This window comes from Frigoribacterium sp. PhB24 (assembly GCF_003755185.1).
GTDB lineage: Bacteria > Actinomycetota > Actinomycetes > Actinomycetales > Microbacteriaceae > Frigoribacterium.
In genome coordinates this window covers 56,476-112,352 of sequence record NZ_RKIC01000011.1, presented here as the reverse complement: position 1 = coordinate 112,352, position 55,877 = coordinate 56,476, and the positions used below count along the sequence as shown (strand labels likewise).

Below are 55,877 nucleotides of genomic sequence, written 5' to 3'. Positions count from 1 at the left end.
GTGAAGGTTGGTGACACCCTTGTCGGAGTCGACCATGGCCAGGTCGGGGCCGTCGGCGATCCCCTGGTCGAAGGCGGCCTTGATCTCGTCACCGTTCGGCAACGTCGCGAGGCCCTGCAGGATGCCGTTGAGACCGTTGGCCGGGTCGAGTCCGGCGGCCTTCAGGTCGGCGCCGAACCGCTCGAACACCCGCGGGAAGAACGCGCGGATCACGTGGCCGAACAGGATGGGGTCGCTGATCTTCATCATCGTGGCCTTGAGGTGCACCGAGAACAGCACGCCCTCGGCCTCGGCCCGGGCGATCTGCGCGGCGAGGAACTCGTGCAGCGCGGCGACGTGCAGCACGGTGCCGTCGACGACCTCGCCGGCGAGCACGGGGATCGACTGGCGCAGCACCTGCGCCTGACCGTCGGCGCCCACGAACTCGATGCGCAAGGTGTCGTCGGCCGGGACGACGACGGTCTTCTCGTTCGATCGGAAGTCGTCGACACCCATGGTGGCGACGTTCGTCTTCGAGTCGGCCGTCCAGGCACCCATGCGGTGCGGGTGCTTGCGGGCGTAGTTCTTGACCGAGAGCGGGGCGCGGCGGTCGCTGTTGCCCTCGCGCAGCACGGGGTTGACCGCGCTGCCCTTGACCTTGTCGTACCGGGCCTTGACGTCGCGCTCGGCGTCGGTCGACGGCGAGTCGGGGTACTCGGGCAGGTCGTAGCCGTGCGACTGCAGTTCTTTGACCGCGGCCTTGAGCTGCGGCATCGACGCCGAGATGTTCGGCAGCTTGATGATGTTGGCCTCGGGCGTCTTCGCCAGTGCCCCCAACTCGGCCAGGGCGTCGCCCTGGCGCTGCTCGTCGGTGAGGCGCTCGGGGAACTGGCTGATGATGCGGGCCGCCAGCGAGATGTCGCGGGTCTCGACGTCGACCCCCGCGGTCTTGGCGTAGGCCTGGATGATGGGCAGGAACGAGTAGGTCGCCAGCATGGGCGCCTCGTCGGTCAGCGTGTAGATGATCTTCGCCATGCGGCAGGTGCTCCCTCGTTGTCGGGCATGCGTGTGCTCGGTGGTGCTGCTCCTACGCTACCGCGCAGAAGTCTCTCGACATGAAGATACATGCCCGGTCTGGACGACCCCTCCGGGCCCGCACCCGGGGAAGACCCGTCGAGGCGTCTCGACGGCCCCGGAGGTCAGGAGGCGCGGGTCGGCGCGGTAACCGGGCGTCACGTTCGTTGAGGGTGGGGCGCCCCGGGTGACAGGCTGCACGGCACCGCGGCTCCGACCCGCGACGAGGAGGCACCCGTGACCCACACCGCACCGTCCGAGTCGACGCGGCCCGGACCCGCCGGCTTCACCACCCGCCAGGTGCACGCGGGGGCGACGCCCGACGGCGCGCACGGGGCCCGGGTCACGCCGATCCACCTCAGCGCCGGCTTCGTCTTCGACAGCTTCGAGCACGCCCGCGAGCGGTTCGCGGGCGACGACGAGGGCTACCTCTACACGCGCAACGGCAACCCGACCACCGACGAGGTCGAGCGTCGGCTCGCCGACCTCGAGGGCGGCGCCGAGGCGATCCTCGTCGCGAGCGGCCAGGCGGCGACGACGTCCGCCCTGCTCGGTATCGTGCAAGCGGGCGACCGGGTCCTGTCGTCGCGCAGCATCTACGAGGGCAACCGCGGGCTGCTGCTGCAGAACTTCGGCCGCCTGGGAATCGGCGTGGACTTCGTCGACGACGCCGCCGACCTCTCCGAGTGGGAGCGTCGCATCGGCCCCGACACGCGCGTGCTCTTCGGCGAGCCGATCCCGAACCCGAAGAACGACCTGATCGACGTCGCCGGACTCGCCGAGGTCGCCCACCGCCACGGCCTGCCGCTCGTGGTCGACAACACCCTCGCGACCCCGTACCTGCTTCGCCCGATCGAACACGGCGCCGACGTCGTCGTGCACTCGACGAGCAAGTTCCTGGCCGGGCACGGCACGGCACTCGGCGGGGTGGTCGTCGACGCGGGCACCTTCGACTGGGCGGCTCGCCCCGGACTCTTCCCGCACCTCAACCAGCCCGAGCGCTCGCTCGGCGGCCGCAGCTGGGCCGAGCGGCTCGGTCGTCGCGCCTTCGTGTCGTACACCCGCGAGATCGTGGTCTCGCGGTTCGGCCCGACGCCGTCGCCGCTCAACGCCTTCCTGCTGCGGCAGGGCATCGAGACGTTGTCGCTGCGGGTCGAACGCCACTCGAGCAACGCGCTCGCGATCGCCCGCTGGCTCGAGGCACGCGCCGAGGTGTCGAGCGTCGACTACTCCGGGCTCGAATCGAGCCCCTCGTACGCCCTCGCGCAGCGCCAACTGCCCCGCGGCCAGGGCTCGGTCTTCTCGTTCACCCTGGCGGGCGGCGAGGCGGACGCCGCGGCCTTCGTCGACGCCGTCGAGCTCTTCAGCCGGATGACGCACCTCGGCGACGTCCGCTCGCTCGTGCTGCACCCGGCCTCCACCACGCACGCGGGCCGCACCCCGGCCGAGCGCGACGCCGCCGGCATCTGGCCAGGCCTGCTGCGCCTCTCGGTCGGCATCGAGGACCTGCCCGACCTGCTGCGCGACCTCGAGCGCGGGTTCGCCGCGGTCCGCGAGCAGGCCGCGGCACGGGCCACGGACGCAGGAGGCGCGGGTCGCCGAGCGCGCCTCCTCGGTTCCGATCCCGGCGACGACGTCGCCGAGGCGGACAGCCGCACGGCCCGCCCGCGCGTGGACGCCTGAGATGGCCCGCCGGCAGCACCTCGGCTGGTTCTTCTCGCGCGGTTTCGGCCCGCAGGGCTGGGGCCACCCGTACCGCGAGTGGAACCACGACTGGACGCGGCCCGAGATCTACCAGCAGTCCGCCCGTGAGCTCGAGCAGGCCGGCTTCGAGCTGATCGTGATGGAGGACGCGGTCTCGCTCGGCTCGCCCGACACCCTCGACCTGCGCGTGCGCAGCGCCTACGGCGGACCGAAGCACGACCCGCTGCTGCTCGCCCCGTACCTCTTCGCGGCCACCTCGCGCATCGGGCTGGCGCCAACCGTCAACGCGGGCATCACTCCCCCGTACCTCGCCGCGCGCCAGGCGGCCACCCTGGCGCACCTCAGCTCGGACCGCTTCGGCATCAACCTCGTGACCGACGTCGGCAGCGCCCGGCACGTCGGGCTCGAGCCGCTGCCGCACGACGCCGCCTACGACCGTGCCGACGAGTGGATGGCCGTCGTCCGTCGCCTGTGGCACAGCTGGGGCGAGGGCGCGCTCGTCGCCGATCCGGCCACGGGGCGCTACGCGGACGGCACGAGGATCGACGCGTTCCGACACCGGGGTGAGCACTTCGCCGTCGACGGGCCGCTCAACGCGGTCCCGTTCGAGCGCGGCGACCCGCTGGTCGTCTCGCCCGGCGGCTCGGCCCGCGGGCTGGCGTTCGCGGGCACGCAGTCCGACGTGCAGCTCGCGCTCGCCCCACTGCAGGCGCAGGCCGTGCTCGACTACCGGGCGAAGGTGCTCGCGGCGGCGACCGAGCACGGGCGCGGCCCCGACGACGTGCGCGTCCTGTTCGTCGTGAAGCCCGAGATCGTGTCGAGCCACGACGAAGCGGACCGGGTCGTCGAGGCCTCACGGCACCCGGCCGACGACGTCCTCGCTCAGGTGGCCCTCGGGTGGTCGAGCGACCTGGAGACCGACCTGACCGGGCTCGACCTCGACCGCGCGGTCGACCGCGGGGTGTTCGGCGAGCACGTGTCGCACGGCAGCATCGCGGGCTTCTACGGCGGCACCGACGACGCCCCGCTGCGCGAGCTGCTCACCCGCAAGGCGCGCAAGGGACTCGTCGCCGACCGGGCCGGGTTCGTGGGCACGGCCGACGAGTTCGCGGACTTCGTCGAGGAACTCGGCGACGACGGCGACAACGACGGGCTGCTGTTCTCGGGCGACCTGCACCCCGTGACGCTGCACCGCATGCTCGACGACCTCGTCCCCGTGCTGCGGCGCCGTGGCGTGCTGCGCGACGAACTCGCCCCGGGCGGGACGCGCGCCAACCTGTTCGGCTGACCCGCCCCTCCTCGTGGAGTCGGCGGGTCGCCGTCCCGCTCGGCGGGTCCGCGCTGACCCGCCGCCGACGACGGGAACGCGCCGACGACCAGGAGGCGCGGGTCGACACCCGGCGTCACCGGGCGACACGGGGCGTCACAGCCCTCGACGCGGTGGCCGGGCCGCTCGTAGTGTCACTGCCACCCGGGCGACGACGGACGGCCGACGGCCCGATCCGCGACCGTATCCAGGACAGGAGCAGACGTGCCGACCTTCTCGTTCGAGATGTACCCGCCCCGCACCCCGGCGAACGCCGACGCCCTGCACGCGTCGCTGCGCCAGCTGGCCGCGACCGGACCGGAGTTCATCTCGGTGACCTACGGGGCGTCGGGGTCGTCGCGGTCCGAGTCGCTCGCCGTGCTGACCGAGGTACTGCGCGACACCGACGTGCAGGCGATGGCGCACCTGACCTGCGTGGGCTCGTCGTACGCCGAGGCGTCGCGGCTGATCCGCGAGTTCCTCGACGCGGGGGTCACGGCGTTCCTCGCCCTGCGCGGCGACCCGCCGGCGGGGCTGACCGAGGCGGACGCCTTCCTCGGCGACCTCGGCAGCGCCGGCGAGCTCGTGCAGCTGATCCACCGGGTGCAGGCCGAGCGCGTGCCGTTCGTCGAGAACGCCGTGCCCGGCAACCCGTTCGCCTCGCGCCTCAGCAGCGGCCCCAAGACGACGGTCGCGGTCGCGGCGTTCCCGAACGGGCACCCCCGATCGCGGTCGTCCCGGCAGGACATCGACACGCTGCTCGCCAAGCAGGCCGCGGGTGCCACGCTCGCCATCACGCAGCTCTTCTTCGAGGCCGACGACTACCTCGTCTTCGTCGACCGGGCACGCGAGGCCGGCGTGACGATGCGCATCCTGCCGGGGCTGATGCCGATCCTCGGGGCGGGGCAGCTGCGCCGCATCGTCGAGCTGACCGGAGATACGCTGCCCGCCGACCTGCTGCGTCGCCTCGAGACGGCCGACCAGCCGACCGTCGTCGGCGTCGACCACGCCGTGCACATCGGTCGCCGCCTCCTCGCGGGCGGGGCCCCCGGACTGCACCTGTACACCTTCAACCGTCACGAGGCGCCGCTCGCCGTGCTGCGCGGCTGCGGGCTGCTCGACCACTGTGTGCCGTCGACGCCGACGACTCCGGTCGACACCCTCCTCCGGGCGACGCCCGTCCTCGAGACGGCGTCGCCTTCGTCGTCCTGACCGCGCCGCGCCTCCTGTCCCCGATCGATCCACCGTCCCGCACCCCCCGCCACCCCGCACAGAGAGAACCGTCCACATGACCATTTCCTCCTTCCCCGCCGGCACCGTCCTGGGCTACCCGCGCATCGGTGCGAACCGCGAGCTGAAGCGCGCCGTCGAGTCGCACTGGCGCGGCGACACGACGGTCGACGAGCTCGAGGCGACCGCGGCGTCGCTGCGTGCCACGACGCGCGCCCGCCTGGTCGAGCTGGGCCTCGGCCGGGACGACTCGTCGGTGCCCGAGTCGTTCTCGTATTACGACCAGGTGCTCGACGCCGCCGTGACGGTCGGCGCCGTGCCCACCCGGTTCGCCGACCTCGTCGACGCCGACGGGCGGCTCGACCTCGACGGCTACTTCGCGCTCGCCCGCGGTGACGCCGAGCGCGCCCCGCTCGAGATGACCAAGTGGTTCGACACGAACTACCACTACCTGGTGCCCGAGATCGGCCCCTCGACGGCCTTCCGCCTGGCGGGCGACCGCCTGGTGCGCGAGGTCGAGGAGGCGCGCGCGGCCGGGTATCGCACCCGCCCGGTGGTCGTCGGCCCGGTGACGCTGCTCGCCCTCGCCAAGGCCGAGGAGGGCGCATCCCAGGGCTTCGTACCCCTCGACCGCCTGGCCGACCTCGTGCCGGTCTACCGCGAGCTGCTCGCCCGCCTGGCCGAGGCCGGCGCCGACTGGGTGCAGCTCGACGAGCCCGCCCTCGTCAGCGAGTCGCTCGACGTCGACGCCGCGACCATGCGGGCCGCGGCGTCATCGGCCTACGCGACGCTCGGTGCCGACCGCCCCCTGGCGATCCTCGTCGCGGCACCCTACGGTGACCTCGGCGAGACCCTGCCCGTGTTGCTCGAGGCCCCGATCGACGGCATCGCGCTCGACCTCGTCAAGGGCGCGGTGCCGACCGGCGTCACGACCGACAAGGTGCTGGTCGGTGGAGTCGTCGACGGGCACAACATCTGGCGCGGCGACCTGTCCGCCGGGCTCGAGAAGCTCGAGGCGCTGCGGTCGGTGTCGCCGACCGTCTCGGCCGGCACCTCGACCGACCTCTTCCACGTGCCGCACGACGTCGAGGTCGAGCAGCAGCTCGACGCCCGGCTGCGCAGCTGGCTCGCCTTCGCCGACCAGAAGGTCGGGCAGGTGGCCGTGCTCGCGCGTGGACTGGAGCAGGGGCGCGAGGCCGTCCTCGACGAGCTGACCCGCGCCTCCTCGGCTCTCGCCGACCGACTCGCGGCGCCCGGCGTCCGCGACGGTGCCGTGCGCGCCCGGGCCGCCGCCCTGACGCCGGCGGACTACGTCCGCGGGGACGAGGAGGCGCGGGTCACCGAACAGGAGGCCGCCCTCTCGCTGCCCGCCCTGCCGACCACGACGATCGGGTCGTTCCCCCAGACCGGCGACATCCGCGTCGCCCGGGCCCGGCACGCTCGCGGCGATATCGACGACGCCGCCTACCGCGACTTCCTGCGGGGCGAGATCCGCCGCGTGGTGGCCCTGCAGGAGGAGATCGGCCTCGACGTGCTGGTCCACGGCGAGCCCGAGCGCAACGACATGGTGCAGTACTTCGCCGAGAACCTCGACGGCTTCGCGGTGACCCGGCACGGCTGGGTGCAGTCGTACGGCTCGCGGGCGACGCGGCCGTCGATCCTCTGGGGCGACGTGTCGCGGCCGGCGCCGATCACGGTCGAGTGGTCGACGTTCACGCGGTCGCTGACGACCAAGCCGGTGAAGGGCATGCTGACCGGGCCGGTGACGATCCTCGCGTGGTCGTTCGTCCGCGACGACCAGCCGCTCGGCGAGACGGCGGACCAGGTGGCGTTGGCGCTGCGCGACGAGATCGCCGACCTCGAGGCGGCGGGCATCCCCATCGTGCAGGTCGACGAGCCGGCGTTGCGCGAACTGCTGCCGCTGAAGACGGCGGACCAGGCGGCGTACCTCGACTGGTCGGTGGGGTCGTTCCGGCTGGCGACGGCCGGGGTCGCTCCGCGGACGCAGATCCACACGCACCTCTGTTACTCGGAGTTCGGCGTCGTCATCGAGGCGATCGACGCGCTGGACGCCGACGTCACCTCGATCGAGGCCGCGCGCTCGCGCATGGAGGTCGTGGCCGAGGTCCGCGACGGCGGCTTCTCGCGCGGCGTCGGACCGGGCGTCTACGACATCCACTCGCCGCGGGTGCCGAGCGTCGACGAGGTCTCCGAGCTGCTCACCACGGCGCTCGACGCGCTGCCGGCGCGGCAGCTCTGGGTGAACCCCGACTGCGGCCTGAAGACCCGCGGCTACGCCGAGACCGTCGCGGCGCTCGAGAACCTCGTGGCCGCGACGCGTGCCGCGCGCGAGCGGGTCGCCGCGGTGCCCGCACCCGCCGCCGTGTAATGCGGGTGGGGGTGGGGGTGGGGGTGCGGGTGGGGGTGCGGGTGGGCCCGGGTGCCGGCCCGGACCGAGGTCGCACCACCGTCGTGGCATCGAACCACGCTTGTGGGTGGTTCGACACCACATCGGTGGTGCGACCCGCGACGGCCCCGGGGCCGGGTCTCACGCAGGTTCGGTAGCCGTCCGGGCCGGGCACCGTGTCGCTCGGGCGCCCTCTCGCTCCCCCTCGAACCACCGTCCGTCAACCCCTCGGCGAGGGCCGGTCCGCCGGGACGTGACGGTGGTTGAGTCGCCGGGCGACCGCGGGTGCCTCCACCCGTGCCAGGAGGCATCATGAGTACGTCCGTCCACCGCGACGACCACCCGTCCACGCCGGAGGCGAACGGCTCGAAGCTGAAGCAGGCGATCACCGGCCCGCTGCTCTACCTGTTCATCCTCGGCGACGTTCTCGGGGCGGGCATCTACGCCCTGATGGGTACGCTCTCGGCCGAGGTCGGCGGCGCCCTGTGGGCCCCGCTCGTCCTGGCCCTCTTGCTCGCCCTGCTGACAGCCGGCTCGTACGCCGAGCTCGTCACGAAGTACCCCAAGGCAGGAGGCGCGGCGATCTTCGCCGAGAGGGCGTTCCGTCAGCCCCTGGTCTCGTTCCTGGTCGGGTTCAGCATGCTCGCCGCGGGCGTGACGAGTGCGGCGGGCCTGTCGCTGGCCTTCGCCGGAGACTACCTCGGCACCTTCGTCGACCTGCCGCCGGTGCCGACGGCCATAGCGTTCCTGGCGCTCGTCGGCCTGCTCAACGCCCGGGGCATCAGCGAGTCGCTGAAGGGAAACGTCGTCATGACCGTGATCGAGGTGAGCGGCCTGGTGATCGTGATCGTCGTCGTCGCCGTGATGCTCGGCCGCGGGGGCGGCGACGTGTCGCGCGTCGGCGAGTTCCCCGTCGACGCGAACCCGGCGCTGGCCACGCTCGGTGCCGCGATCATCGCGTACTACTCGTTCGTCGGCTTCGAGACGAGTGCGAACGTCGCCGAGGAGGTGCGCGAGCCCAGTCGGGTCTACCCCCGCGCCCTGTTCGGCGCGTTGGCCACGGCGGGCGTGGTCTACGTGCTCGTCGGACTCGCGAGTGCCGTGGCGTTGCCACCCGCCGAGCTCGCGGACTCGACCGGCCCCCTGCTGGCCGTCGTCGCCGCGACCGGCATCGGCGTGCCGACCTGGGTGTTCAGCCTCATCGCGCTCGTGGCCGTCGCCAACGGAGCCCTGCTGACGATGATCATGGCGAGCCGCGTGACCTTCGGCATGGCGGAACAAGGACTGCTGCCGCGTTCGCTCGGAGCGGTCCTCCCCCGGCGCAGGACGCCCTGGGCCGCGATCGCGGTGACCACGGCCGTCGCCATGGCGCTGACCACCGTCGGCGACATCAGCGTCCTCGCCGAGACGGTGGTCCTCTTGCTGCTGATCGTGTTCATCAGCACGAACGTGGCCGTGCTGGTGCTGCGCCGAGACCGCGTCGACCACGCGCACTTCCGGGTCTGGACCGCCGTCCCGGTGGCCGGAGTGGCCTCGTGCCTGCTGCTGATGACGCAGCAGAGCGGACAGGTCTGGTTGTTCGGGGCCGCCTTGCTCGCGGCGGGCACGGTGTTGTATCTCGTCGCCCGGGCGCGGAACCGCGCCACGGCGGGACGATGAGGCCCTGACGACCGGCGACCGAGGCCCGGTGACTCAGTCGAGCCCGTGCCCCGGCTGACGGAGCGCCGTCACGAATCCGGCGAGCGCCTCGGCGAGCTGGCGCCGCGTGGCCTCCGTGAGGTCTGCGGTCATCCTGTCCTCGACCCCGCGGACGGCGGCACTCGCCACGGCCAGCTGTCGTCGCCCCGCCGCCGTCAACTCGGTCGGCAAGGCCCGCCCCGTCGGTGCCCGGTCGGCCCGTCGCACGAGGCCTTCGCGCTCGAGCGCCTGCAGCAACACGTTCATCGACTGACGGGTGACGAACGCGCCGCGGGCGAGCTCGGAGTTCGACAGCCCGGGCCGTTGCGCCAGCAGCTCGAGGCACGAGTAGTGGGTGATGGTCATGCCGAGCGGGCGCAGCTCGGCCTCCATGGCGGTGCGCAGGGCGCTCGACGCCTCTTTGAGCAGGTAGCCCACCGAGGTCTCGAGGTCGATGGACGATCCGACTTGACTCATGTCAGTAGTCTGACATAGGTTGACTGATGTCAGCTAACTGACAAACAATCCCGACACGAGAGCAGGCGCACCATGACCGCCACCGGCCCCGACTTCATCTCACTCCAGGTCCGCGACGTCGAGCGCTCGGCCGCCTTCTACGAAGAGCACCTCGGCCTCACCCGGCAGGACGGCCCGCCGCACGCCGTCGTCTTCGCCACGAAGCCGATCGCCTTCGCCGTGCGCGGCGCGCTGCCCGGCGTCGACCTCGACGCGGCCCCGCTCGGTCGTGGCGTCGGCCTGTGGCTGCTCGCCCCCGACGCACAGGCCATCCACGACGCGTTGCTCGCCGCCGGCGTCGAGATCGCCACGGCACCCGTCGACGGCCCCTTCGGCCGCACCTTCACCTTCGTCGACCCCGACGGCTACCAGGTCACCCTGCACGACCGCGCCTGACCCGCGCGTTGATCGTGGCCCCTCGCCGCCGCGCGGCGCCTCAGGCGACCACGTTGCGCGCGGGGTGCCCGCGGAGCACCCGGGCGACGTCCTCGGCCACGGCGACGCCCATGGCCGCGTTGGCCACGTCCGTGAACGCGCCGATGTGCGGGGTGAGCAGCACGTTCGGTGCGGTGACGAGCGGATCGTCGGCCCCGGGCGGCTCGTGGGCGAAGGCGTCGAGCGCGGCACCGGCGAGACGGCCGTCGCGCAGGGCGGCGACCAGCGCCTCCTCGTCCACGAGCCCACCACGGGCCGCGTTGACGAAGTACGCGCCGGGGCGCATGGCCTCGATCAGACGGGCGTCGACGAGTGGTGGCTCGCCGGGCGTGCCGGGCAGGTGCAGGCTGACGAAGTCCGAGCCCGTGACGACCTCCTCGAGGGAGGCGCGGCGGACCCCGGCGGCGTCCGACACCTCGGTCGGCACGAACGGGTCGAAGGCCACGACGTCCATGTCGAACCCGGAGGCGCGGCGTGCGACCGCCTGCCCGATGCGCCCGAAGCCGACGAGGCCGAGCGTCCGGCCCGTCAACTCCACGCCGGGGAAGCGATCCCACCGCCCGGCGATCATCGAGGCGTGAGCGGGCACCAGCTGCCGGGCGAGGGCGAGCATCGCCCCGAGGGCGAGGTCGGCGACCGCCCCCGAGTTGCTGCCGGGGGCGTTGACCACGACGACCCCGGCCGCGCGTGCGGCGTCCAGGTCGATGTTGTCGACGCCGACGCCATGCTTGGCGACGACACGCAGAGCCGGTGCGGCGGCGAAGACCGACGCGTCGACGGCGTCGAGCCCGACGACGACCGCCTCGGCACCGGTCCGGGCCAGCTCTGCCGCGAGGTCGGGGGCCGAGAGCGGGTGCGTGCCCTCGGGGAGGCAGGCCTCCAGACCGGCGGCGACCAGCGCCTCCCACGGTCTCGGCGACTGCTGTCCGAAGCTCGGCGTCGTCACGAGCACACGGGGCGCCCCCGTCGACCCGGCCCGCTCGGGACGCGTGGTCTCGAGCCCGCTCACGAGAACTCCACGCCGACGACGGTGAGCACCGTGTAGACGCCGACCGCGGCGACCGCGATGCTGCTGAAGGTGAGGGCGATCGTCCAGAAGGCCGACCGTCGGAACCGACGAGGCACCGAGCGTCGCAACTTCCAGACGGCGATCACCACCGCGAGCAGGAACACGCCCCCGGCCACCCCGCCGATCTGGACCATCAGCACGGGCGACTTGATCACGAGGAAGCTCGCAGCCCAGATGATCGGCATGACGACGGTGAGAACCCGGATGATCCGGAGGCGCGTCGTGACGTCCTCCCAGCGGTAGAAGCCCAGGATCGCGAGCGTGTTCGACCACAGCCGGGGCACGGACGCCGTCGAGGCGACGAGGGTCGAGAAGAGCACGAAGAACGCTCCGACCAGGAACACCCAGTAGCCGGCCGTGCCGAGCGTGTCGGAGTACATCCGCGACAGGGTCACGATCATCTGGTTGCCCTCGGGGACCAGCCCCTGAGGGTTCAGCACGGCCGCGCCGATGACGTAGAACGACAGGGTGCAGAGCGTGCAGATCACCCACGAGACGAGCACGTCGAGGCGCATGACCTTGATCCAGCCCTCGGCACGACGAGCACGCTCCTCGGTGCCGTCATCCGGCCCGGTCCAGCGGGCGTATCCCTTCTCGAGGCACCAGTAGGTGTAGGTCGTCATCTCGTCGGCACCGACGCCGGTGATGCCGAACATGGCGATGGCGAAGCCGATCGCACCGGCCGGGAGCGCGAACGTGAGGCCGGTCGCGAGGTCACCACCGTCGTAGCCGAAGGGGGTGAGGGGCAAGCCGACCGCGAGAGCCACCGTGATGAGCGTGAAGAGCACCACCGACACCAGCGAGACCCGTTCGACCATGCCGTACCGCCCGGAGAGCATCAGCGTGACCGCGGCCACGAGCACGACGATCGTCCAGAACCAGAGCGACGGGGTGCTGAGCGGCTCGCCCGCCACCGGCACCATGATCGACAGACATGCCACGGCACCACCGATGATGCCGCCGCGTTGGAGCACCTTGGCGAAGTCCATCAAGATCCACAAGAAGTTGATCCAGCCGCCCCGGCCGGTGCGGGGGCCCACCTCGCTGAAGCCCTGCAACGCGGTCTTGCCGTGCAGGATCGCCCATTGCGCGAGCTCCATCTGCACCCAGACCTTGACGCCGGTGCTGACGATGACGAGCCAGAGCAGGACGAAGCCGGCCTTGGAACCCAGCGCCGTCGTCGTGATGAGCTCGCCCGAACCCACGACGGCGGCCGAGAGGATCAGGCCCGGGCCGAGGTAGCGGAACCTCTGCAGGAACGTGCCCGGTGCCGCGGCCGCGTCGCCGGGCCGGAGGGCGTACGGGTCACGTACCTCGCTCGACCGTGTGGGTCGCGTGGTCGGATCGGCGGCGGCCGCCGGGGCCACATCGGTCGTCGGCGGGCCGTTCTGGCTCGTGTTCACGGTGTCTCCCTTGACAGTCGGAATCGATCGAGCATGTCATGCCCTGCGCGGTACGCGCAAATACTCGTGCGTGATCTGCGCGATCGCGTCGTCGTGGGACGAGCAGGGCACGTCCCGGCCGTGCATCGTCACACCGCGCGGCGTGTCACCTAGGCTCGAGCAGCGACACCTGTCGCGCACCGCTCGACCACCCTGCCGCCGCCACCCGGAAGGTCCTCCATGGCGTTCTCGATCACCCTCCTCGTCCTCGGGCTCGTCGGAATCGTCGGTGGCGTCCTGATCGTCCGCCGGCGGGACGACGGCAGCGCCGTGCCGGGCGTGGTGATCATCGCGCTGGGAGCGGTGGCGACCCTCCTCGCCGTCGCGCTCCTGACCTTCCCGGGCGTCCCGGCCTAGCGCCTTCTCCTTCGGGAGCCCGGCCGGCGCGGGGCGCGACGAGCGCCGGCGAGAAGTGCCCCTGGAGGGGACGGCGCGCCAGCGACGTCGGGCCGCGGGGTTCGAGGCCCGACGGGGCGCGACGAGCGCCAGCGAGAAGTGCCCCTGGAGGGGACGGCGCGCCAGCGACGTCGGGCCGCGGGGTTCGAGGCCCGACGGGGCGCGGCGAGCGCCAGCGAGAAGTGCCCCTGGAGGGGACGGCGCGCCAGCGACGTCGGGCCGCGGGGTTCGAGGCCCGACGGGGCGCGACGAGCGCCAGCGAGAAGTGCCCCTGCCAGCGAGAAGTGCCCCTGGAGGGGACGGCGCGCCAGCGACGTCGGGCCGCGGGGTTCGAGGCCCGACGGGGCGCGACGAGCGCCAGCGAGAAGTGCCCCTGGAGGGACTCGAACCCCCAACCCTTTCCTTAGGACGGAACTGCTCTTCCATTGAGCTACAGAGGCTGACCGTCCGAGTCTACCGAACCCGCGCCTCCTGCCGTCCGGCCCGCAGGACCACTGCACCGCGTTTCGTGCACCGCACCCCGACTAGTCGCGGTGCGGTGCACGAAATGCGGTGCGAACGGCCCGCCAGCCCGCCAGCGCGCACGGCGCGCACGCTCACGCGGCGGCGAGGTACTCGTCCCAGTCCGCCTGCGTCCGCTCCATGCCGCGCACGACCCAGCCGACCCCGTGTGGCGGCTTGGGCGTGACGAGCAGCTCCCAGCCCATCTCGTGCGGGGTGCGGTCGCTCTTGAGGTTGTTGCACTTGAGGCAGCACGCGACGAGGTTCTCCCAGCTGTCCGCCCCGCCCCGCGACCGCGGCTGCACGTGGTCGATCGTCGTCGCCGACCGCCCGCAATACGCGCAGCGGTGCGAGTCGCGCCGCATGACGCCGCGCCTCGAGACGGGGATCTGCCGTGTGTGCGGGATGCGCACGTACCGTGTCAGCACGATCACGGACGGGCGATCCCAGGACATCACCGCCCCGAGCACGGGGTGTTCCGCATCGGCGGCGACGACGGTCGCCTTCTGGCTCATGACGAGGACGAGGGCCCGCCGGTCGGACACCACGGCGAGGGGCTCGTAACCGGCGTTCAGGACGAGAGTGCGCATGCTTTCCCTTTCGAAGCACCCTGGACGGCTTCCAGGGATTCGATCTCTCGGGGCTGCGCAGGACCGACGGGCCCACCGATACGAAAAAAGCACCGTCACGGGGACGGTGCTCTGTCACATGGCGGGGTGTCGTATGTGCTCGTGCGACAGCGCACCCATGGTGCGGGTGGCGGTCGAACGATTCATGTGACGCTCCTGGTCTCAGCGGAACTCCGAGAGCGCCAGGCTAACCCCGGAAGAGCCGCGCTGCCTAGGGGCAACACGACTCTTCACAGGGTGTTCAGGCGCAGGAGGCGCGGGTCGCCTACGCCCCGTAGCGCACGTAGTGCACCGCGCTGGTCCAGAGCGGCCGCACACTAACCGACCCGCCGGGCTTGGGCGCGTCGAGGATCATGCCGTTGCCCGCGTAGAAGCCGTCGTGCGACCCGTCGTTGAAGATCACGACGTCTCCGGGCTGCGCCTCGGCCGCCGAGATCGGCGTGCCCATCGCGCCCTGACGCGTCACCGAGTGCGGCAGCGAGATGCCGTACTGCGAGTAGACGTACATCACGAAGCCCGAGCAGTCGAAGCCGGCCGGGGTCGCTCCGCCGAAGACGTAGGGCGTGCCGACGTACTGCAGTGCGGTGTTGTAGACGGCGCTGAGGCTGAACGCACCGGGCGTCGCCACGGTGCCGGTCGTCGAACTCGCCGAGCTCGCGGCGGCGGCGACGTTGTCGGCGGCCGTCGGGCCCGTGTAGCTGGCGTAGCTCGCGGCCAGGGCGGCACGCTCGGCTTCGCGCTGGGTGGCCAGGGCCGCCGCGTTGAGGTCCGCCTGCGACGTCGCCGTGTAGCCGTCGCGGGTGGCGTCGGCGAGGGCGACGTCGTCGCCGACGGCGACGCTCTGCGCGTGACCGGTCGAGGCGCTCGTCGACGAGGCGCCCACGCTCGGGCCGTTCGCCGCGGCGGGGTTGGACGCGAAAGCCGGGAGGGCCATCGTGCCGATGAGACCGGCGGTGAGGGTCATGACGGTCACCGACACCACGCTGCGCTTGACCGAGGGCCGGCCCGAGCGGGCGGGTGCGGCAGCCGCAGCAGCTTGCGCGCGCCGCAGCGACGAGCGGGTCGGCAGATCGGCGGGGGTCCGGGTGGCGACGGTGCGGTTCGGGCGCACGTCGGGGTCGTTCTCTGAGCCGGGAAGCGTCAAGGGGATGGGTCTCCTGCGTCTCGACAGCTCTAGGGAAGCTGTCCCGTCCGTTCGTTCGTATCGCGACGACACACGGCAGGAGACGGGCGTGAGAGACGTCCTGCCACGGGTCCGGCGGCCGGTTCAGCGGCCTGGGGACTCAGCGACTGTAGCCCAGGGACCCGTGTGAAATCATCCTCGCGGGGGACATTTGTAACGAATCGGTAAAGGACTGCGTGATCCGGCACGGATCGCAGGAGGCGCGGCGCCCGCACGCAAGAATCGAGCGTGCCCCGTCGGTGCGGTCAGAGCCCGACGTAGATGTGCTGTGCGACCTCGGTCGGTAGTTCGAGACCTTCGTCGTACCCCTCGACCTTGACGAAGACGTACGAGCCCGCCGAGCGGACGGTCGCGAGGCCACCGGGCAGCACACCCGCGCCCTGGAGCTGCTGCAGCAGCTCGGGCTCGAACTGGACCGGCTCGGCGAGGCGGCGGATGGGACGCGTGACGCCGTCGGGGTTCTCGGCGAGCACGGCCACCAGGTTGACGACGCCGTCGAGGAACCGCCCCGCCGGCGAGTCGCCGAGTTCGTCGAGCCCGGGGATGGGGTTGCCGTAGGGGGACTCGGTCGGGTGGTCGAGCATGTCGAGGAGGCGACGTTCGACCTGCTCGCTCATCACGTGCTCCCACCGGCAGGCCTCGTCGTGGACGTAGGCCCAGTCCAGGCCGATGACATCGGCCAGCAGGCGCTCGGCGAGGCGGTGTTTGCGCATGACGTGCGTCGCCTTCGTGCGCCCGTCGTGCGTGAGCTCGAGGTGTCGGTCGCCGGACACGACGACGAGACCGTCGCGTTCCATGCGCGCGATGGTCTGCGACACGGTCGGACCGGAGTGGCCGAGACGCTCGGAGATGCGCGCACGCAACGGCACGATGTTCTCTTCTTCGAGGTCGAGGATCGTGCGCAGGTACATCTCTGTGGTGTCGACGAGATCGGTCAACAGGGGCCTCCCGGTGGAACACGTGGACTACCCCGCCAGCCTACCGGCTGCATGCTGGGCCCCGCGCCGCGTCACTAGGATCGAGCCCATGGCGGACATCCGGATTCCCACTGACCTCTTGCCCACCGACGGCCGCTTCGGCTGCGGCCCCTCGAAGGTGCGGGCCGCCCAGCTCGAGCACCTCGTCACGGCCGGGGCGACGATCCTCGGCACCTCGCACCGCCAGGCCCCCGTGAAGGACCTCGTCGGCCGCGTCCGCGCCGAACTGGGCGAGCTCTTCCGGCTGCCAGAGGGCTACGAGGTCGTGCTCGGCAACGGCGGCTCGACGGCCTTCTGGGACGCTGCGGCGTTCGGCCTGGTCGAGAAGCGCGCCGAGAACCTCTCGTTCGGCGAGTTCGGCTCCAAATTCGCCAAGGCCAACGCGGCCCCGTGGCTCGAGGCCCCGCACGTGATCACCGCCGAGGGCGGGTCGCTCGCCGAGGTCGAGGTGCTCGAGGGCGTCGACGTCTACGCCTGGCCGCACAACGAGACCTCGACGGGAGTCATGGCCCCGGTCACGCGGGTCGCCGGCGACCCCGGCGCCCTGACCGTCGTCGACGCGACGAGCGCCGCGGGCGGCGTCGACTTCGACGCCTCGCAGGCCGACGTCTACTACTTCGCCCCGCAGAAGAACTTCGCGAGCGACGGCGGCCTGTGGTTCGCGCTCTTCTCGCCCGCCGCCCTCGAACGCGTCGAGCGCATCGCGGCGAGCGGTCGCTACGTGCCCGAGTTCCTCAGCCTCAAGAACGCCGTCGACAACTCGCGGCTCGACCAGACGCTCAACACCCCCGCCCTCAGCACCCTGCTCCTGCTCGAGGACCAGACCCGCTGGATGCTCGACGCCGGCGGCCTCGCCTGGGCCGACGCCCGCACGCGCGAGTCGTCGTCCGCGCTGTACGACTGGGCCACCGCCTCCGACTACGCCACCCCGTTCGTCGTCGACCCGTCGCACCGTTCGCAGGTCGTCGCGACCATCGACTTCGCCGAGTCGATCGACGCGTCCGCCATCGCGAAGACGCTTCGTGCCAACGGCATCGTCGACACCGAGCCATACCGCAAGCTCGGCCGCAACCAGCTGCGCGTCGCGACGTTCACGGCCATCGAGCCCGACGACGTGCGCCAGTTGATCCGTTCGATCGAGTACGTCGTCGACGCCCTCTGATCGATCGCGCGCACGACGAAGGCCCCGACACGATCGTGTCGGGGCCTTCGTCGTGCCCGACCCGGACGCAGGAGGCGCGGGTCGAGCTCCGTCGACTACTTCCGTCGCCTGCTCAGGGGGTCTTCGTCCTCGCCGTCCCAGTCGTCGTCGTGCGAGTCGTCGTCGAGGTCGGCCTCGGGGTGCGCGCCGGGGACGACGGGTGCGTCCGCCTGATCGGAGTCGTCGTCGTCACCGTCCGTGTCGTCGACGAGGTCGTCGATGTCGACGCCGTCCACGTCGCCGCCGTGCACGATCGAACCGTGCACGCCGTCGGAGTCGTCCGACTCGTCCTCGTCCTCGTCGTCGGAATCGTCGTCGTAGGAGTCGTCGTCGTCGGACTCGTCGTCCTCGGACTCGTCGCCGTCCTCGTCGCCGTCGTGCGCCTCCTGGGCCTTCATCTCGGCGAGGCGATCGGCCCACGGCACCCAGTCCGGGGCCAGCAGGGCACCGTCGCCGGGCATCAGCTCGGCCTCGAGCACCGAGGGCTCTTCACCGTCGAGGTGGGCGACGCTGACCGTCCAGTGCCAGCCCGGGTAGCCGGGCAGCAGCGTGGCGAAGCGCACCGAGGTGACGCCGGCCTCGTCGTCGACCGGCTCGACCTCGGCACCGATGGTCTCGTCCGGCGTGATCTCGGTGAGGGCGCGGCGGGCGAGTTCGGACCAGGGCGTGCGCGTGGCGGCCTCAGGCATCGAACGAGTCCGCGACGGTGCGGAGCAGGACCGCGATGCGGGCGCCGTTCTGCGGGTAGCGGCCGTGACGCAGGTCGCCACCGGCCTTGTCGAGCACCTTGACCAGGTCTTCGACGATGACGGCCATGTCGTCGGCGGAGCGACGGTTCATCTTCGCCAGGCTCGGAGCGGCCTCGAGCACGCGGACCGACAGGGCCTGCGCGCCGCGCTTGCCGTCGGCGATGCCGTACTCGAGGCGGGTTCCCGCCTTGACACCCACGGTGCCGGCGGGCAGGGCCGACGCGTGGAGGAAGACCTCTTGGCCGTCATCGCTGCTGATGAAGCCGAAGCCCTTCTCGTCGTCGTAGAACTTGACCTTGCCGGTGGGCATGACTGGACCTCTCGTGAAGACGGGTGACCCTGGGGGTGGGTCGCCCCAGCTTAGATCGCCGGGTAGGGCCGCACCGCACTATCGTTGACCCGTGGCCAAGAAGATCGAACCGAGTGCGCCCTCTGCCGTCAATCGTACAGAGCGCGTCCTCCTCTTCATGATCCTCGCCATCGTCGTCGTCTCGGTCCTCGCGTTCTTCACGAGGCTCGTCGGCACGGCGACGGGTGTCACCGACTTCACCGCGGGCGTCTGGCCCGCTCTCACGATCCTGCCCCTCATCGGGCTCCCGATCGCCTTCGCGATGCTCCTCGCATTCGTGGTGGCGAGCGCCGTGCGTCGCAGCCGCGACTCACGGGGCACCAGACGGTAACCGCAGACCCGGGCTGCACGACGGCTGGAGGCCCCCACCATGGCTAGTGCACTCGACCTCGCGGGCGTCCTGCGCTCCGTCGGCGACGACGACCTCCTGCGGCGCCTCGCGCGGCGGCAGGTCCGGGCGTCGAGCGTCCACGACGCGTTCGACCTCGCGGACGTCCTGCTCGAGCCGGCCAGCGTGCGCGACGCCCTCGCCCACCTCGATCGCGTCGCGCTGATCGTCCTGCAGGTCGTCCGGGTGCCGGGCGACGTCGACGCCGTGCACGAGCGCATCGAGGCCGCCTTCGAGGTCGACCGCGAGACGGTGGCGGCCGCGCTCGACCGCGTCGACGAGGCGTTCCTCGTCGTGCGTCGCGGCGACTCCGTCGCGACCCTCGACGCCGTGGGCGAGCGCCTCGACGACGACCCCGCCCTGACCCTCGAGGTGCTGACCTCCGAGCGACCGCCGGTGGTGCTCGAGACCGTCCTCGACCAGGCCCGCGACGACGCCGACGCCCGATCGGCCGAACGGCTGTACGCCGTGGTCATCGAGGTGGCCGAGATCCTCCGGGCCCTCGAGCAGTCGCCGGCGCGCGAGCTCGCGAAGGGCGGCCTGGCGCTGCCCGAGACGAGGCGGCTCGCCGAGGCCGCCCGCATCGACGTCGACGACGTGGCCACGGTGCTCGCCATCGCCGTGCGGGCCGGGCTGGCAGCCCCGAGCCCCGACGGCTGGGTCGTGGCCGCCGACGCGACCGACTGGCTCCGCGCCTCCTGGCCCGACCGGTGGCAGACGCTGACACGGGCCTGGCTGAGCTCGCTGCCGGCCGAGATCCTCACGGTGCTCGAGCAACGCGTCGACACGTCGTGGGGGCTGCCGCTGCGCGAGTTCTCCGAGTGGTCGTACCCGGCAGGGGGCAGCTGGATCACCGATCGCATCTCCGCGTTCTCGCGCAGTGCCGAGGTGCTGGGCCTGACCTCGGACGACACACCCACCTCGGCCGCCGTGGCCCTGTTCCGCGAGGGGCCCGCGGCCGCCCGCACCCGCGTCGCCGCCCTGCTGCCGGACGCCGTCGAGCAGGTCTACCTGCAGCACGACCTCAGCGTCGTGTCGCCCGGGCCCCTGTCGCCGGCCATCGACGCCCGGCTCCGCGTCATCGCGGTGGTCGAGAGCGCCGGCCTGGCGGCCACCTACCGCATCACCGAGGGCGGGCTGCAACGCGCCCTCAGCGAGGGCGAATCGGCCGAGACGCTGCGCGAGTTCCTCGGGGGCATCTCGTCGACGGGCATCCCCCAGCCGCTCGACTACCTGATCCAGCAGAGCGCCGAGCGGCACGGCCGCTACCGCGTGAGCGCCGTGACGCCGGGCAGCGCCCCGGCCGGTGCGCCGGGCGACGCCCTGTCGATCGTCGTCGCCGACGACCGCGCGAGCCTCGACACCCTCGAGGTCGACCAGTCGCTCTCGCCACTCGCCCTGACCCGGATCGATGCGACGACCGTCGCGAGTCGATTCGAACGCGACACCGTCTTCTGGTCGCTGAACGACGAGCGGTATCCCGTCGTCGTCGTCGACGCCGACGGTGCCGAGGTCGTCCCGCCGTCCCGCCGCCGACCGCGGCGTCCGGCCCCGGTCGAGACGCGCGACCCGTTGCGCGAACTGGTCCGGCGGCTGCACAGCGACGAGGGTTCCGGTGACGAGTCGACCGACCGCGCCTGGATCGCCCGCCAGCTGGACGCCGCCGTGAAGGGCCGGTTGACGGTCACGGTGACCGTCGCGATGCCCGACGGCAGCACGACCACGCTCGACATGGAGCCGACGGGCATCGGCGGGGGACGCGTCCGCGGACGCGACAAGAAGTCGGACGTCGAACGCACCTTGCCGTTGAAGAACGTGGTGGCGGTCGCGAGTCGCGACTGAGGCGCGCGGCCCTCGTCGGCCGACCCGCGCCTCCTCGTCCGGAGGCGGCCCCCACCCGGCTGTGAGAGGCGGCAGGAGGCGCGCCTAGACTCGTCCCTCATGACCGGACCCCTGATCGTGCAGAGCGATCGCACCGTCCTGCTCGAGGTCGCCCACGAGCAGGCGGAGGACGCGCGACACGACCTCAGCGTCTTCGCCGAGCTCGAGCGCGCCCCCGAGCACGTGCACACCTACCGCATCACCCGGCTCGGGTTGTGGAACGCACGGGCGGCCGGGCACACCGCCGACGACATGCTCGGCACCCTCGAGAAGTACAGCAAGTTCCCGGTGCCGCAGAGCGTCAGCGTCGACATCGCCGAGACGGTCGCGCGCTACGGTCGCATCGTCATCGAGCGCGACGGCGACCAGTTGCTGCTCCGCGGCACCGACAGCTCGGTGCTGAGCGAGGTGACCCGTGCCAAGAAGGTCGGTGAGCTGCTCGGCGTCAAGCGGGCGGACGATCTGTGGGAGCTCCTGCCCTGGGCGCGCGGCGAGGTGAAGCAGCAGCTCGTCAAGCTCGGCTGGCCCGCCGAGGACCACGCCGGTTACACGCCCGGCACCCCTCACGCCATCGACCTCGACGAGAGCGACTGGCACCTGCGTGACTACCAGCAGAAGGCGATCGACAACTTCTTCGAGGGCGGCTCCGGCGTCGTCGTGCTGCCCTGCGGTGCCGGCAAGACGCTGGTCGGCGCCGGGGCCATGGCGGCCGCCGGCACCACCACGCTCATCCTCGTCACGAACACGGTCTCGGCGCGTCAGTGGCGCGACGAGCTGCTCAGGCGCACCTCGCTCACCGAGGACGAGATCGGCGAGTACTCGGGCTCGGTGAAAGAGGTCAAGCCGGTGACCATCGCGACCTACCAGATCCTCACGGCCCGCCGCGGGGGCAAGTACACCCACCTCTCGCTGCTGGACGCGCTCGACTGGGGTCTCGTGGTCTACGACGAGGTGCACCTGCTGCCGGCGCCGGTCTTCAAGCTGACCGCCGAGTTGCAGGCCCGTCGCCGCCTCGGCCTCACCGCGACGCTCGTGCGCGAGGACGGCCGCGAGAGCGACGTCTTCAGCCTGATCGGCCCCAAGCGGTTCGACGCCCCCTGGAAAGAGATCGAGGCCCAGGGCTTCATCTCGCCGGCCTCGTGCTACGAGGTGCGGGTCGACCTGCCCCAGGAGGCGCGGCTCGAGTACGCGGCGTCCCCCGACGACGAGCGCTACCGCATGGCCGCGACGGCCCCGGCCAAGCTCGACGTGGTCAAGCACCTCGTGGCCCGACACGACGGCGAGCAGATCCTCGTCATCGGCCAGTACCTCGACCAGCTGGACGAGCTCGCCGCCGTGCTCGACGCCCCGACCCTCACCGGCAGCACGCCCGTCGACGAACGGGAACGCCTCTACCAGCGGTTCCGCGACGGCGACCTCAAAGTGCTCGTCGTCTCGAAGGTGGCCAATTTCTCGGTCGACCTGCCCGAGGCGACCGTGGCGATCCAGGTCAGCGGTTCGTACGGGTCGCGTCAAGAAGAGGCGCAGCGCCTCGGCCGCCTGCTGCGACCGAAGAAGTCGGGCCTGCCGGCCTCGTTCTACACGCTCGTCAGCCGCGACACCGTCGACCAGGACTTCGCCCAGAACCGCCAGCGCTTCCTGGCCGAGCAGGGCTACAGCTACACGATCCTCGACTCGCCGGTGGTCGCCGCATGAGCGACGAGCGGGGCGCCGACCTGCCGTTGGGCGACGACGAGCTCTGGCGTGACAGCCTCCGCCGGGTGTTCGCCGCGGACCAGGCCCCGTTCGCGACCTTCGGGCCGCTCGTGGCCTCGCTCGACCACGACGCGATGGAGTTCCGCGGCCAGAGTGCGCGATTCGCCGAGTGGGACCCGTCGGTGGTCGTGTCGGTCGCACGCACCTACGAGGTGCAGGGAGGCCTGCACGCGGGTGCGACCCTGAGCATCGTGACGTGGAGCCCCGACCCCGAGGTCATCGAACGCAGCGACCTGCTCGCCGGGTCGCCCGTCAAGGACCACCTGTTCGCCGGCCTCACCGCGATCGGTGCCACCGACGACGCCTCCGAGGCCCAGGTCGTCGCGGCCTCGGTCGAGGAGTTCCCCGGCTGGCAGATCACCCGCGCCTCCGGCTACACCGCGGTGCTCGAGCGACGCGAGGGCGTGGACTTCACCCTGGCCGTGCCCGACGAGTTGCTCGAGCTCACCACGCGCATCGCGCTCGTGCCGAACGTGGAGTGGTCCGACCCGACGGCCTGACGGCGGACCGTCCGGCGTCCTGAGGGCTGACGCTCCGTCGACGTGCGGGGGGCTCGCCTCTCGCTCACAGGAAACGCCGAGGAGGCGCGCAGATACTTGGGCGCATGAGTGACGGCCCCAAGATCCTGATCGTCGACGACGAACCGAACATCCGCGACCTGTTGACCACCAGCCTGCGTTTCGCGGGCTTCGCCGTCCGTGCGGTCGGCAACGGTGCACAGGCGATCTCGGCCGTCCTCGAAGAAGAACCCGACCTGATCATCCTCGACGTGATGCTGCCCGACATGAACGGCTTCGGCGTCACCAAACGACTTCGCTCGTCGGGCTACACCTCTCCGATCCTCTTCCTGACGGCCAAGGACGACACCGAGGACAAGATCACGGGCCTCACCGTCGGCGGCGACGACTACGTCACCAAGCCGTTCAGCCTCGACGAGATCGTCGCGCGCATCAAGGCGATCCTGCGTCGCACGATGAACGAGGACGAAGACGCGATCATCCGCGCGGGCGAGCTCACGATGGACCAGGACACCCACGAGGTCACGATCGGCGAGACCGCCATCGAGCTCAGCCCCACCGAATTCAAGCTCTTGCGCTACCTCATGCTCAACCCGAACCGGGTGCTGTCGAAGGCGCAGATCCTCGACCACGTCTGGGAGTACGACTTCAACGGCGACGCCGGCATCGTCGAGAGCTACATCTCGTACCTGCGTCGCAAGCTCGACCAGTTCTCGACCGAGCCGATCATCCAGACCAAACGCGGGTTCGGCTACATGCTCAAGGCCTCCAAGGCCTGATCCCACGTCACCGCACGACGACGCCCGACCGTTCCGCACGGTCGGGCGTCGTCATGCGCCCTGCGACCGGCGGGGCGCGCCCAGCCGGCTCCGATAACGTCTGACCTCATGCACGCTCGCCTCTCGCAGTGGTGGAACGAGATCTCCATCCGCACCAAGATCACCGGTATCACGGTGACCCTGGTCACCCTCGGCCTCGTCGTCGCCGGTCTCGGCACGATGACGGTCCTCAGTACGTACCTCATGGGGCAGGTCGACACGTCGCTGCGGAACTCGGCGACGAACTTCACCAGCGCGTCCTTCGACCAGGCCGACTCGCGATCGTGCACCGTCAACTTCGCCGGCCTGACCAGCAGCTACGTGGCGATCCTCGACGACGAGGGCGATCTCATCTGCGATACCCGCTCCCAGTTGTCGAGCGCCACCGACGCCCCCGACCTCTCGGGCGTCGGCATCGCCGGCGCTCCCCTCGACGAGGCGTTCAACCGGTACAACGCGTCCCGCGACAACGAATGGCGACTCTTCGCCCACGCGGCCAACCTGCGTTCGACGGACGCCCAGGGCAGCGTGACGACCGTCCCGGCCGTCATCGTGGCCGGCACCAACCTGGCGGGGACGAACGCGACCATCGGGCGCTTCGGCGGCATCTTCCTGGGCTTCGGTCTCTCGGTCGTCGTGCTCGGGGCCGCGCTCACCCGTCTGCTGGTCACCTCGACCTTCGCGCCCCTGCGCGACGTCGAGGCCACCGCGGCTCGATTCGCCGACGGCGACTTCACCCAGCGACTCGACTCGACGACGCCGAACACCGAGGTCGGGCGGCTCAACCGGTCGCTCAACACGATGCTCAATCGGATCGACAGCGCGTTCGACGACCGCGCCAAGACCATCGACCAGATGCGGCGCTTCGTCGGCGACGCCAGTCACGAACTGCGCACCCCGCTCGTGTCGTTGCGCGGTTACGCCGAGCTGTACCGCATGGGCGCCCTGACCAAGCCCGAGGACGTCGCCCAGGCGATGGACCGCATCGAGAAGGAGGCCATCCGCATGGGCGTGCTGGTCCAGGACCTGCTCGCGCTGGCCCGCCTCGACGAGTCCAAGCCCCTCGAGCTCGGTCCCGTGGACCTCGTCCAGCTCGCCCGCGACTCCGCACTCGACACGATGGCGTCGAACCCCGACCGTGACATCGACGTGATCGTCCTCGAACCGGTCGCCCCGACGTTCGACGCGCCGGTCGAGGGTGACGAGGCGGCCACCGACGGTCGCCTCCCCCCGACCGCTCCCCCGGCCGCGACCACACCCCCCGTGCCGGGCACGCCACTCGGGGGTGCCGTGCCCGGGGCGACGGGGCCGATCTCGTTCGCGGGCGCGACCCTCGCGCGCCTCCGCAGTCTGCGGGCCCGGGCCGTGCGCAACGGCGACACGGCCACCGCCGCGCAGCTGCAGGACGAGGTGCAGCGGTTCGAGGCCCCGGCCATCGTGCACGGCGAAGAGAACAAGATCCGTCAGGTCATCACCAACCTGATGGGCAACGCCATGCGGTTCACCGAGCACGACAGCCCGATCGAGCTCGTGGTGCAGTCCGACCCCGGGCGCGGCGTCGCCACGGTCGCCATCGTCGATCACGGCGAAGGCATCCCGCCGCAGATCCGCGAGAAGATCTTCCAGCGCTTCTGGCGTGCCGACTCGTCGCGCACCCGCGACACGGGCGGCAGCGGGCTGGGCCTGGCCATCGTGTCAGGCATCGTGGCGGCTCACGGTGGCTCGGTCGACGTCGACGACACCCCCGGCGGTGGTGCGACCTTCCGGGTCGCCCTCCCCCTGATGCCGGCCGACGCGGCCACTCCGGTCGAACCCGCCGCCACCGCCTAGCCCGACCGGCCCCGGCGCCCGGCGCCCGGCGCCCGGCGCCGCGCGTTACCGTCCCGCAACGCCAGGAGATGGACACCGCACCACGTTTTCTCGTGGTGCGGTGTCCATTTCCTGGTGTCGTCAGGAGCCGACGCCGAAGGGCGGCTCCCCCGGAGGGGAACCGCCCTTGAGCGTGTGCCCGGCGTGAGCCGAGCCGCTGCGGACTAGAAGTCCATGCCACCCGAGGGGTCGCCGGCCGGGGCCGGGTTCTTCTCGGGCTTGTCGGCGACGACGGCCTCGGTCGTGAGGAACAGACCGGCGATCGACGCGGCGTTCTGCAGAGCCGAACGCGTGACCTTGGCGGGGTCGATGATGCCGGCGGCCAGCATGTCGACGTACTCGCCGGTCGCGGCGTTGAGGCCCCAGCCGATGTCGAGCCCGCGGACCTTGTCGGCCACGACGCCGGGCTCCATGCCGGCGTTGAAGGCGATCTGCTTCAGCGGAGCGTCGATCGCGACGCGGACGATGTTCGCACCCGTCGCCTCGTCGCCCTCGAGCTGCAGGTTCGCCAGAGCGGTCTTGCCGGCCTGGATGAGGGCGACGCCACCACCGGCGACGATGCCCTCTTCGACGGCTGCCTTCGCGTTGCGGACGGCGTCCTCGATGCGGTGCTTGCGCTCTTTCAGCTCGACCTCGGTCGCGGCACCCGCCTTGATGACGGCGACGCCACCGGCGAGCTTCGCGAGGCGCTCCTGGAGCTTCTCGCGGTCGTAGTCGCTGTCGGTCGCCTCGATCTCGCTGCGGATCTGACGGACGCGGCCGGCGATCTGCTCGTCGTCGCCGGCACCCTCGACGATGGTCGTCTCGTCCTTGGTGATGATGACCTTGCGGGCACGACCGAGCAGGTCGAGCGTGGCGTTCTCGAGCTTGAGGCCGACCTCTTCGGCGATGACCTGACCACCGGTGAGGATCGCGATGTCCTGCAGCTGCGCCTTGCGACGGTCACCGAAGCCGGGGGCCTTGACGGCGACCGACTTGAAGATGCCACGGATCTTGTTCACGACGAGCGTGGCCAGGGCCTCGCCGTCGACGTCCTCGGCGATGATGAGCAGCTGCTTGCCCGACTGGATGACCTTGTCGACGATCGGCAGCAGGTCTTTGATGTTCGAGATCTTCGAGTTGACGATGAGCACGTAGGCGTCTTCGAAGACGGCCTCTTGACGCTCGGGGTCGGTGACGAAGTACTGCGACAGGTAACCCTTGTCGAAGCGCATGCCCTCGGTGAGCTCGAGCTCGGTGCCGAAGGTGTTGCTCTCTTCGACGGTGACGACGCCCTCTTTGCCGACCTTGTCGATCGCCTCGGCGATGAGCGCACCGATGGTGGGGTCGGCAGCCGAGATCGAGGCCGTGGCAGCGATCTGCTCTTTGGTCTCGATGTCCTTCGCGTCGGCGAGCAGCTGGTCGGAGACGGCCTGAGCGGCCTTCTCGATGCCGCGCTTCAGCGAGATGGGGTCGGCACCGGCCGCGACGTTGCGCAGACCTTCGCGGACGAGGGCCTGGGCCAGCACCGTCGCGGTGGTCGTGCCGTCACCGGCGACGTCGTCGGTCTTCTTCGCGACCTCTTTGACGAGCTCGGCACCGATCTTCTCGAAGGGGTCGTCGAGCTCGATCTCTTTGGCGATGGAGACGCCGTCGTTCGTGATGGTGGGGGCGCCCCACTTCTTCTCGAGCACGACGTTGCGACCACGCGGGCCGAGCGTGACCTTCACCGCGTCGGCCAGGATGTTCAGGCCACGCTCGAGGCCACGACGGGCCTCTTCGTCAAAAGCAATGATCTTAGCCATGTGTGTTTTTCGTCCCTCCCGGACGTCATGAAGCAGAAGCATTGGCACTCACGTGTCGCGAGTGCCAGCAACGATTCTGGCACTCGCCCGATGAGAGTGCAAGTGACGTGACGGGGCCCGGACGCACGAGCACGCCGCCACGGCGGACCGTGGCGGCGTGCGGCGAGAGCGTCGGCGCGTGGAGGCGCACCGACGGGCGTCAGGCGAGTCGGACGGACTCCGCCTGCGGCCCCTTGTCGCCCGTGCCCACCTCGAACACGACGGCCTGGCCCTCTTCCAGGACCTTGTACCCGCTCATGTCGATGGCCGAGTAGTGCACGAAGACGTCCTGGCCGTCTCCCTCGACGGTGATGAAGCCGTAGCCCTTCTCCGCGTTGAACCATTTCACGGTCCCGTTTGCCATGGTGTCGCTCCCCTTGTGTCGCTGTGGTGGTACGGCGCGTGCGGTGGTGCCGAGCCGGGTCGTCGACGCAGTGACCTGCGCGCCCGGACGGGGCAGCGTCACTCGTGCAGAACACCAGGTCGGCGAGCCGTGAGGGGCGACCAATTCCAGATCGTAGCCACGGCGAAAGCCCGGAACGACACCTCGTCCGAGAAACACCCGCTGAAGACGAGGATTTAACCGGTAATTAGACCTGGGCGTAACACAGGAGGCGCGGAGAGGCCGTCAGAGGCTGTAGTCGGCCCCGAGGACGATCGTGACCGCGGCACCCGGGAAGGCGTCGCTCGATTCGACGTCGGTGATGCCGAGTCGCTGCGCGAGGCCGAGCGCCGCGGCCTCGTCGTCGGCCGCCGAATAGTAGACGGTCGACGTCGCGACGCGCTCACTGGCGTTGCCCTGGGTCCCGACGACCCAGCCGACGGCCTCGAGCCGGTCGGAGGCCGAACCGGCGAGCCCGGCCGTGGCCGTGCCGTTCAGCACGGTGATGGTCGTGACCGAGGGGTCGATCTGCGACGGGTCGGTCAGCGGCGTGACGGACGGAGTCGGAGCCGGGGCCGTCGTCTCGGTCTCGGGGGCCTCGGCCGCGGCCGTGCTGGACGACGACGGGTTGACGAACTGGAAGCTGTTGTTCGCGACCCCGAGGTAGACGACGCCGGCACCGACCAGCACACCGACGGCGAGGGCCGCCCAGGCGAAGGCGATCCAGCCGCTGCCGGGGCGCTTCTCGGCCCGGTGGGCCCCGACGCGGTCGAGGTCGGCGGGAACGTCGTCGAACCGGTCTCGGTCGAATTTCGGCATGCGTGGTCTCTCGTGGATCAGCGGGTCGGACCGAACGAACGGGTCGCTCGGGCGTCTCGGCGGGCGGCTCGTAGGCGCTGGAGGCGGCCGACGAGCATGGGTGCGTACGCCAGTGCAGCGGGTCGGTCTATGAGCGAGTTGAGCAACTGCTGATAACGAACGACCCCGAGGCCGAACTCGCGACGGATGGCGGCCTCCCGGGCACCCGGGGCGGCGGGGGCACGCTGCTCGAAGTCGAGCACGGCACGGTCGCGTTCGGACAACGCGCTCGTGCGCACGTCGTCGCTCGTCGCCTTGTCGTCCATCGTCGCGGCCCTCCCCTGGTCCCGGGTCATCCTACGGGCGGGGTTCCGGGCGATCGCGGAGGCCACGGGCGTGGTCCGACATCGCGTCGGCCCGCCCGGGACGTCGGCGGCCAGAGGGGCCACGGGTCGCATCGCCGTCACGCCGTGAGGTGCAGACGCGTGCCGTGCGCGTCCCCCACGCCGAGCACCCGTCCGTCGAGGGCGAGTGCGGCGAACGAGTCGTCGGCGGACACTCCTGGCGGCACCTCGGCGACCACGTCCGTCAGGAGGTCGCGGCGTTCGTACGAGATCCACCGCGCGCCGAGCCGGCCGACCTCGTCGACGAAGGCCTGGCGCCGCCGACCCGGCAGGTAGACCAGCGTCCCCGTCGAGACGACGACCAGGGTCGCGTCCGACGGAGCCTCGGCCGCGAGTGCGGCGAGCCCGTCGACGGCGTCCGCCGTGACGAGCCGAGGAGGCGCGGTGCGGGCGAGCGCGACCGCCCGCCTCGACAGCGCGAGCCGGTCGCCGCGCTCCGGTGGCAGCAACGTCTCGAGCCACGCCACCTGGTCGCGGTCACGGACGTCGACCGGGTCGAGGTCGATCCCCGCGCGCCAGGTGACCTCGGGCAGCGGCCCCGTCGGCAGCTCCGGTCGAGGCCGGGTCCCGCCCACGACCGCGGTGGCGACGTCGATGCGCACCTGCACCGTGCTCGACGGGTCACCCCAGGTGCGGTCGCCCGAGCGGTAGCCGTACCGGTCCACACCGAGGCAGAGTCCGGCCGAGGCGCCGACCTCGAGCAGGGCGACCGGGCCCGGCACGCGGGCCAGGGCGACCGAGAGCGGGGCGCACCGTCGTACGTCGTTGGTCTGGGTGAGCCGGCGGGCGAGTTCGGCCACGACGTCGTCGGAGCGGGCGAGCAGCCAGGGCCGCAGCGCCGACCAGGGCCCGAGCGGCGCGCCCAGCCACCGGCAGACCGCGAGGACGAGGACGGGCTGACGCCGCGCCTCCTCGGCTCGGTCGACGACGGCCACCGCGGTCGCGTCACCCGCGATGCCTCGAGCGAGTTCGGCCTGCGAGGGCGAGCCCTCGCGGTCGAAGGCGAGGGCCGCGGCCAGGAACCGGTCGGAGGTGCTCACACGCAGGAGTCTGGCAGCCCGGTGGGGGCCGGGGAATCGTGCGCCGGTCGACCGTGTTGAATGAGGAGTCCCGACAAGCGAGGAGATCATCGTGGCGTACAAGATCGAGAAGACCGACGAGCAGTGGCGCGAGGAGCTCGACGCCGACCAGTACTCCGTCCTGCGTGAGGCCGCCACCGAGCGCCCGTGGACCGGCGAGCTGCTCGACGAGAGCCGTGCCGGCACCTACGCCTGTGCCGCCTGCGGCGCCGAGCTGTTCAAGAGCGGCACCAAGTTCGACAGCGGCTGCGGCTGGCCCAGCTTCTACGAGTCGGTGAACCCCGACGCCGTGCAGCTCATCGACGACAACAGCCTCGGCATGACCCGCACCGAGGTGCGTTGCGCGAACTGCGGCTCGCACCTGGGCCACGTGTTCCCCGACGGTTTCGGCACGCCCACCGGCGACCGCTACTGCATGAACAGCATCTCGCTCGACTTCACGGCCGCCGAGTAGTGAGCACGGTCGCCGACGCCGCCCGCCGACGCCGGTCGCGGTCGAAGGTCACCGACGTCGCGCCGACGCACGAGCAGTTGCTCGACGCGGTGCGCTCGGCGGCGACGGTGGCCGACCACTCCGAGTTGCGCCCGTGGCGGCTGATCGAGTTCCGCGGAGACGACCGCCTGATCGTCGGCCGGTCGCTGGCCGACGCGGGCGGGGCCGAGGGCCACGCCCGCGACAAGTTGACGCAGAAGGCGTTCCGGGCGCCGCTGATCGTCGCGGTCGTCGTCTCGCCGCGCGAGAGCCGCAAGGTGCCCTACTGGGAGCAAGAATCCGTTGCCTCGGGGGTCGCGCACCTGCTGTCGCTCGTCCTCGACGACGAGGGCTGGGGCGTCTTCTGGCGCACCGGCGTCCTGACCCGGGCACCCGAGGTGGCGGCGGCGCACGGCCTGCGTGAGGGTGAACAGCTGTTGGGCTGGCTGTACGTCGGCGGGCGCGAGGGGGATGATCCCAAGCCGCGCAAGCTGCTCGACCCCGAGCAGTTCGTCAGCACGCCGTAGTCCGTCGGCGCCCCGGGATAGGGCGCCGACGGGGTCACCAGGTCTTGTGGCTGTTGCCGATCACCGTGATGGGCAGCCAGAACGACCCCGTCATCAGGACGATGCCGGCGAAGAAGATGACGGCGTTGGGCTCGCCGGTGCCGAACGAGTAGGCGAACAGGGCGAAGCTGACGAAGAGCAGGGCGAGCGAACCGATCGCGGTCAAGATCGTGGACAAGGGGGCTCCTCTTGGTCGATGCGTCTGGCGGGCGCGGTGCGCTCGCTCTACTTCACCACTTCTCGGCCTCGGAGCGCCAATCCTGCACCGACCGCAGGCTTGACGCCGGGTGAGGAGGCGCGGGCTGGGTAAGATGGGCATGCCTCGCCGGCCTGGCGCAATTGGTAGCGCATCCGACTTGTAATCGGAAGGTTACGGGTTCAAGTCCCGTGGCCGGCTCTCTTCCACCCCTGCTCCCCGGGGCGGCTGCCGTTCAGCCCTCGAGGGCGACGAGCAGGTGACGCAGGCCGTCCGCGACGGCCTCCCGCGCCTCCTCGGGCAGGGCGGCGAGCATCGCCCGCTCGTCGGCGAGCTGCACCTCGAGCACCCGGTCGATCAGGCGACCGCCGGCTTCCGTCGGGGCGACGAAGTAGCCGCGGTGGTCGGTGGGGTTCGCCGACCGATGGACGAGGCCCGCCACGAGCAGGCCCTTGACTCGTTTGGTGACGGCCGGCGGCGAGAGCAGCGTCTCGTCGGCCAACTGCGTCGGACTCATCGGGCCGTCGCGTCGGGTCAGGGCCGCGAGCAGGTCGAAGTCCGCCCGTCCCAGGCCGAACTGGGCCAGCAGATCGTCGCTGCGCCGCTGCACGATGCGTGCCAGACGGTTCACCCGGCCGATGACGGGCACGGCCGAGACGTCGAGGTCGGGCCGCAGTTCGCGCCACCGGTCGTGGACGTCGTCCATCACGTCGCGGGGGCCGGTATCGGTCATGCCCTTGAGACTACCGATGGTTCACGGGTAAAGTGACTGTCAGATCATTCACCCGTGAAGCAGTTCGACGACGAGCGCCCACGCCGCGTCGACCAGAGGACCGCCCCATCACGACCACGACCCCCGCCCACCGCCTGCTGCCGCACCCGCGCGACCTGCTCCGCTTCGGCCCGCACGACGGCGCCCACCGTCCGGCGGCCCGAGTCGCCGCCTCCGTGCTCGTGCCGATGGTCGTTCTGGCCCTGATCGGTCACGTGGAGTGGACGCCCTACGCGGTGTTCGGGGCCTTCGCCTCGGCGTTCGGGCGCGGCCTGCCCCGATTCCAGCGACTCGAGATGCAGCTCGAGGCCGGGCTCGCACTCGTCTCCTGCGTGGTGCTGGGCACCGCACTGGCCGCCTCGTCAGCCCCGGTCTGGGTGCTGGTCGTGACGATCGGTCTGGTCGCCGGCGTCACCTCGGCCACCTCCGACCTGCGCCGCTGGAGTCCGCCCGGCCCGCTCTTCTTCGTCTTCGGCCTCGGCGTCTCGGCATTCGTGCCCGCGACCGCGTCGACCGTCGCCGTGGCAGCGGTCGTCGCGCCGGCGAGTCTCGCGCTCGCCCTGCTCGCGTCGTTCGCCGGCGTGCTGCTGCCGGGCGGCCGTCGGGCGCTCGCCACCGTCGACGGACGCCGCTGGAGGCGCGGACCGCGACCGCTGGACGGTCGACGGACGGTCGTCCACGCCGCCGTCTGCCTGGTGGCCTCGATCGCGGCCGGGCTGCTCAGCCTGGGTCTCGGTGTCGAGAGCCCGTACTGGGCGATGGTGTCGGCCGTGGTGCCCGTGGTGGGGAGCGCGACGGCGGGCCAGCTCGTGCGAGCCGGCCACCGCCTCCTCGGCACCCTCGTCGGGGTGGCCCTCGCCGCCTTGCTGCTGGCCTGGCACCCCGGGGTCGCCGCCTTGATCGTCGCCTTCGGCGTCCTGCAGTTCGCGACCGAACTGCTGATCGTGCGCAACTACGGGCTCGCCCTGGTGTTCATCACGCCCATGGCGCTCGGCATGCGGGCGCTCGGGGGCGAACCCGTCGACGTGGGCGCCCTCGTGGCGACCCGGACGGCCGACACCGCGATCGGCGTGGGCGTCGTGGTCGTCGTGCTGCTCGCGACCCACCGACTGCGGCGCCCCCGCGCCGAGGTGGCCACCTGAGCCCAGGACCGGGCAGCCCTCGCGCTCGGGTCAGACCTGGCGCGCCCTCGCCCGGCGGCCGTCCTTGCTCCACCAGACCAGGTCGGCGACACCCTGCGCGATCAGCAACACCGCCACGATCAGGATGATCACGGTCAGCGCCTGGACCGGCACACCCGAGGCGATGTTGAGCACCTGAACGACGAGACCGAACAGGCCGATCAGCACCTCGAACACGGCAGGCACCACGGCGCCGGTCTTCGTCAGGGTGAACCAGGGTCGCCGCAGGTCGCTCATGAACCCGAGGGTACAAGGTGCGCGGGCTACGATCGCCGGGACCCCGATCCGCCGAGGAGGCACCGTGCGACGACGCGACGTCCACGTCGACCCCGACGTGCCGAACTGGCTGCTGACCAGACGCGGCGGCATCGCCCTGCCCCTGGTGACGACGTTCTGCGCGCTCGTCGTGATCGCGAGCATCGTCGCCGCCCTGACGGTCGGCGGGGGCAGCGTCACCGTCGTCACCGTGGTCGTGGTCGCCGCCGGCCTGGGAGCCGTCACCTGGGCCGTCGCAGACCTCGTCTGGTGGTCTCGTGACGACCGACGTCGCATCGTCCGGCTGCCCCGCGACCCTTCGGCCTGACGCCGGCACTCCCCGCCACATGCCGTTCGCGGCATGGACGTGCCCCGTCAACCTGGCAACCACCCAGCGTCCGCCGCCGTAAACTGGCGGACGCACCGAACCGGTGCCCACGACGTTCGGCTCCGCTCGCGACCCCGCGCGCGCGTGCAGCCCCACCCCGCCACAACTCGACAGGGAGTTCCGTTGAACGGAAACGCTACGACCCGGCACAGCAACGTCGCGTTGCTGTCGGTCACCAGCACCATGGCCGATCGGGTCACCACCTCCGAGAGCATCGACGAGAAGCTCAGCCCCGTGCTCAAGCGCCTGAAGCTGCCCACGGGCCTGCTCCAGCGCGTCGCGGGCGTGTACGAGCGCCGCAACTGGAGCACCGAGCAGAGCTTCGACGCAGCGGCGATCGACGCAGGCAAGCGCGCCTTGGCCGAGGCCGGCGTCCGCCCCGACCAGGTCGGCCTGTTGATCAACACCTCGGTGACCCGCCCGCACCTCGAACCCTCGGTCGCCGTGCGCCTGCACCACGGTCTCGGCCTGCCCTCGTCGGCCACGAACTTCGACATCGCCAACGCCTGTCTCGGCTTCGTCAACGGCATGACCCTCGCCGCCCAGCTGATCGACGCAGGCCAGATCGACTACGCCGTCATCATCGACGGCGAGGACGCCGACGACGTCCAGGTCAACACCATCGACCGCCTGCTGACCAAGGGCTACGGCCGCGACGACTTCATGAGCGAGTTCGCCAGCCTGACCCTGGGCTCGGGTGCCGCCGCCGCCGTCATCGGCCGGGCCGACCTGCACCCCGAGGGCCACCGCATCGTCGGCGGGGTCACCCGCGCCGCCACCGAGAACTACGACCTGTGCGTCGGAAGCGTCGACGGCATGTTCACCGACGCCAAGGCGCTGCTCAAGCGCGGCATGGAACTCGTCGTCTCGGCCTGGAAAGAAGCCAAGCGCGACTGGAACTGGCAGCGCATGGACCGCTACATCATGCACCAGGTCAGCGACGTGCACACCGGCGCCTTCGTCAAAGCCGCCGGCATCGACAAGAAGCTCGTCCCGTTGACCTACCCGACCCTCGGCAACGTGGGCCCGGCCTCGATCCCCATCACCCTCGTCGAAGAGAGCAAGACCCTCAGCAAGGGCGACCGCGTGCTGCTGATGGGCGTCGGCTCGGGCATCAACACCGCGATGATGGAACTCGCCTGGTGAGTCGGCTCCCGCGGTCCGCCTCCGCCACGGCGCCGGCGTCACGTCCCCCCGCGGGTCTCGACGGGCTCGACCCGTCGTGGTCGCGTCTCGTCGATGTGCCCTACGGGCTGGGTTCGCACCGCGCCTCCCGCACCTGGCACGTCCTCGACAACGGCGACCGACTGACGGCCCTCGGCGTCGAACCCGTCGGCACCATCCTCTGCGTGCACGGCAACCCGACCTGGTCGTACCTGTGGCGCCGCCTCGTCGCGCGCACGGTCGAGACGGCCGCCGCCGGAGGCCCCGCCTGGCGCGTCGTCGCCGTCGACCAGCTCGACATGGGCTTCTCCGAACGCACCGGCTCGCCGCAGACGCTGGCCCGCCGCGTCGCCGACCTGGGCGACCTGACCGAGGCCCTCGAGATCGCCGGCCCCGTCGTCACCCTCGGCCACGACTGGGGCGGCGTCGTCTCGATGGGCTGGGCGGTCGACCACCCCGACCAGCTCGTCGGGCTCATGCTGCTCAACACGGCGATCCACCAGCCAGAGGACGAGAAGATCCCGGCCCCCCTCCGCCTCACCCTCGCCCGCGGCGTCCTGGGCCGGGCGACCGTCGGCACGACCGGGTTCCTCGACGTGACCCTCGGCCTCGCCCACCCGCCGCTCTCGGCCGCGGTCAAGGACGGCTTCCGTGCCCCCTACCGCCAGGCCGACCGCCGTGGTGGCATCGGCGGGTTCGTCGCCGACATCCCGGTCGACGCCGAGCACGTCAGCAGCCCCGAGCTCGACCGCATCGCCGAAGGCCTGCGCGAGCTCACGGTGCCGGCGCTGATGCTCTGGGGCCCGCGCGACCCGATCTTCTCGGACCGGTACCTCGACGATCTGATCGACCGCCTGCCGCACGCCGACGTCCACCGCTACGAGGGCGCGGGCCACCTCGTCGCCGAGGACGTCGACTACGCCGGGGCCGTGCTCACCTGGCTGGGCGATCGACTGCCCGACGGCGCGGCCACGGTCGACGCCCCGGCCGGAGCCGCCGCCGTCGCCGTCGCCGAGGAGGCGCGGGTCGCCTCCCCGCAGGACCGCCCGCTCTGGTCGTACCTCGAGTCCCTGGCCGACAGCCCGGCCACCGCGCTGGTCGAGATGGCCCCCGCGGGTGCCGACGGCCCCCGTTCGGTCAGCTGGAGCCTGCTGGCCCGCCGCGTGCACGAGATCGCCCTCGGCCTGCGCAAGCACGGTGTGCGGCCAAGGGACCGGGTGTCGCTGCTCGTGCAGCCGGGTGCCGACTTGACCGCCGTGCTCTACGCGTGCGTCCGCCTCGGTGCTGTCGTGGTCGTGGCCGACGCCGGTCTCGGCGTGCGCGGCCTGACCCGCGCCGTCCGGGGGGCCTGGCCCGAACACGTGATCGGCCAGCTGCCCGGGCTCACCGCCGCGACCGCCCTCGGTTGGCCCGGCCGCAAGATCTCGACCACGACGTTGGCACCGATCGCCGCCCGCGCGCTCGGCGTCGAGGCCTCGCTGCCCGAGATCGCCGAACTCGGGCGCCGCGCCCACGAGGCCCTCGCCGAACTGCCCGAGGCTCCCGCGGCCGACGCCGAGGCCGCGATCCTCTTCACCTCGGGCTCGACCGGTCCCGCGAAGGGCGTCGTCTACCGCCACGGCCAGCTGACCGCCCTGCGCGACGCCCTGGCCGAGCAGTACGGCGTCGGCCCCGGCACCGGCCTGGTCGCCGGCTTCGCCCCGTTCGCCCTGCTCGGGCCCGCCCTGGGCGCGACCAGCGTCACGCCCGACATGGACGTCACGAAACCCCGCACGTTGACGGCCCGCGCCGTCGCGGCCGCCACGGCCGCGGTCGACGCCACCGTGGTGTTCCTCTCCCCCGCCGCGCTCACCAACGTGGTCGCGACGTCCGACGAACTCGATGCCGCCGGCCATCGCGCGCTGTCGGGCGTCGAGACCTTCCTGTCGGCGGGCGCACCGGTCTCCGAGTCGCTGCTCGCCGCGGCCGGCGACCTGATGCCGAACGCCACGCCCCACACGCCCTACGGCATGACCGAGGGCCTGCTGATGACCGACGTCACGCTCGACGGTGTGCGCTCCGCGGCGACCGACCGCGAGGCCGCCGTCGCCGAGGGCGCGCCCGACGCCGGCGGCGTCTGCGTGGGGCTGCCCGGCGCGACCACGACGGTGCGGATCGCTCCTCTCGACGACGCGGGCCGCGCCTCCTCGGCGTTCACCGACGACGCCGGGGTGACCGGCGAGATCGTCGTCTCGGCGCCGCACGTCGAGGACCACTACGACCGCCTCTGGCTCACGCATCGGACCAGCCGCCTCGGCTCGACCGCCGAGACGCGGTGGCACCGCACCGGCGACGTCGGGCACCTCGACGCGCAGGGCCGCCTCTGGGTCGAGGGCCGCCTGCCCCACGTGATCACGACGGCGACGGGCGTGCTGACACCGGTGGCGTCCGAACAGGCCGTGGAGGCGCGGGCCGGCATCGCCCGCGCCGCCGTCGTGGGCGTCGGCCCGGCCGGCACGCAGCAGGTCGTCGTCGTGGCCGAGACCGTCCCTCCGGCTCGTCGCCCGGGGCTGGCGTCCGCGACCCTGGCGGCCTCGGTGCGCTCGGCCGTGGCCTCGGCGTCGGGTCGACCGGTGGCGGCCGTGCTCGTCGTGCCGCGGCTGCCGACCGACGTGCGCCACAACAGCAAGATCGACCGCAGCGGCCTCGCCGCCTGGGCGGCCTCGGTGCTCTCCGGCGGCCGGATGCGCCGACCGTGAGGGTGCTGGTCACCGGGGCGAGCGGGCTGCTCGGCGGCGCCGTCGCCCGGGCCGTCGCCGACGCCGGGCATGAGGTCACGACGTTCCAACGCCGCCCCTCGGGCGTCCCGGGTGCCCGCGACGTGCTCGGGTCGATCACGAACCCCCGGGCCGTCGCGGCCGCCGTCCGCGACCAGGACGCCGTCGTCCACCTCGCCGCGAAGGTGTCGCTCACGGGTGACGCCGCCGACTTCGAGGCCGTCAACGTCGGGGGCACGCGCTCCCTCGTCGAGGCGATGCGCGCCTCCTCGGTGTCGCGACTGGTCTTCGTGTCGTCGCCGTCCGTGGCTCACTCCGGGGCATCCATCGTCGGCGACGACGCGCTGCCGGCGTCGCCCGGGCACGCTCGCGGCGACTACGCCCGCACCAAGGCCGCGGCCGAGCGCGTCGCCCTCGGGACGGCCGACGCCGACCTGCGGGTCGTGGCCGTGCGCCCGCACCTCGTCTGGGGCCCGGGTGACACGCAGCTCGTCGAGCGCATCGTCGACCGTGCCCGCTCCGGACGCCTGCCCCTGCTCGATCACGGCGCCGCCCTGATCGACTCCACCTACGTGGACAACGCGGCGTCCGGCATCGCCGCGGCCCTCGACCGCGTCGACGACGTCAGCGGTGGGGCGTACGTGATCAGCAACGGCGAGCCCCGCACCGTCGCCGACCTGATGGCCGGCATCTGCGCGGCCGCCGGGGTGCCCGCCCCTCGCCTGCGGGTGCCGGCCGTCGTCGCCCGCGCCGCGGGCTCACTGGTCGAGCGTGTCTGGGCCGTGCGACCGGGCACCGACGAACCACCCATGACGAGGTTCCTCGCCGAGCAGCTGTCCACCGCGCACTGGTTCGACCAGCGGCGCACGCAGCACGACCTCCGCTGGACGCCCGCGGTGAGCGTCGACGAAGGCCTGCGCCGGCTCGCCGCCTGGTACGCCGCGGGGCAGCCCGCCGTCTGAGGCCGCCTCGCGCGAGATGTCACGACGTGCCGCTCACGTTCGAAGGTGAGCGGCACGTCGTGACATCTCGACGGCCGGGACCGGCCCGGACGGCCGGGCGCGGCCTACCGTCACCCGGATAGCGGGAGCAGCCGGTGGCAGCAGCCCGCGGCGGCCGGCGGAGACCCGGCACCCCACTCGACGGAAGGACCATCCATGAAGGCAGTCGTCTGGCACGGCATCGGCGACATCCGACTCGACGAGGTCGCCGACCCCACCATCGTCGACCCGACCGATGCGGTCGTCCGCATCACCCGCAGCGCGATCTGCGGCACCGACCTGCACTTCGTGCGCGGCACGATGGCCCCCATGGCCGAGGGCACGATCCTCGGCCACGAGGCGGTCGGCGTCGTGACCGCGGTCGGTGACGACGTCCGCGGCTTCAGCGCCGGCGACCGGGTCGTCATCAACTCGACGGTGTCGTGCGGCACCTGCCGCTACTGCCGCCAGGGCCAGACGGCCCAGTGCGACGTGGCGAACCCCAACGGCCCGGACGCCGGCACCTGCTTCTTCGGCGGCCCGGCCTCGACCGGCCCGGTCAACGGCCTGCAGGCCGAGCAGGTGCGCGTGCCGTTCGCGCAGAACACCATGCACCGCCTGCCCGACACGGTCAGCGACGAGCAGGCGATCCTGCTGAGCGACATCTTCCCGACCGGCTGGTTCGGAGCCGAGCTCGCGGGGGTCACCCGCGGCGACGTGGTCGCCGTCTTCGGTGCCGGCGTGGTCGGCCAGTTCGCGATCGCCTCGGCCTTCAAGCAGGGCGCCAGCCGCGTGATCGTGGTCGACCGAGAAGAGACGCGCCTCGCCCAGGCCCTCGCCCAGAACGCCGAGATCGTGAACTTCGACGACGAGGACCCCGTCGAGACGATCAAGCGCCTCACCGGCGGTGCGGGCGTGGACGCCGTCATCGACGCGGTCGGCGTCGACGCCCAGCACGCGAGCCACGGCCCGGCCGCCCCCGACGCCGACACGGCCGCCGAGTTCGCGGCCGAGGTCGAGCAGGTCGCCCCCGACGCGAACCCGCAGGGCGACCAGTGGGTTCCCGGCAACGCGCCGACCCAGGCTCTGCGCTGGGCCGTCGAGGTCGTCGCGAAGTACGGCCGCATCGGCGTCATCGGCGTGTACTCGCCGACCGTCACGTCGTTCCCGTTCGGCGAGGCGATGCTGAAGAACCTCACCATCCGCATGGGCAACTGCGACCACCACTCGGTGACCCCGCCGCTGATCGACCTCGTCGCCTCGGGCCAGTTCGACCCGACGGCGTTCATCACCGAGCACGAGGGCATCGGTTCGGCGATCGAGGCCTACGAGGCGTTCGACCGCCGCGAGCCCGGCTGGACCAAGGTCGAGGTCGTCGCCGGCTGACGGCACCGCATCACACGACACCGCGTTCCGTGCTCTGCTCCCTGTCTCGACGGGGTGTGCCGCACGGAACGCGGTGCCATGACGCGGGTCGTCGCCGGATCAGATGACGGCGGCGCTCCAGTCGTCGGGGTTGCCGAAGCGGTGCGCCGTGATGGCGACGGCCTGCTCGCGGAGGAACGGCAGCAGCTCGAGGCGCCCGGTCGGCGTGACGGGGGCCGCGAACACGGCCACCGCCGGGTCGCCGCCGAGGGCGTCCGACAGAGCCGAGGAGGCGCCGGCCACGCCGCCCGCGTCCGTCACCAACCGCACGCGCTCGGTCGACAGGCGACCCGCACGCACCCGGTCATGCCACGCCGCGTCGTCCTCGCGCACGACGTCGGAGGCCGCGAGGCCGAGCGCCCGGACGAGAGCGCCGGGCAGCTCGACCGACGACGACACCGTGAGCGGCGCGCCGGCACGCAGACCGGCGAGCAGCACCCGGACCACGTCGACCGGAGCCGCGCCGTCGGCGGCGCGGACCGTGACGGGCAACGCGCGGTAGCGCAGCAGGTCGCGCTCGAGGCCGAGGTCGCCCACGTCGCGGGCGACGCCGAACTCGGTGGCCCAGAAGTGCTCGTCGCTGGCGGCGGCGGCTCGCAGGTCGTCGGAGGCCGACGCACCCGACGCCCCGAGCAGCGGCGACGCGGCCTCGAGGACGGCCAGGGCCTCGCGACCCGGGCGCGCCTCCTGCGGTTCGGTCAGCGCCGTCGGCCGCCACGAGCCGAGGTGCACGAGGTAGTTCGGTCCACCGGCCTTGGCCCCGGCACCGACCGAGGACTTCTTCCAGCCGCCGAACGGCTGGCGCCGCACGATGGCGCCCGTGATGCCGCGGTTGACGTAGAGGTTGCCCGCCTCGACGCGGTCGAGCCAGGTCGACAGCTCGGCGGGGTCGAGGGTGTGCAGACCCGCGGTGAGGCCGTAGTCGGTCGCGTTCTGCAGCTCGATCGCCTCGTCGAGCGTCTTCGCGGTCATGATGCCGAGCACCGGGCCGAAGTACTCGGTGAGGTGGAACTCGCTGCCCGCGGCGACGCCGGCGCGCACCCCGGGCGACCAGAGGCGCCCGGAGTCGTCGAGCTGCTTCGGCTCGACCAGCCAGGTCTCACCCGCACCGAGCGTGGTCAACGCCCGCTCGAGCTTGCCGTGGGCCGGCTCGACGATCGGGCCCATCTGCGTGGTGGGGTCGGAGGGCAGGCCGACGCGCAGGGTGGACGCGGCGTCGACGAGCTGTCGGCGGAAGCGCTCGGAGGTGGCGACCGAGCCGACCAGGATCACCAGGCTCGCCGCCGAGCACTTCTGGCCCGCGTGGCCGAAGGCCGACTTGATGACGTCGGACGCGGCCAGGTCGAGGTCGGCACTGGGGGTGACGATGAGGGCGTTCTTGCCGCTGGTCTCGGCGAGCAGGGGCAGGTCGGTGCGCCAGCTCGTGAACAGGGCCGCGGTCTCGAAGGCGCCGGTGAGGATGACGCGGTCGACCGACGGGTGCGACACCAGGTGACGACCGAGGTCGCCCTCGTCGACGTCGACCAGCTTGAGCACCTCTCGGGGCACGCCGGCGTCCCAGAGGGCCTGCACCATCACGGCACCGCTGCGTTTCGCCTGCCCGGCCGGCTTGATCACGACGCTGCTGCCCGCCGCGAGCGCGGCCAGGGTCGAACCGGCGGGGATCGCGAGGGGGAAGTTCCACGGCGGGGTGATCAGGGTCAGCCGCTCGGGCATGAAGGTGGCCCCGTCGACCTGGTCGAGTTCTTCGGCGAGATGGGCGTACCAGTTGGCGAAGTCGATCGCCTCGCTGACCTCGACGTCGCCCTCGGCGACGGTCTTGCCGGTCTCGCTCGCCGCGACCTCCATCAGGTCGGCGCGGCGGGCCGACAGCGTCGCCGCGGCCTCGCGCAGGACCGCGGCCCGACCCGCGCCTCCGCGGGCCGCCCAGTCGGCGGACGCGGCGACGGCGTCGGCCACGATCGCGTCGAGGGTGGCCTCGTCGGTCACCCGGGCGGACTCGATCAGCTCGACGCCCAGGCGCGAGTCGGCCGAGCGGGCGGCGATCTCACGACCCCAGGCGCGGTTGTCGGCCAGGGCGGGGTCGGTGTCGGGCTCGTTGTCGAAGCCGCTGCCGGCCGCGCGGGGCTGTAGCGCCTGGGCGGCGTCGAGGCGGCTCTGCACGCGGTGTGATGCCGGGGTGTCGCCGTCGACCTCGGCGAGCGAGGCGAGGAACCGACCCTTCTCGCGCTCGAACATGGCTTCGTTCGAGGCGAGTTCGAAGACGGCGGACATGAAGTTCTCGCTCGAGGCGTTCTCTTCGAGGCGGCGGATCAGGTAGCTGATGGCGACGTCGAACTCGCGGGGGTGCACGACGGGCGTGTACAGCAGCAGTCCGCCGACGTCGGCCTTGACCAGCTCGGCCTGCCCCTCGGCCATGCCGAGCAGCATCTCGAACTCGACCCGATCGCTCACGCCGCGGGCCTCGGCCAGCAGGTGGGCGAAGGCGATGTCGAACAGGTTGTGGCCGGCGACGCCGATGCGCACGGAGCGGGTGCGCTCGGGAGTGAAGGCCCAGGTGAGCACGCGCTTGTAGTTCGTGTCGCTGTCCTGCTTGGTGCCGTAGGTCGCGAGCGGCCACTCGTGCACGGTGGCGTCGACGGTCTCCATCGCGAGGTTCGCGCCCTTGACGATGCGCACCTTGATCGCGGCCCCGCCGGCGTCGACCCGCTCGGTCGCCCAGGTGGTGAGGTGCTGCAGGGCGCCGAGGGCGTCGGGCAGGTAGGTCTGCAGGACGATGCCGGCCTCGAGGCCCTTCAGCTGCGGCTGGTCGAGGAGGCGCGTGAAGACCGCGATCGTCAGGTCGAGGTCGCGGTACTCCTCCATGTCGAGGTTGATGAACTTCGGCCTCGGCGACCGGGCGGCGAGCTCGTACAGCGGGGTGAGCTTCTCGACGACGCGCTCGACGGTCTCGTCGAAGGCCCACATCGAGAGCTGGCTGACGATGGACGAGACCTTGATCGACACGTAGTCGACGTCGTCGCGGGCGAGCAGCGCCCGGGTGCCCGCGAGGCGGTGCTCGGCCTCGGTGTCGCCCAGGACGGCCTCGCCGAGCAGGTTGAGGTTGAGCCGCGTGTCGTCCTTCTTGATCTTCGCGATGGCGGCGCCGAGCTTGGCGGGGCGGGCGTCGGCGACGAGGTGGCCGACCATGCCGCGCAGGACGCGACGGGCGATCGGCACGACCACGCCCGGCAGCACGGGCGCCATGACGCCGCCGAGGCGCACGGCGGAGCGCATGTGCCACGGCAGGAAGGCGGGTGCCTGCTTCGCCAGGGTCGACAGGTTGCGGGCGGCGACGCCGAGGTCTTCCGGCCGGACGACCCGGTCGACGAACCCGATCGTGAAGGCGAGTCCCGACTCGTCCTTCAGGACCTGGGCGAGCAGGTGGGCCGAGCCGGTGCTCGGGGCGCCGGACGCCTCGTGCGCCCAGCGACGGGCGAGGGCGACGGCGTCGTCGCCGATGCCGACGGGCAGGAGCTGTTCAGCGGTGGACGGCCCCGCCGTCTCGTCGATGGTGGTCATGGGATGAATGTAGGGCGGAACTTGCCACCTGGCAAGGTTTGACACGAGACCGTGACGTGCGCCGCGCCTCCTTCTCGACAGGGGGCCGATCGGCACTGGCGGCGGAGGCCGGACAGCGCTACCTTGGGCGCGTCCAGGCGGTGCACGGCGGCCGCCGAGACCGACCCGTCTGCGGACGGACGGGTCCCACGTACCGGGAGCACCCATGGCGATGATCGAGGCCCGCGGCCTCACGAAGACCTACCGGTCGAAGTCCGGCCCGGTCCACGCCCTGACCGGGCTCGACCTGATCGTGCCCGAGGGCACCGTCAAGGCGCTGCTCGGGCCGAACGGTGCCGGCAAGACGACCGGCGTCAAGATGCTCACCACCCTCGAACGGCCGGACTCCGGCACGGCCACGATCGCCGGGCTCGACGTCGTCGCGGACGCCCAGGCGGTGCGCCGCTCGATCGGCGTCTCGGGGCAGTACGCCGCGGTCGACGAGAACCTCACCGGCTTCGAGAACCTCGACATGATCGGACGGCTTTACCACCTGGGCAGCCGCGTCAGCAGGGACCGGGCCCGAGAGCTGATCGACGTCTTCGACCTGTCGGCCGCGGGCGACCGTCCGGTGAAGGGCTTCTCGGGCGGCATGCGCCGACGCATCGACCTCGCCGGGGCGCTCGTGACGAACCCGCGCGTGCTGTTCCTCGACGAGCCGACGACGGGCCTCGACCCCCGCAGCCGCCTCGCCCTGTGGGACATCATCACCGGCCTCGTCGACGGCGGCACGACGGTGCTGCTGACCACGCAGTACCTCGAGGAGGCCGACCGCCTGGCCGACGACATCTCGGTCATCGACGGTGGAGCCGTCATCGCCGAGGGAACGGCCGACCAGCTCAAGGCCCAGGTCGGCGGGCACCGTCTCGTCGTCGCCCTCGTCGACGAGGCGCGGGCCGATCAGGCGGTCGAGGTGCTCCGGCGGCACGGCGACTCCGAGCCGACCGTCGGGGCCGACGGCCGTCAACTCGAGGTCGCGGTCACCGACGGCCCGACCGCCCTGCAGCGAACGCTCGCCGACCTCGGTGCGGCCGGCATCGAGCTGCACGACGCCGGCATGCGGCGCCCCACCCTCGACGACGTGTTCCTGCAGCTCACGGGCCACCGCACGGCCGACGACGACACGGACGACGACCCCGGCTCCCCCGACGACGACCCGGCCGGCGGTCGGGGTCGTGCTCGGCGCGGTGCGAAGAAGAGAGAGGCACGGGCATGACCACCACCGGCACCACCTCCGCCCTCGCGCAGACGCTCGTCCCGTCGACCGACACGGGTGTCGGCACCTGGGCCTCGGACGGCTGGACCGTCACCAAGCGCAACCTGACCAAGGTGAAGCGCTCACCCGACATGCTGATCTTCGCCGTGCTGCAGCCGATCATGTTCGTCCTGCTGTTCAGCCAGGTCTACGGCGGTGCCATCGCCGTCCAGGGCACCGACTACACGCAGTTCCTGATGGCGGGCATCTTCGCGCAGACCGTGGTCTTCGGCTCGACCTTCTCGGGTGCCGCGATGGCCCAAGACCTGAAAGAGGGCATCATCGACCGGTTCCGCACCCTGCCGATGAGCTCGTCGGCCGTGCTGATCGGTCGCACCAACAGCGACCTCGTCCTCAACACGATCTCGATGGTCATCATGATGCTCACCGGGCTCGCGGTCGGCTGGCGGGTCGACGCCTCGCCGGCCTCGTTCGTCGGCGGGGTGGCGCTGCTGCTGCTCTTCAGCTACTCGTTCAGCTGGGTGATGGCCCTGCTCGGCATGAGCGTCAAGACGCCCGAGACGATCAACAACGCGTCCTTCATGATCCTGTTCCCGTTGACGTTCGTCTCCAACGCGTTCGTCCCCAGCGACACGCTGCCCACCGTGCTGCGGGTCTTCGCCGAGTGGAACCCGGTGTCGTCGCTCGTGCAGGCGGCCCGCACCTCGTTCGGCAACCTGGGAGACACCCCGGTGCCCGACATCTGGACGATGCAGCATCCCTACGCCACCGTCCTGCTCGGCATCGCCGTGATGCTCGTGGTCTTCGTGCCGCTCTGCATCCGGAAGTTCCAGCGCATCAGCGCGAAGTAGCGGGCGCCTGCCCGCAGGCGGCAACCGAGGAGGCGCGGGTCAGCCCGCGCGCCCGGCCGCCTCGCGCACGGCGGCGTCGAGTTCGCTCGTCGGCACCGTGAGGACGCTCCCGATCACGAGGCGCATCAGGGCCGGGACGTCCACGGCGTCGCGCTCGTACAGCCACTGCAGCTGCAGCCCGTCCTGCACGGCCAGCACGACGCGGGCCGCGGACTCGGCGGTGTAGCCGTCGCGCAACCAGCCGCGGGCCTGGGCGAGTCCGAGGTAGGCCGAGGTCGACGAGACGATGCGCTCGTAGTAGTCGGCGTAGTACTGGTGCGCCGGGTGGTCGGGCGAGGTGGCCTCGGCCGACGCGGTGATGAACAGCGAGATGACCACGGGCACGTCGACGTTGTACTCGGCGAGCGCGACGAGCTCGTCGACCCTCATGCCCCCGTCGTCGTCGAAGTGTCGTCGGAGGCGCTCGTCGCGCCGACGGAGCACGGCCATCAGCAGCTCGTCCTTCGTCGGGAAGTAGTGCATCAGCGACTGGTGCGAGACGCCGCACCGCCGTGCGATCTCGCGCAGGGTGGCGCCGTGGAACCCGACCTTGCCGAACACCGGCAGGGCCGCGTCCAGGATGGCCTCGCGTTTGGCGATGCCCTTGCGGTACCGACCGGGTTCGCGCACCACGCCGAGCGGCGTGGCGTCGGTGACGTCGGCGCGGGTCGTGTCGGGCTCGGGGGCGTCCATCGGGGCCAGCCTAGGTCGTCCTCCGCCGAGATGACGACGCCTCAGGACGCGGCGGCCGTACACGGTGCGTCGGCATAGAGTTCAGCGGTGCCGTGGTCGCTGCTGAGAACGCCTGCCTTCCGGGCCCTCTGGGTCGGGCGCCTGTTCTCGTGGGTGGGCAGCGGCTTCGCGCCCCTGGCCATCGTCTTCGCGGCCATCGATCTGGGGGCCGACGCCGTCGACCTGGGGCTCGTCGTCGTCGCCCGGTCGGTGCCGAACATCGCCCTGGTGCTGGTCGGCGGTGCCCTCGCCGACCGGTTCTCGAAGCGCACCGTCGCGATCGCGTCGTCGTGGCTGTCGGCGGCGTCGCTCGTCGCGGCGGCCGCCTTGATGATGACGGGGACCGAGACCTTGCCCACCCTCGCGGCGGTCGGCGCGGTCAATGGCGCCGCGGCCGCCTTCTTCGGCCCCGCCACCAGCGCCCTGCTGCGGGAGACCGTGACCGACGACCAGCTACGGGACGCGACGGTGCTCAGCCGCGTCGGGATGAACGTCGGACTCGTGATCGGCACGGCGGTGGGCGGTGCCGTGGTCGCGACCGCCGGGTCGGGCGTGGCCCTGGCCGCCGGGGCGGCCGTCTTCGTGGTCGCGGCCGTGGTGTTCGTGGGGTTGCCTCGTGACGGAGCCCGCGCCTCCGGAGGGACGTCGGTGCTCGAGGATCTCGGCAGCGGGCTCGGCTTCGTCTGGCGCACCCGCTGGCTCGTCGCGACCGCCGCCCTGGCGTTCACGTTCCAGCTCGCCTTCGCCGGCGGGGTGCAGGTGGTCGGCCCGCTGGTCGCCGACCAGTCGTTCGGGCGTCTGCTCTGGGGCTTCGCCGGAGCGGTGCAGACGCTCGGATTGATCGCGGGCGCGTTCTGGGCGGGGGCGTTGAGAGGGCGGCTCCGCCTCTGGGCGGCCTGTCTCGGTGCCGCAGCGCTCGCCCTGCCGCTCGTGCTGCTGTCGTTCGCCTACGGCACCGACCCGGTCGTGTTCGACCCGCTGCACTGGTTCTTCTGGATCAGCCTCGGCCTCTTCGCGGCGAGCGTCGGGCTCGAGGTCTTCACGGTGCCGCTGGACGTCGTCGTGCAACGGCAGGTGCCGGGGGTCTACCTGGGTCGCGTCTTCTCCTGCTTGACGTTGGCGTCGCTGGCAGGGGTGCCGGTCGGCGAGGTCGTCGTCGGACCCCTGACCGAACTGATCGGCACCCCGGCGACTCTCGCCGCCCTGGCGGGCCTCGTGGTCACCGTCGCGGTTGCCGTGGCGCTCAGCTCACGGGTGCGACGGGTCGACGCCGGCCAGGAGGCACGGCTCAGCTGAAGTCGCCGCGCTCGATCGCCTCGGCGTACTTGCGGACGTCCGGGCCGGGCTCGTAGTCGATGAAGCGGTTCTTGACGGCGTCGTTGATCGCCTTGAAGGACTCCTCCCACGACTCGCCCGAATGGGCGGCCGCGGCGTCGCGGACGGCGTCGCGCAGCACGTTGTCGGCGTCGGTCAGGATCTTGTCGCGCGCTTCGTCGTTCCAGCGCACGTCGTTCAGGTCGGCCATGGTCTTCTCCTCATGGGGTGGGGTGGGGCGGGGCGGTGGTGGGTGTGGTGCGGCTGGTGCTACTTCTTCTTCTTGGGGCTCAGCGACGAGCCCTTGTGGGCGGCCTTCGCCCCGCTCTTGTCGCTCTCGACGACGAAGTAGGGCTCGTCGTCCGAGGCCTTGAACTTCTGTCCGTCGAGCTGGAACTCCTTGACGCGCTTCTCCACGACCGTGCCGTGGGTCTCGCCCTGAGGGGTGTTCCAGGTGACGTGGTCTCCCGTGCTGAACGACATCGCGCCTCCTTGGTGTGTCGATCCGTCCGCCGCCGGCCGGTGCCGCGCGGTGGTGGCGTGGACGGTACCCCGCAGGCGTCGACCCGCCACCCAGCGACGCGGGGTACAGGGTGCGGCGATCTCGGGTCGGACGCCCTCAGACCGAGAAGCCGCCGTCGGCCTTGATCAGCTGGCCCGAGATCCAGCGCCCCTCGGGCGACAGCAGGAAGCGCACGACCCGACCGATGTCCGCGGGCGTGCCGAGGTGCCCGGTCGGCTGCCGCTCGGTGCCGCTCGCCCGGATCTCGTCGTCCATCCACCCCGTGTCGATCGGACCGGGGTTCAGCGCGTTGGACGAGACGCCCAAGTGTCCGAGCTCACGCGCCGCCGCGATCACGAGCCGGTCGAGGGCCCCCTTGCTCGACCCGTAGGGCAGGTTGTGCACGACGTGGTCGCTCGTCAGGGCGACGACGCGGGCGCCGTCGTGGAGCAGCTCGACCGGGGGCAGCTGCTCGGCGAACGCCTTGATCGCCAGCCAGGCCGCCCGCACGTTGACGGCGTAGTGGGCGTCCCAGCTCTCGAGCGTCGTGTCGAGGATCGACGAGTCGACGCTGTGCGAGTGGGACAGCACGAGCGCGGTGACCGGCCCCAGGTCGGCGTTGACCGCCCCGAGGAGGCGCGCGGGAGTCCCCGGGTCCGCCAGATCCGCCGGGTACACGGTCACGCGCGCCCCCACGGCCTCGAGCTCGGAGACGAGCGCGTCCACGTCGACGGCCGTCAGACCCCAGGGCATGGAGGCGTCGTAACCGTCCCAGGTGGTCAGGGCGAGGTCCCACCCGTCGGCGGCGAGCTCGTGGGCGATGCCGTTCGCGATCGAGTTCGCCCGGCCGGCACCGGTGAGCAGACAGATCTTCCTCGACATGCGGGTCTCCTTCGACATCCGCTCAGCTTGTCAGACGCCCCTGCCGCGCCCTGCCGCCGACTCGCCAGGGCTGGGGTGCCGCGTGGGCTCGGCGCGAGCGGGTCAGCGCCCGCGGCGAGGCCGACTGCGGCCGGTGCCGCGTTGCGGCCCCCGACCCTTGGGCGGCGTGCGCTTCGGCTTGGCTCCGCGCGGGTCGGGAGTCGACCCCTTGCGGGCCGTGGCGGCCTGCTCGGGCTCGTCGCGCCTCCTCGATCGCGAGCTGCGGGCCGTGCGACCCCGGACGACGCCGATGAAGTCGTCGAGGTCGTCGGTGAGCTCGCCGTCGGGCCAGACCAGCGCGATCGTGGTCGGCGGCAGGTCGGCGACGTAGCGGTAGGTGACCTCTTTCCGGGCGTGCAGTCGGGCGAGGGACTGCGGCACGACCGCGACGCCCGCACCGGTCGCGACGACTGCGACGGCCTCGGCGACCGAGAGCGACGGGTCGAGGTCGTGCCGGTGCTCGTCGGCGAACGCGGCGGCGTCGACCTCGTCCTCGGCGCCGGCCGAGGCGACGGCGTGGTCCTTCGGCACGACGACGACGGCTCGCTCGTCGTAGAGCCGGATGACCGACAATCCCTCGGCCTCGATCGGCAGGCGGGCCAGCACCATGTCGACCCGGTCGTCGCCCCGGGCGTCGTCGAGGGCGGGCACGGCCTCGGCGTCGGCGAGCGGCACGAAGGCCAACGGGGTCTCGGGGCGACGCTCCTCCCACAGCCTCGACCACTTCGACAGGGTCACGCCGGGCACGACCCCGATGCGGAACGGGGCGCGGGTGGGCTCGGTCGTCATGGGTCGAGGGTATCGGCCCGGTACCCTGGACAGATGACCTCCGACGCGCCGTCCGGCAAGCAGCCGCAGACCCTCAAGCCCTTCACGGCCGCCAAGAAGCTCGGCGTGTACCTGCCGGCCACGCCCGCCGAGTTCCAGGCCGCCCCCGTCACGCGCGAGGCCTTCGCCGAACTCAGCACGAACCCGCCCGAGTGGCTGTCCGAGCTGCGCCGCACCGGCCCGCACCCGAGGCCCGTCGTCGCCCAGAAGCTCGGCATCTCGACCTCCGGCCTCGCCCGCGCGGGCGTCGACGACGTCATGACCACCGACGAGATCCACGCCCTGCTCGACGAGATGCCCGACTGGCTGCGCACCGAACGCGGCATCCACGCCGACGTGCGCGAAGAAGAGCTCCGCGTGAAAGAGCGCAATGCCGGCCGCGAGGTCCTCCGCAAAGAGCGCGAGGCGAAAGAGGCCGCCGAAGGGCACTGACGCCCGCCCTGCGCTACCGTCGGCGTCATGTCCTTCAACGACGACGCGCGCCTCGACGGCAGCAGGGTCAAGCGACGCGGCCGCGGTCGCACGGTGGGTGTCGCCGGCGGCGGCATCGGCATCGTCGGCCTGATCGCCGTCTTCCTCATCAGCCAGGCCACCGGGGTCAACGTGTCGGGGCTGCTCGGCGGCGGAACGGGCTCGGGGGCCGCACAGCCCCTCGACGGCGGCGACCTCTCGTCCGAGTGCACGACGGGCGCCCAGGCCAACGAGAGCATCGACTGCCGCATGGTGGGCGCCGCGACGTCGCTCAACACGTACTGGGGCACCGAGGCCCCGGCACTCGGTGTCACCGACTACCGCACCCCCGACTTCTTCCTCTTCAGCGGGTCGACCGACACCGGCTGCGGTGGGGCGACGAGCGCCACCGGGCCGTTCTACTGCCCGCCCGACGAGGCCCTCTTCGTCGACACGGACTTCTTCGAGCAGCTGCGGTCGCAGTTCGGGGCCAGCGGCGGCCCCCTCGCCCAGATGTACGTCGTCGGCCACGAGTGGGGTCACCACATCCAGCAGCTGACCGGCGCCTTCGACCGCGCCGACCGCAGCGACACCGGGCCGGGCTCCGACACCATCCGGCTCGAGGTCCAGGCCGACTGCTACGCCGGCGCCTGGGTCGGCTCGGCCTCGACCATCCAGGACGCCGACGGCGTCACGTTCCTCGAACCGGTCACCGAGCAGCAGGTCGCCGACGCGCTCGACGCTGCGGCCGCCGTCGGAGACGACCGCATCCAGTCCGCGAGCGGCGGCCAGGTCGACCCCGACACCTGGACGCACGGCTCGGCCGAGCAGCGCCAGAAGTGGTTCGAGACCGGCCGCAGCCAGGGCGCGACGGCCTGCGACACGTTCTCGGTGCCGACCGACCGGCTCTGACGGCGAGGCCGACCCGCGCCTCCTGACCCTCGTCCCGCGCCCAGGCAACTCGAAGAGTGCCCCACGGTCGGCGGCCACGCGGAAGGCGCACACTTCAGTGACCTCGCGACGGCACAGGCGCCACCGCGACGACAGCAGTGGAGGCGCGTCATGGCACGACCGGGCAAGGCCATCGAATTCGACGGGTACGGAGACGTCGCCCAGCTGCACTTCGTCGAGCAGCCGCTGCCGACACCGGCCGACGACGAGGTCGTCGTCGAGGTGATCTGCGCCGGACTGAACCACATCGAGAACTTCATCCGCCAGGGCGACTTCGTCGAACGGCTGCCGCTCGACTTCCCGGCCCGCGAGGGGTCGTGCTTCGCAGGCATCGTCAAGAAGCGCGGGGCCGCCGTGCGCAACTTCTCGGTCGGTGCCGAGGTCATCGGTCACGCGGTCGGCGGCGGGGCGCACGCCACCTACGTCGCCGTCCCGGCGAGCGCCGTCGTGCCGAAGCCGCAGCACGTCCCGTGGGAGGTCGCCGGAGGGTTGTACCTCGCCGGGGCGACCGCGTACGACACGGTCCGCAGCCTGCACCTCGGACCGGATGACGTCGTGGTCATCACAGCCGCCGCGGGCGGTGTCGGCCACATCGAGTGCCAGCTCGCCCTGCAGCTCGGCGCCAAGGTGATCGGCACCTGCAGCCCGGGCAACCACGACTACCTGCGCTCGATCGGCGTCGTGCCCGTCGACTACGGCGAGGGTCTGCGCGAGCGGATCGACGAGGCCGCGGGCACCGACCGCCACGTCACCGCCTTCATCGACAACTTCGGCGGCGACAACCCCTCGCTGAGCCACGATCTCGGCGTGCTCCCGGCGCGGTTCAGCTCGAGCGAGGACCGCCTCGAACGCGAGATCCGCTTCATCGGCGCCGAACGCGACGACACCGAACCCGCGATGATCCTCTCGGCCCTCGCGAAGCTCATCGCCGAGAACAAGCTGCGCGTCCTCGTCTCGGGGTTCTACCCCTTCGACTACATCGCCCAGGCGTTCGAGGACCTCGCCGAGCAACACTCGCGCGGCAAGGTCGTCGTGGGCATGCAACCGGTCGAGACCGGCGCGCGGTCGCACTGGTACCTCTCGGGCAAGGCCCGGGCGGTCGCCGAGTCGCTCGACTGAGTCTCACCGACGCCCCGCGAACACACCGCCGAGTGGACAGGACACCGCCCCATTTCGCGGCGTCCTGTCCACTCGGCGGTGTTCCCGGCAGGGCAGAGCGCAGGAGGCGCGGGTCGGCGGACCCCGTCGGCGTCAGCGGGGCAGCCGCAGCAGCGCCCCCGGAGCCCTGACCGTCGCCGCCGCGACGTCCATCGCCCGGTCGAGTGCCGCCGACCAGTCGACCGAGCCGGGCTCGCGCCGCTCGGCGAGCAGCGAGGCGACGATCGACGCGAAGGTCGCGTCGCCCGCGCCCATCGTGTCGACGACCTCGCCTTCGGCCGACGAGATCCCGCGCGTCACGTCGTGGCGGTCGGTGCCCTCCGCCGACCTCGCCAGCACCAGGCTCGCCCCGGCCGAGCCGCGCGTGGCGAGGACTCCCCCGGTGCCCGCCGCGAGGAGCGCCTCCTGCCAGTCGTCGAGCGACCGCCCGGCGACGAGTTCGGCGTCGTCGTCGCCGATCTTGACGAGCAGGGTCGACGCCGCCACCCGCTCGAAGCCGGCGGCGAAGTCGGCGATCTGCGCGGCGCCTCCGGGCAGGAACCCGGGCCGCGGGTTCGGGTCGACGACGAGCCGCACCGGGTCGCCGCCGACGACCCGCAGCAGCCGGTCGGTGAGGGCGGGGTCGTCGAACGGGTACGAGCTGACGGCGACCACGGGCGCGGCCCCGAGCACCGCGAGCTGCTCGGACGAGAAGTCGAGGCCCCGCGCGACGGCGGCGTCGGTGAAGACGTAGGTCGGCTCGCCGTCGACCCGCAGCGAGACGGCGCGACCCGTGCCGAGCGGGTTGATCGTGGCCACCAGCTCGACGTCGTACTCGGCGAGGAAAGCCCGGATCGACTCGCCGTCGGCGTCGTCACCGATCGACGCGAGCAGGGTCGTGGCCACGCCGAGGCGACTGAGCCCGACGGCGACGTTGAGGCCGGCCCCGCCGACGTGGTCGGTCGAGCCCTCGTCGGTGCGGATCTCGTCGATGAGGGCGTCGCCGAGAACGGCGACCCGACCGTCGGTGCTGTGCATGGGGTGCCTTTCGTGAGCGTGCCGGGAGCCACCCTATTCCGGGTCGCGGTGGGGTCGCGCTCCCCCGCTACGCTGGCCGACGTGACCGATTATGCACTGGCCGTCGACGTGGGCGGAACGAAGGTCGAGGCGGCCCTGGTCGCCTCCGACGGATCATTGCTCGACGGCAGTCGCGACCGACGCCCGACCGGCGCCGGGTCGACGTCCGACGAACTCGCCGAGGCGGTCCGCGCGGTCGTCGCGCACGCCCTCGACTCCCTGCCCGACGGTGACGCGCTCGTCGGGGCGGGCATCGGCAGCGCCGGGCCGGTCGACCTCGTGCACGGCACGGTGTCGCCGATCAACCTGCGTGCCTGGCGCGGCTACCCGCTGCGCGAGCAGGTGGCGGCCCTCGCCGCCTCGACCCTGCCCGACGCCGCCCCGGTCACCCTGCGGCTCGACGGCGTCAGCCTCGCCCTCGCCGAGCACTGGGTGGGCGCCACCCAGGGTGCCGACAACGCCCTCGCGATCACCGTCTCGACCGGCGTCGGCGGCGGCCTGATCGTCAACGGCCGGCTGCTCTCGGGCGGCACCGGCAACGCCGGTCACATCGGCCAGATCCAGATCGCCGACCGCCCCGCGGGCGAGAACGCGTGGGCCGCCACCCTCGAGGTCATCGCCTCGGGCCCGAACGTCGTCGCCTGGGCCCGCGAACAGGGCTGGCCGGGCGAGCGAGGCGAAGACCTGGCGGCCGGCTACGTCTCGGGTGACGAGATCGCGGTCGCCGCCGTCCACCGCTCGGCGAACGCCGTCGGCGAGGCCGTCTCGTCGGTCACCACGCTGCTCGACCTCGACGTCGTCGCGATCGGCGGCGGGTTCTCCCGCGTCAGCGACGACTACCTCGACCTCGTCCGGGCCACGGTCCAGGAGGCGCCGGTCAACGAGTACGCCCGTCGCGTCCGCGTCGTCCGCTCCGGGTTGAGCGACGAGAGCCCCTTGATCGGGGCCGCCGCGCTCGTCTGGCGGGCCGAGCTGCTCGGCTGAGCCGCGCCTCCTGCGGTCGACCCGCCCCTCGTGCGCCTGCCGCTTCGCTGGGAACGGATGTCAGAGGCCCGGCCTAGGCTCAGTTGCATCCCACAACGTCGTCGGAGTCCGTCGCGCCCTCGGGGCGCGCACCACCACCGCACCACCACTCGCAGAGAGGTCATCTCATGCCCACCACCGTCCCCGTCCTGCTCACGCCGTCCGCCGGCGCCCCCTTCGAGCACTCCACCGTCGAGCTGCGCGACGTCGGCCCGAACGACGTCCAGATCGACATCGCGTTCGCCGGCATCTGCCACAGCGACATCCACCAGGCCCGCGAAGAGTGGGGCAAGGCCATCTTCCCGATGGTTCCCGGCCACGAGATCGCCGGCATCGTCACCGAGATCGGCTCCGACGTCACGAAGCACAAGGTCGGCGACCGCGTCGGCATCGGCTGCTTCGTCGACAGCTGCCGTGAGTGCGAGAACTGCCTCGCCGGCGAGCAGCAGTTCTGCGTCAAGGGCAACGTCGCGACCTACAACGGCCGCCAGTACTCGGGTGAGCCCACCTACGGCGGCTACGCCAAGCAGATCGTCGCCGAC

General features: G+C 71.9%; 54 protein-coding genes and 2 tRNA genes (2 of these 56 only partly in view). 31 read left to right on the top strand and 25 right to left on the bottom strand.

The annotated features are described in order from the left end of the window. Positions 1-1,014: the beginning of an NADP-dependent isocitrate dehydrogenase gene (locus tag EDF50_RS08255; protein WP_123519090.1), read on the bottom strand. It extends 1,197 nt beyond the left edge of the window; the window shows 1,014 of its 2,211 coding nt (coding positions 1-1,014); its start codon is at positions 1,012-1,014; the stop codon falls past the left edge of the window. A 276-nt stretch (positions 1,015-1,290) separates the two neighbouring features. Between EDF50_RS08255 and EDF50_RS08250 the strand changes: the two genes are divergently transcribed. The 5 genes from EDF50_RS08250 to EDF50_RS08230 all read left to right on the top strand — a co-directional run bounded on the left by EDF50_RS08250 (position 1,291) and on the right by EDF50_RS08230 (position 9,359). Further along, positions 1,291-2,736 (top strand): O-acetylhomoserine aminocarboxypropyltransferase/cysteine synthase family protein, encoded by a 1,446-nt coding sequence (locus tag EDF50_RS08250; protein WP_233570457.1) that lies wholly within the window; start codon positions 1,291-1,293, stop codon positions 2,734-2,736. 1 nt (position 2,737) lies between these two features. Beyond that, the gene (locus EDF50_RS08245) at positions 2,738-4,045 is read left to right on the top strand and encodes an LLM class flavin-dependent oxidoreductase (protein WP_123519089.1); all 1,308 of its coding nucleotides are present in this window, start codon (positions 2,738-2,740) and stop codon (positions 4,043-4,045) included. 243 nt (positions 4,046-4,288) lie between these two features. After that, positions 4,289-5,275 (top strand): methylenetetrahydrofolate reductase, encoded by a 987-nt coding sequence (locus EDF50_RS08240; RefSeq protein ID WP_233570455.1) that lies wholly within the window; start codon positions 4,289-4,291, stop codon positions 5,273-5,275. Between the two features lie 76 nt (positions 5,276-5,351). Continuing rightward, entirely contained in the window at positions 5,352-7,682 is a 2,331-nt protein-coding gene (gene metE / locus EDF50_RS08235) for a 5-methyltetrahydropteroyltriglutamate--homocysteine S-methyltransferase (RefSeq protein ID WP_123519088.1), read from the top strand. Between the two features lie 330 nt (positions 7,683-8,012). Then, complete coding sequence (locus EDF50_RS08230; RefSeq protein ID WP_123519087.1) at positions 8,013-9,359, top strand: APC family permease; 1,347 nt, start codon at positions 8,013-8,015, stop codon at positions 9,357-9,359. Between the two features lie 33 nt (positions 9,360-9,392). Here EDF50_RS08230 and EDF50_RS08225 read toward each other — a convergent pair whose 3' ends face one another. Beyond that, positions 9,393-9,854 (bottom strand): MarR family winged helix-turn-helix transcriptional regulator, encoded by a 462-nt coding sequence (locus EDF50_RS08225; RefSeq protein ID WP_123519086.1) that lies wholly within the window; start codon positions 9,852-9,854, stop codon positions 9,393-9,395. 72 nt (positions 9,855-9,926) lie between these two features. Here EDF50_RS08225 and EDF50_RS08220 point away from each other — a divergent pair, with 72 nt between their 5' ends. After that, positions 9,927-10,289 carry a VOC family protein gene (locus EDF50_RS08220; RefSeq protein ID WP_123519085.1) on the top strand — a complete coding sequence of 121 codons (363 nt, stop codon included), beginning with the start codon at positions 9,927-9,929 and terminating at the stop codon, positions 10,287-10,289. Positions 10,290-10,329: 40 nt separating this feature from the next. Here EDF50_RS08220 and EDF50_RS08215 read toward each other — a convergent pair whose 3' ends face one another. Together EDF50_RS08215 and EDF50_RS08210 are read right to left on the bottom strand one after the other, a co-directional pair. Beyond that, positions 10,330-11,337, bottom strand: coding sequence for a phosphoglycerate dehydrogenase (locus tag EDF50_RS08215; RefSeq protein WP_199738684.1), 1,008 nt, complete (start codon positions 11,335-11,337; stop codon positions 10,330-10,332). Next, the gene (locus tag EDF50_RS08210) at positions 11,334-12,800 is read right to left on the bottom strand and encodes an Nramp family divalent metal transporter (RefSeq protein WP_199738682.1); all 1,467 of its coding nucleotides are present in this window, start codon (positions 12,798-12,800) and stop codon (positions 11,334-11,336) included. Before EDF50_RS08210 ends, EDF50_RS08215 begins: the two co-directional genes overlap by 4 nt. Positions 12,801-13,019: 219 nt before the next feature. Between EDF50_RS08210 and EDF50_RS16640 the strand changes: the two genes are divergently transcribed. Then, a complete protein-coding gene (locus tag EDF50_RS16640) occupies positions 13,020-13,196 on the top strand; it encodes a hypothetical protein (RefSeq protein WP_158612666.1) in 177 nt (58 codons plus the stop codon). A gap of 407 nt (positions 13,197-13,603) precedes the next feature. On the opposite strand, the gene EDF50_RS08205 is transcribed toward EDF50_RS16640, so the two are convergent. The 4 genes from EDF50_RS08205 to EDF50_RS08190 all read right to left on the bottom strand — a co-directional run bounded on the left by EDF50_RS08205 (position 13,604) and on the right by EDF50_RS08190 (position 16,486). Continuing rightward, a tRNA-Arg gene (locus EDF50_RS08205) sits at positions 13,604-13,675 on the bottom strand. A 156-nt stretch (positions 13,676-13,831) separates the two neighbouring features. Continuing rightward, entirely contained in the window at positions 13,832-14,326 is a 495-nt protein-coding gene (locus tag EDF50_RS08200) for an HNH endonuclease (protein WP_123519084.1), read from the bottom strand. Positions 14,327-14,630: 304 nt separating this feature from the next. Further along, the gene (locus EDF50_RS08195; RefSeq protein ID WP_148076790.1) at positions 14,631-15,476 is read right to left on the bottom strand and encodes a C40 family peptidase; all 846 of its coding nucleotides are present in this window, start codon (positions 15,474-15,476) and stop codon (positions 14,631-14,633) included. A gap of 317 nt (positions 15,477-15,793) precedes the next feature. After that, positions 15,794-16,486: a metal-dependent transcriptional regulator gene (locus tag EDF50_RS08190; RefSeq protein ID WP_123519082.1), complete on the bottom strand. Its 693-nt coding sequence runs from the start codon at positions 16,484-16,486 to the stop codon at positions 15,794-15,796. 88 nt (positions 16,487-16,574) lie between these two features. Between EDF50_RS08190 and serC the strand changes: the two genes are divergently transcribed. After that, a complete protein-coding gene (gene serC, locus EDF50_RS08185) occupies positions 16,575-17,687 on the top strand; it encodes a phosphoserine transaminase (protein ID WP_123519081.1) in 1,113 nt (370 codons plus the stop codon). Between the two features lie 95 nt (positions 17,688-17,782). Here the strand turns inward: serC and EDF50_RS08180 are convergent, their stop codons facing one another. Then, the gene (locus EDF50_RS08180; RefSeq protein WP_123519080.1) at positions 17,783-18,415 is read right to left on the bottom strand and encodes a DUF3027 domain-containing protein; all 633 of its coding nucleotides are present in this window, start codon (positions 18,413-18,415) and stop codon (positions 17,783-17,785) included. Then, positions 18,408-18,785 carry a cold-shock protein gene (locus EDF50_RS08175; protein ID WP_043593516.1) on the bottom strand — a complete coding sequence of 126 codons (378 nt, stop codon included), beginning with the start codon at positions 18,783-18,785 and terminating at the stop codon, positions 18,408-18,410. Before EDF50_RS08175 ends, EDF50_RS08180 begins: the two co-directional genes overlap by 8 nt. 91 nt (positions 18,786-18,876) lie before the next feature. Here EDF50_RS08175 and EDF50_RS08170 point away from each other — a divergent pair, with 91 nt between their 5' ends. The 6 genes from EDF50_RS08170 to EDF50_RS08145 all read left to right on the top strand — a co-directional run bounded on the left by EDF50_RS08170 (position 18,877) and on the right by EDF50_RS08145 (position 26,014). Further along, the gene (locus EDF50_RS08170) at positions 18,877-19,155 is read left to right on the top strand and encodes a hypothetical protein (protein WP_123519079.1); all 279 of its coding nucleotides are present in this window, start codon (positions 18,877-18,879) and stop codon (positions 19,153-19,155) included. Positions 19,156-19,194: 39 nt separating this feature from the next. After that, positions 19,195-21,054 carry a helicase-associated domain-containing protein gene (locus tag EDF50_RS08165; RefSeq protein WP_123519078.1) on the top strand — a complete coding sequence of 620 codons (1,860 nt, stop codon included), beginning with the start codon at positions 19,195-19,197 and terminating at the stop codon, positions 21,052-21,054. Positions 21,055-21,153: 99 nt separating this feature from the next. Next, a complete protein-coding gene (locus EDF50_RS08160; RefSeq protein WP_123519077.1) occupies positions 21,154-22,788 on the top strand; it encodes a DNA repair helicase XPB in 1,635 nt (544 codons plus the stop codon). After that, complete coding sequence (locus EDF50_RS08155) at positions 22,785-23,348, top strand: hypothetical protein (RefSeq protein ID WP_123519076.1); 564 nt, start codon at positions 22,785-22,787, stop codon at positions 23,346-23,348. The genes EDF50_RS08160 and EDF50_RS08155 overlap by 4 nt, the downstream gene beginning before the upstream one ends. Positions 23,349-23,452: 104 nt before the next feature. Continuing rightward, on the top strand, positions 23,453-24,145 hold the full coding sequence (locus EDF50_RS08150; protein WP_054146826.1) for a response regulator transcription factor: 693 nt from the start codon (positions 23,453-23,455) through the stop codon (positions 24,143-24,145). Positions 24,146-24,253: 108 nt separating this feature from the next. Next, positions 24,254-26,014 (top strand): cell wall metabolism sensor histidine kinase WalK, encoded by a 1,761-nt coding sequence (locus EDF50_RS08145; RefSeq protein ID WP_123519075.1) that lies wholly within the window; start codon positions 24,254-24,256, stop codon positions 26,012-26,014. A gap of 203 nt (positions 26,015-26,217) precedes the next feature. On the opposite strand, the gene groL is transcribed toward EDF50_RS08145, so the two are convergent. The 5 genes from groL to EDF50_RS08120 form a co-directional block, all read right to left on the bottom strand. Then, positions 26,218-27,837 (bottom strand): chaperonin GroEL, encoded by a 1,620-nt coding sequence (groL, locus tag EDF50_RS08140; RefSeq protein ID WP_043593524.1) that lies wholly within the window; start codon positions 27,835-27,837, stop codon positions 26,218-26,220. Between the two features lie 199 nt (positions 27,838-28,036). Next, on the bottom strand, positions 28,037-28,240 hold the full coding sequence (locus tag EDF50_RS08135; RefSeq protein ID WP_054146828.1) for a cold-shock protein: 204 nt from the start codon (positions 28,238-28,240) through the stop codon (positions 28,037-28,039). A 264-nt stretch (positions 28,241-28,504) separates the two neighbouring features. Further along, positions 28,505-29,077 carry a LytR C-terminal domain-containing protein gene (locus EDF50_RS08130; protein WP_123519074.1) on the bottom strand — a complete coding sequence of 191 codons (573 nt, stop codon included), beginning with the start codon at positions 29,075-29,077 and terminating at the stop codon, positions 28,505-28,507. Between the two features lie 17 nt (positions 29,078-29,094). After that, complete coding sequence (locus tag EDF50_RS08125) at positions 29,095-29,382, bottom strand: DUF3263 domain-containing protein (protein WP_199738680.1); 288 nt, start codon at positions 29,380-29,382, stop codon at positions 29,095-29,097. Positions 29,383-29,519: 137 nt separating this feature from the next. After that, a complete protein-coding gene (locus EDF50_RS08120; RefSeq protein ID WP_158612665.1) occupies positions 29,520-30,500 on the bottom strand; it encodes a DUF2332 domain-containing protein in 981 nt (326 codons plus the stop codon). Between the two features lie 91 nt (positions 30,501-30,591). On the opposite strand from EDF50_RS08120, the gene msrB reads away from it, so the two are divergent. Next, positions 30,592-30,993 carry a peptide-methionine (R)-S-oxide reductase MsrB gene (gene msrB / locus EDF50_RS08115; protein ID WP_123519072.1) on the top strand — a complete coding sequence of 134 codons (402 nt, stop codon included), beginning with the start codon at positions 30,592-30,594 and terminating at the stop codon, positions 30,991-30,993. Continuing rightward, on the top strand, positions 30,993-31,538 hold the full coding sequence (locus EDF50_RS08110) for a nitroreductase family protein (protein ID WP_123519071.1): 546 nt from the start codon (positions 30,993-30,995) through the stop codon (positions 31,536-31,538). The genes msrB and EDF50_RS08110 overlap by 1 nt, the downstream gene beginning before the upstream one ends. A gap of 34 nt (positions 31,539-31,572) precedes the next feature. Here EDF50_RS08110 and EDF50_RS08105 read toward each other — a convergent pair whose 3' ends face one another. After that, the gene (locus EDF50_RS08105) at positions 31,573-31,755 is read right to left on the bottom strand and encodes a hypothetical protein (protein ID WP_123519070.1); all 183 of its coding nucleotides are present in this window, start codon (positions 31,753-31,755) and stop codon (positions 31,573-31,575) included. 146 nt (positions 31,756-31,901) lie between these two features. On the opposite strand from EDF50_RS08105, the gene EDF50_RS08100 reads away from it, so the two are divergent. Continuing rightward, positions 31,902-31,974: transfer RNA gene (locus tag EDF50_RS08100), tRNA-Thr, on the top strand. Positions 31,975-32,008: 34 nt separating this feature from the next. Here EDF50_RS08100 and EDF50_RS08095 read toward each other — a convergent pair. Next, positions 32,009-32,506 (bottom strand): MarR family winged helix-turn-helix transcriptional regulator, encoded by a 498-nt coding sequence (locus EDF50_RS08095; protein ID WP_123519069.1) that lies wholly within the window; start codon positions 32,504-32,506, stop codon positions 32,009-32,011. A gap of 32 nt (positions 32,507-32,538) precedes the next feature. Here EDF50_RS08095 and EDF50_RS08090 point away from each other — a divergent pair, with 32 nt between their 5' ends. Beyond that, positions 32,539-33,687, top strand: a complete 1,149-nt coding sequence (locus tag EDF50_RS08090; protein ID WP_148076789.1) for an FUSC family protein — start codon at positions 32,539-32,541, stop codon at positions 33,685-33,687. Positions 33,688-33,717: 30 nt separating this feature from the next. On the opposite strand, the gene EDF50_RS08085 is transcribed toward EDF50_RS08090, so the two are convergent. Then, complete coding sequence (locus EDF50_RS08085) at positions 33,718-33,963, bottom strand: hypothetical protein (protein WP_123519067.1); 246 nt, start codon at positions 33,961-33,963, stop codon at positions 33,718-33,720. 64 nt (positions 33,964-34,027) lie between these two features. On the opposite strand from EDF50_RS08085, the gene EDF50_RS08080 reads away from it, so the two are divergent. The 5 genes from EDF50_RS08080 to EDF50_RS08060 all read left to right on the top strand — a co-directional run bounded on the left by EDF50_RS08080 (position 34,028) and on the right by EDF50_RS08060 (position 40,655). Beyond that, a complete protein-coding gene (locus EDF50_RS08080) occupies positions 34,028-34,309 on the top strand; it encodes a hypothetical protein (RefSeq protein WP_123519066.1) in 282 nt (93 codons plus the stop codon). 183 nt (positions 34,310-34,492) lie between these two features. Then, on the top strand, positions 34,493-35,515 hold the full coding sequence (locus EDF50_RS08075; protein ID WP_233570453.1) for a 3-oxoacyl-ACP synthase III: 1,023 nt from the start codon (positions 34,493-34,495) through the stop codon (positions 35,513-35,515). Next, positions 35,512-38,271, top strand: a complete 2,760-nt coding sequence (locus tag EDF50_RS08070) for an alpha/beta fold hydrolase (RefSeq protein WP_233570451.1) — start codon at positions 35,512-35,514, stop codon at positions 38,269-38,271. The genes EDF50_RS08075 and EDF50_RS08070 overlap by 4 nt, the downstream gene beginning before the upstream one ends. Beyond that, complete coding sequence (locus tag EDF50_RS08065) at positions 38,268-39,251, top strand: NAD(P)-dependent oxidoreductase (protein ID WP_123519064.1); 984 nt, start codon at positions 38,268-38,270, stop codon at positions 39,249-39,251. Before EDF50_RS08070 ends, EDF50_RS08065 begins: the two co-directional genes overlap by 4 nt. A gap of 195 nt (positions 39,252-39,446) precedes the next feature. After that, a complete protein-coding gene (locus tag EDF50_RS08060; protein WP_123519063.1) occupies positions 39,447-40,655 on the top strand; it encodes an alcohol dehydrogenase catalytic domain-containing protein in 1,209 nt (402 codons plus the stop codon). A 99-nt stretch (positions 40,656-40,754) separates the two neighbouring features. Here the strand turns inward: EDF50_RS08060 and EDF50_RS08055 are convergent, their stop codons facing one another. Further along, the gene (locus EDF50_RS08055; RefSeq protein WP_123519062.1) at positions 40,755-44,255 is read right to left on the bottom strand and encodes a bifunctional proline dehydrogenase/L-glutamate gamma-semialdehyde dehydrogenase; all 3,501 of its coding nucleotides are present in this window, start codon (positions 44,253-44,255) and stop codon (positions 40,755-40,757) included. A gap of 205 nt (positions 44,256-44,460) precedes the next feature. Here EDF50_RS08055 and EDF50_RS08050 point away from each other — a divergent pair, with 205 nt between their 5' ends. Both EDF50_RS08050 and EDF50_RS08045 read left to right on the top strand, forming a co-directional pair. Then, entirely contained in the window at positions 44,461-45,510 is a 1,050-nt protein-coding gene (locus tag EDF50_RS08050; protein ID WP_123519061.1) for an ATP-binding cassette domain-containing protein, read from the top strand. Beyond that, positions 45,507-46,361 carry an ABC transporter permease gene (locus EDF50_RS08045; protein ID WP_123519060.1) on the top strand — a complete coding sequence of 285 codons (855 nt, stop codon included), beginning with the start codon at positions 45,507-45,509 and terminating at the stop codon, positions 46,359-46,361. Before EDF50_RS08050 ends, EDF50_RS08045 begins: the two co-directional genes overlap by 4 nt. A gap of 39 nt (positions 46,362-46,400) precedes the next feature. Here EDF50_RS08045 and EDF50_RS08040 read toward each other — a convergent pair whose 3' ends face one another. Continuing rightward, on the bottom strand, positions 46,401-47,093 hold the full coding sequence (locus EDF50_RS08040) for a TetR/AcrR family transcriptional regulator (protein ID WP_123519059.1): 693 nt from the start codon (positions 47,091-47,093) through the stop codon (positions 46,401-46,403). A gap of 87 nt (positions 47,094-47,180) precedes the next feature. Between EDF50_RS08040 and EDF50_RS08035 the strand changes: the two genes are divergently transcribed. Next, on the top strand, positions 47,181-48,428 hold the full coding sequence (locus EDF50_RS08035; protein WP_123519058.1) for an MFS transporter: 1,248 nt from the start codon (positions 47,181-47,183) through the stop codon (positions 48,426-48,428). Here EDF50_RS08035 and EDF50_RS08030 read toward each other — a convergent pair. From EDF50_RS08030 to EDF50_RS08015, 4 genes are all read right to left on the bottom strand, one after another. After that, positions 48,421-48,657 carry a hypothetical protein gene (locus tag EDF50_RS08030; RefSeq protein WP_123519057.1) on the bottom strand — a complete coding sequence of 79 codons (237 nt, stop codon included), beginning with the start codon at positions 48,655-48,657 and terminating at the stop codon, positions 48,421-48,423. The genes EDF50_RS08035 and EDF50_RS08030 overlap by 8 nt on opposite strands. Before the next feature lie 59 nt (positions 48,658-48,716). Continuing rightward, positions 48,717-48,929, bottom strand: coding sequence for a DUF2945 domain-containing protein (locus EDF50_RS08025; RefSeq protein WP_123519056.1), 213 nt, complete (start codon positions 48,927-48,929; stop codon positions 48,717-48,719). A 136-nt stretch (positions 48,930-49,065) separates the two neighbouring features. Continuing rightward, positions 49,066-49,830 carry an SDR family oxidoreductase gene (locus tag EDF50_RS08020; RefSeq protein WP_123519358.1) on the bottom strand — a complete coding sequence of 255 codons (765 nt, stop codon included), beginning with the start codon at positions 49,828-49,830 and terminating at the stop codon, positions 49,066-49,068. 102 nt (positions 49,831-49,932) lie between these two features. Next, positions 49,933-50,658: a LysR family transcriptional regulator substrate-binding protein gene (locus EDF50_RS08015; RefSeq protein ID WP_123519055.1), complete on the bottom strand. Its 726-nt coding sequence runs from the start codon at positions 50,656-50,658 to the stop codon at positions 49,933-49,935. A 33-nt stretch (positions 50,659-50,691) separates the two neighbouring features. On the opposite strand from EDF50_RS08015, the gene EDF50_RS08010 reads away from it, so the two are divergent. From EDF50_RS08010 to EDF50_RS08000, 3 genes are all read left to right on the top strand, one after another. Further along, positions 50,692-51,129, top strand: a complete 438-nt coding sequence (locus EDF50_RS08010) for a DUF5997 family protein (RefSeq protein WP_043597192.1) — start codon at positions 50,692-50,694, stop codon at positions 51,127-51,129. Between the two features lie 27 nt (positions 51,130-51,156). Then, complete coding sequence (locus tag EDF50_RS08005) at positions 51,157-52,059, top strand: neutral zinc metallopeptidase (RefSeq protein WP_123519054.1); 903 nt, start codon at positions 51,157-51,159, stop codon at positions 52,057-52,059. A 150-nt stretch (positions 52,060-52,209) separates the two neighbouring features. Further along, the gene (locus tag EDF50_RS08000; RefSeq protein ID WP_123519053.1) at positions 52,210-53,217 is read left to right on the top strand and encodes an NADP-dependent oxidoreductase; all 1,008 of its coding nucleotides are present in this window, start codon (positions 52,210-52,212) and stop codon (positions 53,215-53,217) included. Positions 53,218-53,349: 132 nt separating this feature from the next. On the opposite strand, the gene EDF50_RS07995 is transcribed toward EDF50_RS08000, so the two are convergent. Further along, positions 53,350-54,273 carry a carbohydrate kinase family protein gene (locus EDF50_RS07995; protein WP_123519052.1) on the bottom strand — a complete coding sequence of 308 codons (924 nt, stop codon included), beginning with the start codon at positions 54,271-54,273 and terminating at the stop codon, positions 53,350-53,352. An 81-nt stretch (positions 54,274-54,354) separates the two neighbouring features. On the opposite strand from EDF50_RS07995, the gene EDF50_RS07990 reads away from it, so the two are divergent. Both EDF50_RS07990 and EDF50_RS07985 read left to right on the top strand, forming a co-directional pair. Beyond that, positions 54,355-55,296, top strand: coding sequence for an ROK family protein (locus EDF50_RS07990; protein ID WP_123519357.1), 942 nt, complete (start codon positions 54,355-54,357; stop codon positions 55,294-55,296). A 167-nt stretch (positions 55,297-55,463) separates the two neighbouring features. Beyond that, positions 55,464-55,877: the beginning of an NAD(P)-dependent alcohol dehydrogenase gene (locus tag EDF50_RS07985; RefSeq protein WP_123519051.1), read on the top strand. Its footprint extends 630 nt past the window's final position; 414 of the gene's 1,044 nt are visible here — the first part of the coding sequence; the start codon lies at positions 55,464-55,466; its stop codon lies off the right edge, out of view.

What these genes read in the sequence shown, in the direction of transcription:
- EDF50_RS08245 (WP_123519089.1), top strand. Translation starts at nt 2,738, where the DNA reads ATGGCCCGCCGGCAGCACCTCGGCTGGTTCTTCTCGCGCGGTTTCGGC.
- metE (WP_123519088.1), top strand. Translation starts at nt 5,352, where the DNA reads ATGACCATTTCCTCCTTCCCCGCCGGCACCGTCCTGGGCTACCCGCGC.
- EDF50_RS08230 (WP_123519087.1), top strand. Translation starts at nt 8,013, where the DNA reads ATGAGTACGTCCGTCCACCGCGACGACCACCCGTCCACGCCGGAGGCG.
- EDF50_RS08225 (WP_123519086.1), bottom strand. Translation starts at nt 9,854, where the DNA reads ATGAGTCAAGTCGGATCGTCCATCGACCTCGAGACCTCGGTGGGCTAC.
- EDF50_RS08220 (WP_123519085.1), top strand. Translation starts at nt 9,927, where the DNA reads ATGACCGCCACCGGCCCCGACTTCATCTCACTCCAGGTCCGCGACGTC.
- EDF50_RS16640 (WP_158612666.1), top strand. Translation starts at nt 13,020, where the DNA reads ATGGCGTTCTCGATCACCCTCCTCGTCCTCGGGCTCGTCGGAATCGTC.
- EDF50_RS08200 (WP_123519084.1), bottom strand. Translation starts at nt 14,326, where the DNA reads ATGCGCACTCTCGTCCTGAACGCCGGTTACGAGCCCCTCGCCGTGGTG.
- serC (WP_123519081.1), top strand. Translation starts at nt 16,575, where the DNA reads ATGGCGGACATCCGGATTCCCACTGACCTCTTGCCCACCGACGGCCGC.
- EDF50_RS08180 (WP_123519080.1), bottom strand. Translation starts at nt 18,415, where the DNA reads ATGCCTGAGGCCGCCACGCGCACGCCCTGGTCCGAACTCGCCCGCCGC.
- EDF50_RS08175 (WP_043593516.1), bottom strand. Translation starts at nt 18,785, where the DNA reads ATGCCCACCGGCAAGGTCAAGTTCTACGACGACGAGAAGGGCTTCGGC.
- EDF50_RS08165 (WP_123519078.1), top strand. Translation starts at nt 19,195, where the DNA reads ATGGCTAGTGCACTCGACCTCGCGGGCGTCCTGCGCTCCGTCGGCGAC.
- EDF50_RS08160 (WP_123519077.1), top strand. Translation starts at nt 21,154, where the DNA reads ATGACCGGACCCCTGATCGTGCAGAGCGATCGCACCGTCCTGCTCGAG.
- EDF50_RS08155 (WP_123519076.1), top strand. Translation starts at nt 22,785, where the DNA reads ATGAGCGACGAGCGGGGCGCCGACCTGCCGTTGGGCGACGACGAGCTC.
- EDF50_RS08150 (WP_054146826.1), top strand. Translation starts at nt 23,453, where the DNA reads ATGAGTGACGGCCCCAAGATCCTGATCGTCGACGACGAACCGAACATC.
- EDF50_RS08145 (WP_123519075.1), top strand. Translation starts at nt 24,254, where the DNA reads ATGCACGCTCGCCTCTCGCAGTGGTGGAACGAGATCTCCATCCGCACC.
- groL (WP_043593524.1), bottom strand. Translation starts at nt 27,837, where the DNA reads ATGGCTAAGATCATTGCTTTTGACGAAGAGGCCCGTCGTGGCCTCGAG.
- EDF50_RS08135 (WP_054146828.1), bottom strand. Translation starts at nt 28,240, where the DNA reads ATGGCAAACGGGACCGTGAAATGGTTCAACGCGGAGAAGGGCTACGGC.
- EDF50_RS08130 (WP_123519074.1), bottom strand. Translation starts at nt 29,077, where the DNA reads ATGCCGAAATTCGACCGAGACCGGTTCGACGACGTTCCCGCCGACCTC.
- EDF50_RS08125 (WP_199738680.1), bottom strand. Translation starts at nt 29,382, where the DNA reads ATGGACGACAAGGCGACGAGCGACGACGTGCGCACGAGCGCGTTGTCC.
- EDF50_RS08095 (WP_123519069.1), bottom strand. Translation starts at nt 32,506, where the DNA reads ATGACCGATACCGGCCCCCGCGACGTGATGGACGACGTCCACGACCGG.
- EDF50_RS08085 (WP_123519067.1), bottom strand. Translation starts at nt 33,963, where the DNA reads ATGAGCGACCTGCGGCGACCCTGGTTCACCCTGACGAAGACCGGCGCC.
- EDF50_RS08060 (WP_123519063.1), top strand. Translation starts at nt 39,447, where the DNA reads ATGAAGGCAGTCGTCTGGCACGGCATCGGCGACATCCGACTCGACGAG.
- EDF50_RS08055 (WP_123519062.1), bottom strand. Translation starts at nt 44,255, where the DNA reads ATGACCACCATCGACGAGACGGCGGGGCCGTCCACCGCTGAACAGCTC.
- EDF50_RS08050 (WP_123519061.1), top strand. Translation starts at nt 44,461, where the DNA reads ATGGCGATGATCGAGGCCCGCGGCCTCACGAAGACCTACCGGTCGAAG.
- EDF50_RS08045 (WP_123519060.1), top strand. Translation starts at nt 45,507, where the DNA reads ATGACCACCACCGGCACCACCTCCGCCCTCGCGCAGACGCTCGTCCCG.
- EDF50_RS08040 (WP_123519059.1), bottom strand. Translation starts at nt 47,093, where the DNA reads ATGGACGCCCCCGAGCCCGACACGACCCGCGCCGACGTCACCGACGCC.
- EDF50_RS08030 (WP_123519057.1), bottom strand. Translation starts at nt 48,657, where the DNA reads ATGGCCGACCTGAACGACGTGCGCTGGAACGACGAAGCGCGCGACAAG.
- EDF50_RS08025 (WP_123519056.1), bottom strand. Translation starts at nt 48,929, where the DNA reads ATGTCGTTCAGCACGGGAGACCACGTCACCTGGAACACCCCTCAGGGC.
- EDF50_RS08020 (WP_123519358.1), bottom strand. Translation starts at nt 49,830, where the DNA reads ATGTCGAGGAAGATCTGTCTGCTCACCGGTGCCGGCCGGGCGAACTCG.
- EDF50_RS08015 (WP_123519055.1), bottom strand. Translation starts at nt 50,658, where the DNA reads ATGACGACCGAGCCCACCCGCGCCCCGTTCCGCATCGGGGTCGTGCCC.
- EDF50_RS08010 (WP_043597192.1), top strand. Translation starts at nt 50,692, where the DNA reads ATGACCTCCGACGCGCCGTCCGGCAAGCAGCCGCAGACCCTCAAGCCC.
- EDF50_RS08005 (WP_123519054.1), top strand. Translation starts at nt 51,157, where the DNA reads ATGTCCTTCAACGACGACGCGCGCCTCGACGGCAGCAGGGTCAAGCGA.
- EDF50_RS08000 (WP_123519053.1), top strand. Translation starts at nt 52,210, where the DNA reads ATGGCACGACCGGGCAAGGCCATCGAATTCGACGGGTACGGAGACGTC.
- EDF50_RS07995 (WP_123519052.1), bottom strand. Translation starts at nt 54,273, where the DNA reads ATGCACAGCACCGACGGTCGGGTCGCCGTTCTCGGCGACGCCCTCATC.